Annotated in this window: 58 protein-coding genes (1 of these 58 running past the window's edge); 42 read left to right on the forward strand and 16 right to left on the reverse strand. The window is 29.8% G+C overall.

Translation table 11 applies throughout. The annotated features are described in order from the left end of the window. The first annotated feature begins 4 nt into the window (after positions 1-4). Complete coding sequence (locus tag ACUSRV_RS09885) at positions 5-91, forward strand: hypothetical protein (RefSeq protein WP_490141992.1); 87 nt, start codon at positions 5-7, stop codon at positions 89-91. A 59-nt stretch (positions 92-150) separates the two neighbouring features. Here the strand turns inward: ACUSRV_RS09885 and ACUSRV_RS09890 are convergent, their stop codons facing one another. The 4 genes from ACUSRV_RS09890 to ACUSRV_RS09905 all read right to left on the reverse strand — a co-directional run bounded on the left by ACUSRV_RS09890 (position 151) and on the right by ACUSRV_RS09905 (position 4,582). Continuing rightward, positions 151-2,055: an FtsX-like permease family protein gene (locus ACUSRV_RS09890; RefSeq protein WP_490141786.1), complete on the reverse strand. Its 1,905-nt coding sequence runs from the start codon at positions 2,053-2,055 to the stop codon at positions 151-153. After that, a complete protein-coding gene (locus ACUSRV_RS09895) occupies positions 2,045-2,800 on the reverse strand; it encodes an ABC transporter ATP-binding protein (RefSeq protein ID WP_490141787.1) in 756 nt (251 codons plus the stop codon). The genes ACUSRV_RS09890 and ACUSRV_RS09895 overlap by 11 nt, the downstream gene beginning before the upstream one ends. Before the next feature lie 109 nt (positions 2,801-2,909). Beyond that, positions 2,910-3,884, reverse strand: a complete 975-nt coding sequence (locus ACUSRV_RS09900; RefSeq protein WP_490141788.1) for a sensor histidine kinase — start codon at positions 3,882-3,884, stop codon at positions 2,910-2,912. An 8-nt stretch (positions 3,885-3,892) separates the two neighbouring features. After that, a complete protein-coding gene (locus ACUSRV_RS09905; RefSeq protein ID WP_490141789.1) occupies positions 3,893-4,582 on the reverse strand; it encodes a response regulator in 690 nt (229 codons plus the stop codon). 175 nt (positions 4,583-4,757) lie between these two features. Here ACUSRV_RS09905 and ACUSRV_RS09910 point away from each other — a divergent pair, with 175 nt between their 5' ends. From ACUSRV_RS09910 to ACUSRV_RS09920, 3 genes are all read left to right on the forward strand, one after another. After that, positions 4,758-5,753 (forward strand): NADH:flavin oxidoreductase, encoded by a 996-nt coding sequence (locus ACUSRV_RS09910; RefSeq protein WP_490141790.1) that lies wholly within the window; start codon positions 4,758-4,760, stop codon positions 5,751-5,753. Positions 5,754-5,898: 145 nt separating this feature from the next. Continuing rightward, positions 5,899-6,594, forward strand: a complete 696-nt coding sequence (locus ACUSRV_RS09915) for a cyclic nucleotide-binding domain-containing protein (RefSeq protein WP_490141791.1) — start codon at positions 5,899-5,901, stop codon at positions 6,592-6,594. 54 nt (positions 6,595-6,648) lie between these two features. Then, positions 6,649-6,888 (forward strand): DUF2164 family protein, encoded by a 240-nt coding sequence (locus ACUSRV_RS09920; RefSeq protein ID WP_490141792.1) that lies wholly within the window; start codon positions 6,649-6,651, stop codon positions 6,886-6,888. Positions 6,889-6,907: 19 nt separating this feature from the next. Here the strand turns inward: ACUSRV_RS09920 and ACUSRV_RS09925 are convergent, their stop codons facing one another. Beyond that, the gene (locus ACUSRV_RS09925) at positions 6,908-7,564 is read right to left on the reverse strand and encodes a DUF1751 domain-containing protein (protein WP_490141793.1); all 657 of its coding nucleotides are present in this window, start codon (positions 7,562-7,564) and stop codon (positions 6,908-6,910) included. Positions 7,565-7,823: 259 nt separating this feature from the next. On the opposite strand from ACUSRV_RS09925, the gene rocF (ACUSRV_RS09930) reads away from it, so the two are divergent. The 5 genes from rocF (ACUSRV_RS09930) to ACUSRV_RS09950 all read left to right on the forward strand — a co-directional run bounded on the left by rocF (ACUSRV_RS09930) (position 7,824) and on the right by ACUSRV_RS09950 (position 12,116). Continuing rightward, entirely contained in the window at positions 7,824-8,720 is an 897-nt protein-coding gene (gene rocF, locus ACUSRV_RS09930) for an arginase (protein ID WP_490141794.1), read from the forward strand. A 145-nt stretch (positions 8,721-8,865) separates the two neighbouring features. Continuing rightward, positions 8,866-9,768: an arginase gene (gene rocF, locus ACUSRV_RS09935; RefSeq protein WP_490141795.1), complete on the forward strand. Its 903-nt coding sequence runs from the start codon at positions 8,866-8,868 to the stop codon at positions 9,766-9,768. Between the two features lie 105 nt (positions 9,769-9,873). Further along, on the forward strand, positions 9,874-10,695 hold the full coding sequence (locus ACUSRV_RS09940; RefSeq protein WP_490141796.1) for a MerR family DNA-binding transcriptional regulator: 822 nt from the start codon (positions 9,874-9,876) through the stop codon (positions 10,693-10,695). Positions 10,696-10,803: 108 nt separating this feature from the next. After that, entirely contained in the window at positions 10,804-11,376 is a 573-nt protein-coding gene (locus ACUSRV_RS09945) for an aminotransferase class III-fold pyridoxal phosphate-dependent enzyme (RefSeq protein WP_490141797.1), read from the forward strand. Then, a complete protein-coding gene (locus ACUSRV_RS09950) occupies positions 11,307-12,116 on the forward strand; it encodes an aminotransferase class III-fold pyridoxal phosphate-dependent enzyme (protein WP_490141993.1) in 810 nt (269 codons plus the stop codon). Before ACUSRV_RS09945 ends, ACUSRV_RS09950 begins: the two co-directional genes overlap by 70 nt. 48 nt (positions 12,117-12,164) lie before the next feature. Here ACUSRV_RS09950 and ACUSRV_RS09955 read toward each other — a convergent pair whose 3' ends face one another. Both ACUSRV_RS09955 and ACUSRV_RS09960 read right to left on the reverse strand, forming a co-directional pair. Next, entirely contained in the window at positions 12,165-14,825 is a 2,661-nt protein-coding gene (locus ACUSRV_RS09955; protein ID WP_490141798.1) for a phosphoenolpyruvate synthase, read from the reverse strand. A 19-nt stretch (positions 14,826-14,844) separates the two neighbouring features. Beyond that, positions 14,845-15,423 (reverse strand): TetR/AcrR family transcriptional regulator, encoded by a 579-nt coding sequence (locus ACUSRV_RS09960; RefSeq protein ID WP_490141799.1) that lies wholly within the window; start codon positions 15,421-15,423, stop codon positions 14,845-14,847. 340 nt (positions 15,424-15,763) lie between these two features. Here ACUSRV_RS09960 and ACUSRV_RS09965 point away from each other — a divergent pair, with 340 nt between their 5' ends. The 18 genes from ACUSRV_RS09965 (at position 15,764) to ACUSRV_RS10050 (ending at position 29,882) form a co-directional block, all read left to right on the forward strand. After that, a complete protein-coding gene (locus tag ACUSRV_RS09965; protein WP_490141800.1) occupies positions 15,764-16,102 on the forward strand; it encodes a cupin domain-containing protein in 339 nt (112 codons plus the stop codon). A 2-nt stretch (positions 16,103-16,104) separates the two neighbouring features. Further along, a complete protein-coding gene (locus ACUSRV_RS09970; RefSeq protein ID WP_490141801.1) occupies positions 16,105-16,440 on the forward strand; it encodes a cupin domain-containing protein in 336 nt (111 codons plus the stop codon). 130 nt (positions 16,441-16,570) lie between these two features. After that, positions 16,571-16,933, forward strand: a complete 363-nt coding sequence (locus ACUSRV_RS09975) for a VOC family protein (RefSeq protein ID WP_490141802.1) — start codon at positions 16,571-16,573, stop codon at positions 16,931-16,933. Positions 16,934-17,230: 297 nt separating this feature from the next. After that, positions 17,231-17,560 (forward strand): PadR family transcriptional regulator, encoded by a 330-nt coding sequence (locus tag ACUSRV_RS09980; RefSeq protein WP_490141803.1) that lies wholly within the window; start codon positions 17,231-17,233, stop codon positions 17,558-17,560. After that, on the forward strand, positions 17,561-18,538 hold the full coding sequence (locus ACUSRV_RS09985) for a permease prefix domain 1-containing protein (protein ID WP_490141804.1): 978 nt from the start codon (positions 17,561-17,563) through the stop codon (positions 18,536-18,538). A gap of 180 nt (positions 18,539-18,718) precedes the next feature. Beyond that, on the forward strand, positions 18,719-19,066 hold the full coding sequence (locus tag ACUSRV_RS09990) for a GIY-YIG nuclease family protein (RefSeq protein WP_490141805.1): 348 nt from the start codon (positions 18,719-18,721) through the stop codon (positions 19,064-19,066). A gap of 76 nt (positions 19,067-19,142) precedes the next feature. After that, entirely contained in the window at positions 19,143-20,249 is a 1,107-nt protein-coding gene (locus ACUSRV_RS09995) for an AAA family ATPase (RefSeq protein WP_490141806.1), read from the forward strand. A 77-nt stretch (positions 20,250-20,326) separates the two neighbouring features. Beyond that, complete coding sequence (locus tag ACUSRV_RS10000; protein WP_490141807.1) at positions 20,327-21,352, forward strand: vWA domain-containing protein; 1,026 nt, start codon at positions 20,327-20,329, stop codon at positions 21,350-21,352. A gap of 34 nt (positions 21,353-21,386) precedes the next feature. After that, complete coding sequence (locus tag ACUSRV_RS10005) at positions 21,387-21,932, forward strand: DinB family protein (protein ID WP_490141808.1); 546 nt, start codon at positions 21,387-21,389, stop codon at positions 21,930-21,932. An 83-nt stretch (positions 21,933-22,015) separates the two neighbouring features. Then, a complete protein-coding gene (locus ACUSRV_RS10010) occupies positions 22,016-22,594 on the forward strand; it encodes a nitroreductase family protein (protein ID WP_490141809.1) in 579 nt (192 codons plus the stop codon). A 109-nt stretch (positions 22,595-22,703) separates the two neighbouring features. Beyond that, positions 22,704-23,159 carry a DUF5946 family protein gene (locus ACUSRV_RS10015; protein WP_490141810.1) on the forward strand — a complete coding sequence of 152 codons (456 nt, stop codon included), beginning with the start codon at positions 22,704-22,706 and terminating at the stop codon, positions 23,157-23,159. Between the two features lie 102 nt (positions 23,160-23,261). Further along, positions 23,262-23,963: an ATP-binding protein gene (locus ACUSRV_RS10020; RefSeq protein ID WP_490141811.1), complete on the forward strand. Its 702-nt coding sequence runs from the start codon at positions 23,262-23,264 to the stop codon at positions 23,961-23,963. 160 nt (positions 23,964-24,123) lie between these two features. Then, entirely contained in the window at positions 24,124-24,468 is a 345-nt protein-coding gene (locus ACUSRV_RS10025) for a zinc ribbon domain-containing protein YjdM (protein ID WP_490141812.1), read from the forward strand. A gap of 151 nt (positions 24,469-24,619) precedes the next feature. Then, a complete protein-coding gene (locus ACUSRV_RS10030; protein ID WP_490141813.1) occupies positions 24,620-25,321 on the forward strand; it encodes a pseudouridine synthase in 702 nt (233 codons plus the stop codon). 197 nt (positions 25,322-25,518) lie between these two features. Next, positions 25,519-26,400: a proline iminopeptidase gene (gene pepI / locus ACUSRV_RS10035; RefSeq protein WP_490141814.1), complete on the forward strand. Its 882-nt coding sequence runs from the start codon at positions 25,519-25,521 to the stop codon at positions 26,398-26,400. A gap of 379 nt (positions 26,401-26,779) precedes the next feature. Beyond that, positions 26,780-28,693 carry an OPT family oligopeptide transporter gene (locus ACUSRV_RS10040; protein WP_490141815.1) on the forward strand — a complete coding sequence of 638 codons (1,914 nt, stop codon included), beginning with the start codon at positions 26,780-26,782 and terminating at the stop codon, positions 28,691-28,693. Further along, the gene (locus ACUSRV_RS10045; protein WP_490141816.1) at positions 28,686-29,036 is read left to right on the forward strand and encodes a PqqD family peptide modification chaperone; all 351 of its coding nucleotides are present in this window, start codon (positions 28,686-28,688) and stop codon (positions 29,034-29,036) included. Before ACUSRV_RS10040 ends, ACUSRV_RS10045 begins: the two co-directional genes overlap by 8 nt. Positions 29,037-29,303: 267 nt before the next feature. Continuing rightward, positions 29,304-29,882: an MBL fold metallo-hydrolase gene (locus tag ACUSRV_RS10050; protein WP_490141817.1), complete on the forward strand. Its 579-nt coding sequence runs from the start codon at positions 29,304-29,306 to the stop codon at positions 29,880-29,882. Positions 29,883-30,530: 648 nt separating this feature from the next. On the opposite strand, the gene ACUSRV_RS10055 is transcribed toward ACUSRV_RS10050, so the two are convergent. Continuing rightward, positions 30,531-31,205, reverse strand: a complete 675-nt coding sequence (locus ACUSRV_RS10055) for a PadR family transcriptional regulator (protein WP_490141818.1) — start codon at positions 31,203-31,205, stop codon at positions 30,531-30,533. Between the two features lie 106 nt (positions 31,206-31,311). On the opposite strand from ACUSRV_RS10055, the gene ACUSRV_RS10060 reads away from it, so the two are divergent. From ACUSRV_RS10060 to ACUSRV_RS10080, 5 genes are all read left to right on the forward strand, one after another. Beyond that, positions 31,312-32,562 carry an L-lactate MFS transporter gene (locus ACUSRV_RS10060; protein ID WP_490141819.1) on the forward strand — a complete coding sequence of 417 codons (1,251 nt, stop codon included), beginning with the start codon at positions 31,312-31,314 and terminating at the stop codon, positions 32,560-32,562. An 84-nt stretch (positions 32,563-32,646) separates the two neighbouring features. Further along, the gene (locus ACUSRV_RS10065) at positions 32,647-34,596 is read left to right on the forward strand and encodes an oxidoreductase (RefSeq protein WP_490141820.1); all 1,950 of its coding nucleotides are present in this window, start codon (positions 32,647-32,649) and stop codon (positions 34,594-34,596) included. Positions 34,597-35,292: 696 nt separating this feature from the next. Next, positions 35,293-35,751, forward strand: coding sequence for a YdeI/OmpD-associated family protein (locus ACUSRV_RS10070; RefSeq protein ID WP_490141821.1), 459 nt, complete (start codon positions 35,293-35,295; stop codon positions 35,749-35,751). A 247-nt stretch (positions 35,752-35,998) separates the two neighbouring features. Continuing rightward, positions 35,999-36,913: an ATP-binding cassette domain-containing protein gene (locus tag ACUSRV_RS10075; RefSeq protein WP_490141994.1), complete on the forward strand. Its 915-nt coding sequence runs from the start codon at positions 35,999-36,001 to the stop codon at positions 36,911-36,913. Between the two features lie 4 nt (positions 36,914-36,917). Beyond that, entirely contained in the window at positions 36,918-37,754 is an 837-nt protein-coding gene (locus ACUSRV_RS10080) for an ABC transporter permease (RefSeq protein WP_490141822.1), read from the forward strand. A gap of 82 nt (positions 37,755-37,836) precedes the next feature. Here ACUSRV_RS10080 and ACUSRV_RS10085 read toward each other — a convergent pair whose 3' ends face one another. From ACUSRV_RS10085 to ACUSRV_RS10095, 3 genes are read right to left on the reverse strand one after another with little or no spacing between them, the layout of a single operon-like run. Further along, positions 37,837-40,080, reverse strand: a complete 2,244-nt coding sequence (locus ACUSRV_RS10085) for an ABC transporter permease (RefSeq protein WP_490141823.1) — start codon at positions 40,078-40,080, stop codon at positions 37,837-37,839. Then, the gene (locus ACUSRV_RS10090) at positions 40,080-40,778 is read right to left on the reverse strand and encodes an ABC transporter ATP-binding protein (protein WP_490141824.1); all 699 of its coding nucleotides are present in this window, start codon (positions 40,776-40,778) and stop codon (positions 40,080-40,082) included. The genes ACUSRV_RS10085 and ACUSRV_RS10090 overlap by 1 nt, the downstream gene beginning before the upstream one ends. Continuing rightward, positions 40,778-41,428 carry a TetR/AcrR family transcriptional regulator gene (locus tag ACUSRV_RS10095; protein ID WP_490141825.1) on the reverse strand — a complete coding sequence of 217 codons (651 nt, stop codon included), beginning with the start codon at positions 41,426-41,428 and terminating at the stop codon, positions 40,778-40,780. The genes ACUSRV_RS10090 and ACUSRV_RS10095 overlap by 1 nt, the downstream gene beginning before the upstream one ends. A gap of 174 nt (positions 41,429-41,602) precedes the next feature. Between ACUSRV_RS10095 and ACUSRV_RS10100 the strand changes: the two genes are divergently transcribed. Further along, positions 41,603-42,949, forward strand: coding sequence for an aspartate aminotransferase family protein (locus ACUSRV_RS10100; RefSeq protein ID WP_490141826.1), 1,347 nt, complete (start codon positions 41,603-41,605; stop codon positions 42,947-42,949). Positions 42,950-43,118: 169 nt separating this feature from the next. Here the strand turns inward: ACUSRV_RS10100 and ACUSRV_RS10105 are convergent, their stop codons facing one another. Both ACUSRV_RS10105 and ACUSRV_RS10110 read right to left on the reverse strand, forming a co-directional pair. Further along, positions 43,119-43,907 carry a CAP domain-containing protein gene (locus tag ACUSRV_RS10105; protein ID WP_490141827.1) on the reverse strand — a complete coding sequence of 263 codons (789 nt, stop codon included), beginning with the start codon at positions 43,905-43,907 and terminating at the stop codon, positions 43,119-43,121. 249 nt (positions 43,908-44,156) lie between these two features. After that, positions 44,157-44,816 (reverse strand): CAP domain-containing protein, encoded by a 660-nt coding sequence (locus ACUSRV_RS10110; RefSeq protein WP_490141828.1) that lies wholly within the window; start codon positions 44,814-44,816, stop codon positions 44,157-44,159. 345 nt (positions 44,817-45,161) lie between these two features. On the opposite strand from ACUSRV_RS10110, the gene ACUSRV_RS10115 reads away from it, so the two are divergent. Together ACUSRV_RS10115 and ACUSRV_RS10120 are read left to right on the forward strand one after the other, a co-directional pair. Further along, the gene (locus tag ACUSRV_RS10115) at positions 45,162-46,304 is read left to right on the forward strand and encodes an N-acetylglucosaminidase (protein WP_490141829.1); all 1,143 of its coding nucleotides are present in this window, start codon (positions 45,162-45,164) and stop codon (positions 46,302-46,304) included. A gap of 229 nt (positions 46,305-46,533) precedes the next feature. Next, positions 46,534-48,483, forward strand: a complete 1,950-nt coding sequence (locus ACUSRV_RS10120) for a carbohydrate-binding domain-containing protein (protein WP_490141830.1) — start codon at positions 46,534-46,536, stop codon at positions 48,481-48,483. Between the two features lie 61 nt (positions 48,484-48,544). Here the strand turns inward: ACUSRV_RS10120 and ACUSRV_RS10125 are convergent, their stop codons facing one another. Then, positions 48,545-49,663: an alanine racemase gene (locus tag ACUSRV_RS10125; RefSeq protein WP_490141831.1), complete on the reverse strand. Its 1,119-nt coding sequence runs from the start codon at positions 49,661-49,663 to the stop codon at positions 48,545-48,547. Positions 49,664-49,870: 207 nt separating this feature from the next. Between ACUSRV_RS10125 and ACUSRV_RS10130 the strand changes: the two genes are divergently transcribed. From ACUSRV_RS10130 to ACUSRV_RS10160, 7 genes are all read left to right on the forward strand, one after another. Next, positions 49,871-50,425: a helix-turn-helix domain-containing protein gene (locus ACUSRV_RS10130; RefSeq protein WP_490141832.1), complete on the forward strand. Its 555-nt coding sequence runs from the start codon at positions 49,871-49,873 to the stop codon at positions 50,423-50,425. Positions 50,426-50,479: 54 nt separating this feature from the next. After that, entirely contained in the window at positions 50,480-51,151 is a 672-nt protein-coding gene (locus tag ACUSRV_RS10135; protein WP_490141833.1) for a response regulator transcription factor, read from the forward strand. Then, complete coding sequence (locus ACUSRV_RS10140; RefSeq protein ID WP_490141834.1) at positions 51,148-52,164, forward strand: sensor histidine kinase; 1,017 nt, start codon at positions 51,148-51,150, stop codon at positions 52,162-52,164. Before ACUSRV_RS10135 ends, ACUSRV_RS10140 begins: the two co-directional genes overlap by 4 nt. A 119-nt stretch (positions 52,165-52,283) precedes the next feature. After that, a complete protein-coding gene (locus tag ACUSRV_RS10145) occupies positions 52,284-53,051 on the forward strand; it encodes an ABC transporter ATP-binding protein (RefSeq protein ID WP_490141835.1) in 768 nt (255 codons plus the stop codon). Next, positions 53,041-55,044, forward strand: coding sequence for an ABC transporter permease (locus tag ACUSRV_RS10150; RefSeq protein ID WP_490141836.1), 2,004 nt, complete (start codon positions 53,041-53,043; stop codon positions 55,042-55,044). The genes ACUSRV_RS10145 and ACUSRV_RS10150 overlap by 11 nt, the downstream gene beginning before the upstream one ends. Positions 55,045-55,175: 131 nt before the next feature. Beyond that, positions 55,176-55,892, forward strand: coding sequence for an EcsC family protein (locus ACUSRV_RS10155; protein ID WP_490141837.1), 717 nt, complete (start codon positions 55,176-55,178; stop codon positions 55,890-55,892). Between the two features lie 112 nt (positions 55,893-56,004). After that, entirely contained in the window at positions 56,005-56,865 is an 861-nt protein-coding gene (locus tag ACUSRV_RS10160) for a RelA/SpoT domain-containing protein (RefSeq protein WP_490141838.1), read from the forward strand. 53 nt (positions 56,866-56,918) lie between these two features. Here the strand turns inward: ACUSRV_RS10160 and ACUSRV_RS10165 are convergent, their stop codons facing one another. Then, complete coding sequence (locus ACUSRV_RS10165) at positions 56,919-57,287, reverse strand: HsmA family protein (RefSeq protein WP_490141839.1); 369 nt, start codon at positions 57,285-57,287, stop codon at positions 56,919-56,921. A gap of 105 nt (positions 57,288-57,392) precedes the next feature. Continuing rightward, on the reverse strand, positions 57,393-57,671 hold the 3' portion of the coding sequence (locus ACUSRV_RS10170) for a TetR/AcrR family transcriptional regulator (RefSeq protein WP_490141840.1). Its footprint extends 270 nt past the window's final position; the window shows 279 of its 549 coding nt (coding positions 271-549); the start codon falls outside the window, past its right edge; the stop codon is at positions 57,393-57,395.

The raw sequence follows: 57,671 nt of genomic DNA on the forward strand, positions 1-57,671 counted from the left end.
ATATATTCATTTTTATAACAATTTTAGATTTCAAAAGAAACTTAAAAACATGGCTCCAATTGAGTATAGAAGCCATGTTGATGTTGCATAGGGGTTACGTGTGTCTATTTTTAGGGTATCACTTCAAAAAGTGAGGTAGGGGTATTATTATTATATTAAATTTTGTTTGATTTCCATAAGATATTTGGTTCTTATAATTAAGAAATAAACAACTTGCACTAATAAAAAGCTACCCATGACTAAGAAAGCAGAACCTGTTACTTTTATATTGTAGGCATTAGGTAATGAGCTAAGTGCAAAGGAAGAATGTATAACTGCAACTATATAAGGAAGTAAAAATAAAATTCCAATTTCAATAGTTATTATTTTTTTAATTTCCTTATAAGACAATCCTAATTTACTCATATCTCTATATTTCTTTTTATCTTCAATTACGTCAGTATAAATCTTGTTATATATAAAACTTCCTGTAGTAAAGAAGAAAATAAGTCCTATAAATGTAGCTGCAAATAAATATAATCCCACTGCTTTTTTAGATGTGTCAATTTCTGATGCATATGAAAACATTAAATGTTCATCAGATTCAAAGCCAAATTTTTCATCAAAAGAATTGCCTATACCAAGGGTTTTGTCCTGATTATCCATATAATAAGCAGCAAACATTTCTTTGTTATAGCCAGGGCTCATTTTATCAAATTCTTTATTGTCTAGTTCTATAGTAGATCTAGCATTTACCTTGTCAAATTCCTTATCGTCAAGTACAGCTACATATGCAAATGATTCAGGTAATAAAGCTTTATTTGAAACTTCTTTTACTTTATATGATTTATTTATTTTTAATGAATCTTTTATAGTACCTTCTGAGAATATTAATGTTTCATTATTATTTAAGTCAACTTTATTTAAACTTTGTGCAGAAGCTAATTTGTTATAATTGCTTTCACTGATTAACCCTAAATCCAAATAATCTCCGTCGCTATTTACATATGCCTTTAATTCTCCTGTAACTTTATCGTATTTAAAATTCTTATCATTAAGTTCTTTTTCAAGAAAATCTGTATGTTCATTACTAGATTTTAAATCACTAAATGTGGCATAAAAAAATGTTTGAGGATAATACTTAGAAACTAAATCTTCTGTTTGTTTCCAATAAGCATAAAATGCGCCAATAGATGAAAAAGATACTGCTGATGTTATCGCTATTATAAAGAACATACGTGAATTATCTTTTATTTTATAAAATAAATTTGATATCCAAATTAAATTAAGTCCTTTTCTATAAAAGTTCTTGTTATTTTTTAATAGTTTTATAGAAAATACACTAAATTGAGAAAATAAAAAGTAAGTAGCTATAACAACCATTGCAGTAACTGGAAGCATAATATTAGCTAGATTATCTATAGTAGCTGTTGATGATAGATAATATCCTACTACTAAAAGAACTATAGATAGCAATGAAAGAACTAATGATAACTTTGGTTCCTTCTTAGGACTTCTAGTTCCTTTTAGTAATTTTAATACTTCAGTTTCTTTTACTATAAAGGATGTAAATCCTGATATAATAATACCTAATAACAAGAAAGAAAATAAAGTCAAAACTATAGACTCACTAGGGAAATAAAATTTTAATAAATCTAAATCTAATAGTTTTGAAACAATAGTCAAAAGAAACTTCGAAAAAACTAAACCGAAAATAAGTCCCAATAGCACTGATATTGCACTTATTATTATGTTTTCTATTAAAATCAATTTATTTAGCTGTTTTTTGGATATTCCAAGCATAAATAGTGTACCAAATTCATTGTATCTACTTTTTAGAAATACACTAGCTGAATAAAAAACAAAGAATATTAAAAACACGTAAGCTATGATTTCTACTGCAAGAAAACCAGTTGACACATTTATAGAAGATATACCTCCATTTAAGTCAGGATGAAAAATAAACATAGAAAATGAGAAAAACAACGCTGCAGATATACTCATACTTAAAAAATACGCTAAATATGATTTTATATTTCTCATAACATTGTTAAGGGCGAATTGTCTAAAATTCATTTGTATCACCACCTAACAAGGATAAAACATCTATAATTTCTTGGTAAAATACTCGTCTACTTTCTCCTTTGTGGATTTCATTAAATATCTTGCCATCTTTTATAAACAGTATACGAGAGCAATAACTAGCAGCTAAGGGGTCGTGTGTAACCATCATAGTAGTCACATTATTTTCTTTGTTTATATACTCAAACAACTCCATAACATTCTTTGCTGCCTTTGAATCTAAATTACCTGTTGGCTCATCTGCAAGTAGAATAGATGGCTCATGGATAATAGCTCTAGCTATAGCTGCCCTTTGAGCTTGGCCACCTGAGACTTCAAAAGTTCTTTTGTTCAATAAACTTTGTATATCTAGTATTTTTGCAACTTCATTTAGTTTATTATCTTGTTCTTTTAAAGAATAGTTATCAAGTGTAAGTGGTAATAATATATTTTCGCCTATTGTAAGAGTATGCAATAAATTAAAATCTTGAAATACAAATCCAAGCTCTTTTCTTCTAAACGAAGAAAGGTTGTCTTTTTTTATCTTTAAAATATTTTTGTTATTTATAAAAACATCTCCAGATGTTGGTTTATCTATTGTAGAAACCATATTTAAAAGGGTAGTTTTACCACTCCCTGAAGGTCCCATTATTCCAACAAACTCACCAGCTTCAATACTGAAACTTATACTTTTTAATACATTAAATACAACTTTATCTCCATAAACCTTACTTAAATTATTGACTTTTAACATTTCCATCATGTCATCTCCTTACATTATTTTTTCTATGAGTTTATTTTATAATGTAACTGAAATATCAACTATCTATTAACATTTCATTTATATTACATCTTTGTAAGGTTATTGACTAAAATATTATTCTAACTTTAGTTCCTTTATCTACAACAGATTCAATCTCAACTTTGTGTTCTAGATTATCACATACTTTTTTTACTATGTACAATCCAATACCAGTTGATTCTCCAAATTTTCTCCCGTTTTCTCCTGTAAAAAATGGATCAAAAACTCTTTTTATATCTTTTTGTGGGATTCCAATGCCCATATCTTCAACCTCTAAAACAACTTTATTATTTATTAATTTTGAAGATACTATTAGCTTTGTGCTATATCCTTTAGAATATTTAACTCCATTTATTATTAATTGTTGAATTACGAAGTTTATCCATTTTGAATCACTATAAACTATTAAATTGGGATCTATATCTACTTGTGGAAATACTTTGTTTTTTATGAAAAATCTTTTTTCGCTATTTACAATTTCTAGAACAACTTTATTTAGGTTCACTTTTTCAACGTGAAAATCCTTTTGAAATGAATCTAACCTAGCAAAATACAAGGCCATATTAAGTCCTCTATTTAGCTTTTCAACTTCTTCTTTTATATTTTTTGATAATTCATCTGAATGATTATTTTGAATATGAAGTTGTATAACAGCTAGGGGAGTTTTCATTTGATGAATCCATAAATTTATAAACATCATGTGTTCTTCTTGAACTTTATTGTACTGTTGTATGTTTTTTTCATATAAGTTATATTGATTTCTAAGTATATTTTCAAGACCCTTGGATAGTGGAGAATTTCCTAAGTCTTTAACTGAATGATTTATATCATCTATTTCACTAGATAAAATATTATAAAACTTATTATTTCTAAAATAACGATAAACTAAGAAGCAAATTAATATAAATAAATTAAAAATTAAAATGTACAAAATATCGGATGTATCTAAAGTATTAATAATAAAACAGTAAAAAATAGTTAGTAAATTGCCTATTAAATATGTAATGACAAAGGGAATATTATCTTTTAAAAAAATTTTCATATTATCACCTATACTTTAGTTAACTTATATCCAAGACTTCTAACAGTTTCAATAATATATTCATTTGTTAGTTCTTGAAGTTTTTTTCTAAGTCTAGTTACATTTACATTTAATGTGTTTTCTTCAACGAATGATATGTCATCCCATAGTTTTTCTAATAAATAGTCCCTTGATACTGCCTTTTGGTAATTACTAATTAAACATTCTAAAAGGATTCCTTCTTTTTTTGTAAGTACAATTGTTTTTTCATTAAATGTTACCTCTAGTCTTTCTGGAAAAAATTTAAGTTTATCTAGTTCAACTATTCTTTCATCAGAGGAAGATGAATACTCACCATAAGACCTTCTTATATGACTTTTTATCTTAGCCATTACCACTTCATAGTAAAAAGGCTTTGTAATATAATCATCAGCTCCATTTTCAAGTGCCATTACCTGATCCATTTGATTTTCCCTAGCTGATATAAATATAATAGGTAAGTTTGATTCTTGTCTTATTTTTCTACACCAATAGTACCCATCAAACTTTGGAAGGTTTATATCTAATAGTACTAAATGAGGTTTGAAAGTATTAAACTCATCCATTACATTTTCAAAATCATCTATTATTTTACAATCAAAATTATATTTTTGAATGTGTTCTTTAAGTAAATTACTAATAGAAGTATCATCTTCTACAATCAAAATTTTATAATCCATTTTATCACTCCTAAAAAATCTATTATTTAAGTATATTATAGGTTCATTTTAAATATAGGATACTTTAATGTCAAATTAATATGAAATATAACTAAATAGAAAGTATATAATAATAAGTGGTTGAGGGCTATAATATAAGGGAATAATTTTTAGAGAAAGAAAAGGAGGCTTTTTTATGTATAATTTACTTAAACCAATAAAAGCAGGCAATTTAGAACTCAATAATAGACTAGTTATGCCCCCGATGGCAACTGCAAAATCTCAAGGTAATGGAAAAGTTAGCGACGAGATTTTAAATTATTATAAGGAAAAATCCGAAGGTGGATACATAGGTCTTATTATAATTGAACACAGTTTTATAATGAAACAAGGAAAGGCAAGTAAAGGCCAACTTTCTGTTGCTGATGATAGTACAATAGAAGGATTAAGAAAGTTAGCTCATGTTATTCAACAAAATGGATCTAAAGCCATTATGCAGCTAAATCATGCTGGAAGTGCAGCTGAAGAAGAGGTTATAGGAAGCATTCCAGTTGGACCATCAGCAGTTGTTAATCCTCGTAAAGGAGAACAAACTCCACATGAACTTACAACTGAGGAAATTGATGATATTATAGTAGCTTTTGCACATGCAGCACATCGTTGTAAGGAAGCTGGTTTTGATGGAGTAGAAATACATTCTGCACATGGTTATCTTCTTAATCAATTCTTTTCTCCACTAAGTAATAAAAGAATTGATGAGTATGGTAGAAGTGTACATAATCGTATTAACATGCACCTTAAAGTTATTAAAGCAGTGAAAAATGCAGTAGATGATGATTTCCCTGTGCTTTTAAGATTAGGTGCTTCTGATTATATGGACGGTGGAATTACTATTGAAGATAGTTTATTTGCAGCGAAAGAGTTTGAAAAAGCTGGTATAGATATTCTCGATATTTCTGGTGGTTTCTGTGGGTATGCAGGAAATAGTTCTAAAGAGCAAGGATATTTTTCACCGCTCACAGAAGCTATTAAGAAGGTAGTTTCTATTCCGGTAATTCTAACTGGTGGAATTACAGATGCAAAAGCTGCAGAAGAGTTACTATCTAGTAATAAGGCAGACCTTATTGGGGTAGGAAGGACAATTTTAAAAGATTCAAACTGGGCAAAAAATGCCATAGAAAGCCTTAGATAATTATAGAGAGTATAGATTAATTTGTATTTAAACAAATAATTCTATACTCTTTTTGTGATTTATAATAACTAGTGTGTTATGACATTTGTCATAGTAACCTATAATATAGTAAAATAAGTTTATATAAGTTATATGGAGGTAATTTGTGATAAAGGTTAATGACAATGAAAAATTAAATTACTACATATCTAAATACAATTTAGATGAAATATTTAGTATAGATATGAAGCAGCATATGGAACTTGTAATGTTCAATAAAAATGAATATATTTGTAGATCAGATGAAAAAATAGAGTATTTATTTTTCTTAGTTGATGGAAAGGCAAAGGTCTATACATTATTAAGCAACGGAAAATCTCTATTACTTTGTTTTTATAAACCTATTAAAGTAATTGGAGATGTTGAGTTTATTGAAATTGATGTAGCAGATACAAATATTCAAGTTATAGAAAATACTTATTGTGTAGCTATTTCATTTGAAAAGATTAGGAAGTATTGTCTTGATGATCCAAAGTTTTTAAGATATATGACTATAAGGTTAGGGCAAAAGCTTACAAAACTTTCAAAATACAGTTCTATAAACTTACTATATCCACTAGAAAATAGGTTAGCAAGCTATTTATTGGCTACTGCATCTCCTAGTCATAGTGAAGATAATAGTGATTTGACTAATGATTGTAACTTAACTGAGGTATCAGAACTATTAGGGACAAGCTATAGACATTTGCTTAGGACTTTAAATAAGTTATGTGATAGGGGAGCAATAAAAAAGAATAAGGATTTTTATGATATTATAGACATGAAATTATTAGAAGAACTTGCAGGTGATTTATATGAGTAGCTGCAAATTATTATATTTATAATAAACTATAAAATAATTTAATGGAGGTGTATTATGAAGAAAAAAGATAAATTTAAACTAACTAAAGAACAAAGAGAAGGAATGATTTCATCAATAAAAACCTATTTTAAAAACGAGAGAGAAGAAGAATTAGGTGATTTGGCTTCTAGTCTACTATTAGATTTTATAATAGAAGAATTAGCCGTAGAATTTTATAATAGAGGCGTACACGATTCATACCAATATATGAATGAAAGAATTGAAGATTTATTATCAATTCAAAAAATAAAATAGGGGAACCCTTGAGGTTCCCTCATTTTCTGTATTTTTTCATTTCTTTTCGGAAATTTCTTCTCGTTGCTCCATATCTTTTTTGATTTTTTATATAATCGATAAAATCATTTCCAAAGAAAATAAAGAAGTTAATTAATGACACTATTGTTGCTACTTTGACTCCCATACTTCCAAACAATAAACTGAAAATAAAATATGCCCAATTTAGATATGCAAGATATTTAATTTTAATTGGTATTAAGAAAAATAACAGTATTTCAACATGTGGAAATAAATATGCGAAGCCTAAGAATAGAGATAAATTCAAATAAACACTAGTTCCCATTCCTGTTATAAAAGCTGCAATAATTGTTCCTATCATTCCAAAGAGATAATACATATTAAATTTAAAAGCTCCCCATTCATTTTCTAATGTTGAACCTACCATATAATAAAAATACATTACAAAAGCAATTGTTATAATTGAGGCTGAAGGTGGGATTATAATAAAGGTTATTATTCTCCAAATTTGACCTTCCATAATTAAGCTTGGAACAAAAGCTAGATACTGATATATTGGTATATTTAAAATAGACTGAATCATATATGCAACCATAGTTGCACCTATAATGTAATACATAAGATTTGAAATTGCATAGCGTCCAAATTTTCTTTCAAGTTTGTTTAACCAATTCATATAAAAATCCTTTCTTAAAAAGTAATTTGTATAGATTGTAAAAATTATAACATATCATACCAAAAAACAAAATGAATCATTTTGGAGTGTTTTTACTTTATATATATATTAAATTAGGCATTATGTTGCTTATTTTATAAAAAATAAAAAAAAACGAAATTTTATATTGACTATGGAGTTACTCTAACCTTTACAATTTTATTAACGAAAAATTTTGAATTGTACATAAATCAGTAAAATTTAAGAGGGGGAGAAATTAATGGATATTAATATAATTGGAGTTCCAATTTTTTATGGAGCAGATAAAAGGGGACCGGAGTATGGACCTCAAAAGTTAAGAGAGAAGGATATCGCTAAAGTTTTAGCTCAACATAATCATAAGGTATTTGATTTTGGAAATGTTTTTGTGCCTGAAGTTAAAGACTGTGATAAATTTTGTTCTCATTCTAATATGAAATATCTTGAAGCTATAACTCAAGTTAATACCAATCTTGCTCATGTTGTATATTCATCCATAAGGTCAGGTAGTTTTCCATTAATAGTTGGAGGAGATCATTCAGTAGGACTTGGTAGTATATCTGGTATAAGTAAAGAGCATAAAAATGTTGCTGTTATATGGATGGACGCACATGGAGATATAAATACTCATGATACTAGTGGAAGTGGAAATATACATGGTATGCCTTTAGCTAAGGCAATGGGAATAGGACATGGTGATTTAACTAATCTCTATTTTGAAGGAAGAAAGGTAGACCCACAAAACGTATTTATAGTAGGTGCTAGGGATTTAGATGAAGGAGAAATTAATTTAATAAATAAAGAAAATCTTAATGTTTACTCATCTGAAGAAATTAATGAAAAGGGTATAGAAAATGTTACTAATGAAATTTTACAAAAACTTAAAGGTAGAAATATTGATGCAGTTCATTTAAGTTTTGATTTAGATTTCATAGATGCTAAATTTGTGCCAGGCACAGGAACTCCTGTGGACAGTGGAGTTAGTGTTGAAGATACGAAGGCTATTTTAAAAATGCTAGCACAGACAAAACTTGTAAAGTCTATGGATTTTGTTGAACTAAACACAGCATTAGATAAAGATGATATTACAGCTAATTTAGCAATAGATTTATTAGATTGGACATTTAAACATATGTAAATAAAAAATTCCGCACTATTTTATTATAAAAATAAGTGCGGTTTTTTTAATAGATTTTGTAAAAAATAAATAATAATTGAAACATTTTAATTTTGCATCCTACATAGACTCATAAAGCTAAAGCTTATATAAGGAGGAATATATTATGGATATTAATATAATTGGAGTTCCAATTTTTTATGGAGCAGATAGAAAAGGACCTGAACATGCACCCGAAAAGTTCAGAGAAAAGAATATTGCTAAGATTTTAGCTGAGCACAATCATAATGTATTTGATTTTGGAAATATTCATGTGCCTGAGGTTGAAGACTCTGATAAATTTTCTTCTCATTCTAATATGAAATACTTTGAAGCTATAGCAGAAGTTAATAAAAATATCGCTCATGCTGTTTATACATCTATAGAGGCAGGTAGTTTTCCATTAGTAGTTGGAGGAGACCATTCAGTAGGCCTTGGAAGTATATCTGGTATAAGTAAAGCATATGATAATTTTGCAGTTATATGGATGGATGCACATGGAGATATAAATACTCATGATACTAGTGGAAGTGGAAATGTACATGGTATGCCTTTAGCTAATGCTATGGGAATAGGACATCCTGAATTAACCAATCTTTACTTTGAGGGAAGAAAGGTAAATCCAGAAAATGTATTTATAGTGGGTGCTAGAGATTTAGATGAAGGAGAACTTGAATTAATAAATAAAGAAAACCTTAATGTTTATTCATCTGAAGAAATTAATGAAAAAGGTATAGAAAGAGTTTTAAATGATATATTACAAAAACTTAAAGATAAAAATATTGATGCAGTTCATTTAAGCTTTGATTTAGATTTTATAGACTATGAATTTGTACCAGGAACAGGTACTCCTGTACATAATGGTGTTAGTGTTGAAGATACAAAAGATATTTTAAAAACACTAGCTCAAACAAAACTTATAAAGTCTATGGACTTTGTTGAACTAAACACATTATTAGATAAAAATGATATTACAGCTGACTTAGCAATAGATTTATTGGACTTTACATTTAAAAACATGGAAGTTTAATAAAAGACCATCAAATAAAAATATATTTGATGGTCTTTTTAATTTTGTATTTGCTATAATAATACTCGTAGTAATTTAAATAAATGAAAGGGACAATATATAACTATGAAAGGCAAATTTTTAATTGGTGAATTATCAAAACTTTTTAATATAAGTACAGATACACTAAGATATTATGATAAAATTGATCTTCTAAAGCCTGACTACGAAAAGGAAAATGGATATAGATATTATGGGGTTAGAAAGTTTTTTCAGCTAAGTAGAATACTTTTTTTCAAGCAACTTGATATTTCATTAAAAGATATTAAAAAATACATGAACAATAAAAACACAAATAATTTGATAAACCTACTTAAAAAGAAAGAAGAAGAAATTGATACAAAAATAAATAATTTAATAAATCTAAAAAAGAAAATAAATAGCAAACTAGATCTTTTAGAAAGCGTAAAAGAAGATAATATTAATGTTATAAAAGTAAAAAGAATACCTGAAAGAATAGGAATTTTTTTAGATATTAATAATAATAAAGATGATTATGAAATTAAACAAACATTAAAGAAGAATGAAGAATACATGAAGATGAGTTCTTGGCTTAGTGAAGGACAAATATATACATCAGTGTTAAAAGAGAACATATTAAAGTCTGATTTTAGTAAGTTTAGATATTTTGTAGAGGTAGTATCTACGAAAAATATATCATGTGAAGATCTAGAATTAATTTCAGAAAATGATTATGCCTGTATTGTGTTTTCAGGTCCATATGAAGATATAGAGAATCACTATATAATACTTATTAAATGGATTGAGGAAAATGGATATACAATAATAGGAGAGTCTATTGAAAAAAACATAGTAGACTATGATTTCTCAGATTCTGAAGAAGAATATATTTCAGAAATACAAATTCCTATAAAAAAGCTATGGTAGTATTGGATTTATCCAAGAATATCATAGCTTTTTTGAATTAAATAATATGAAAAATGACAATATAAAAGTATTAAAACATTGAGATTATTATCTTCAAAGGAGCTTTATATGAATATAGACAAATCTATTAAATCAATAAAAAGAGATAGTTATGTTATTGCTGATGCATGTAGAGATGCATATTTTCCGCTAGTTGTACAAAGTGTGGATGGATCAACTATTAAAGATATAGATGGAAATTGTTATATTGATTTATTGTCAAGTGCAGCCACATTAAATTTAGGTGGTTCAAACTCAAAAATTAATAAAGCGATAATAAATCAAATAAATAAATTTGTGCATTATACTTCTTCTTATTCATACAATGAACCTATGATTGATTTAGCTGAAAAACTTGTTCATATTACACCTGGTAATTATAAAAAGAAAGTTTTATTTGGACTTTCAGGATCGGATGCTAATGATGCTGTTATAAAAGTTGCAAGAGCATATACCGGTAGAAGTAATATAATTGCATTTATTGGAGGATATCATGGAGTAACCTACGGAGCAGTAACTATGTCTGCATTAAATACAAATATGAAAAAAATATTAGACCTTTTTTACCCAATATTTATAGTTTTAATTATCCTAATTGCTATAGGTGTAATTTTGGTAAAGAAGAAGAGACTTGTAATATAGAATGCTTTGATGAAGTTAAGAATGCATTTAAGACATATTTACCTGCAGACGAAGTAGCTGCTGTAATAATTGAACCAATACAAGGAGATAGTGGGATTATTATACCACCTCAAAAATACATCGAGAATCTTTATGAATTATGTGCACAAAATGAAATTTTATTTATAAGTGAAGAGGTACAACAAGGTTTTGGCCGAACTGGTAAGTGGTTTGGAATTGATCACTTTGATATTATACCGGATGTAGTAGTTTTGGGAAAGGCTATTGCTTCAGGTATGCCACTCAGTGCAGTTATAGGAAAAAAAGAAATAATGGAATCACTTGAGCCAGCTTCGCACAAAATTACAATAGCTGCAAATCCTGTATGCTGTGCTGCAGCTATAGCTACTATTGATGTAATTTCTGAAGATGGTTTTTTAGACAATGTAATTCAAATGGGAAATTTTATTAAAGAATATTTTTATAAAATGAAAGATAAATACGAAATTATAGGAGATGTAAGGGGAATAGGTTTATCGATAGGAGTAGAGTTAATAAAAAATTCTAGCACAAAGGAAAAATATTCTAAAGCAGCTTCAAATATTTGCTATAGATGTTATGAAAAGGGTGTAGTAGTAACACCCATGAATGGGAATGTACTTAGAATTCAACCTCCATTAAATATTAAAAAAGAAGAAATACTTATAGCTTTAGAAGTTATAGAATCATCTATTGTTGATTATTTATCTAGTAATATATAAAAAGATACAAAATATATACTACAAAAGTAGAGGACACAAAATTGTCCTCTACTTTTGTAGTATTTCAACGTATCCTTCGGTTCCATTAATTCTAATATATGCTCCATCCTTAATAAGTTCTGTTGCGTTATCTATACCTACAACAGCTGGAATACCATACTCACGAGCAATAACAGATCCATGGGTCATTGTACCTCCTACCTCGGTAATCAAACCAATTGCTGAAGTAAATAAAGGAGTCCATCCTGGGTCAGTGAAAGGCGCTACAAGTATTTCGCCTGGATTTAGTTTAGCATCTTCTAGCCTAGTAATTACTCTTGCAACACCTTCAACAATTCCAGCTGAAACTGGTATACCTATAAGTGCGCCTTCAGGAGCATGAATATCTTTTATTCTACCAGTAATAATTTCTCCTTCACTAGTAATAACACGAGGAGGAGTAAGTTTTTCATATTGTTCATATTGTTTTTTAATTTCATTAATAAACTCATCAACATCTTTTGAAAATCTATTTTCTTCTAATTCTATAAGTTCATCTAATGTAAAGAAAAATATATCTTTTTCATTTTTAAGGATTCCTTTTTTTACAAGGTCGCCTCCCACGTCCAAAATACCACGCTTATATATATCTAACTGCAAAATTACTGCAAACTTATGATGTTCACGCATACCCATAAGGTTTCTATATAAATTAACCAATCTAGATACTACTATTTTTTCAAAACCACTAAACTCTGAAATAATATCTTTAGCTGCTTGTTCTGCCTCAATTTCACCTTGTTTGAATTTTACTCTATGTTCTCCACATGTAGAAGTGCGGATATTACTTAAAATAGAAGGCACAAATTGTATAGGTTCTTCATACCATCTAGGCTTTGTAATATCAATTTCACCCGAGCATCGCATTCCGTATTTACTAAGGAAAATTTCAAATTTCTCTTTAAATTCAAGTCCACCTTTAATTTTAATAAGCCCTTCGTAAAAGGTTTCATTATTGGCTTTTTCAAGATAATCTATAACTTCAGGGTAATTTCTAGCAATATCAGCTAAATCAGCAACTTCAAGGCCAAGCTCTGTCGTAACATTTCCAGGTAAAGATTTATTCAACTGACTTAATAAATAAGCACATTTCTTATCTCCAACTTTATTTTTAAGTTTCTTTTCAAGTTTACCTGATGCTATAATTCCTGAAATAATATAATCTACAACTTTAGATATTACATTTGGTACCATGTTGCCCATGCTTTCTTTTACTTTTCGAATCATATTTGATCCTGAAGATTCAAATATATTTTTTTCACTTTCCTTAGAGATTGTTTCTATTAATGAGTTAACCTCATTTTCAGCTTTAGTAGGATCTTTAATTAATATATTAATCAATACCTTAATAAATACTCGAATAACTATAGGAGCTAGTTTACTAAAAGTTTTAAATACTCTCTTCTTATGTATAGACCTATTTATAAAATCTTCTTTTTTAACTACTTCTAATAAAGCTGATACTATTAATTCATCCATTTTATTAAATACTTTGAGAAATCTATGCCTAACAGGCCTTAGAAGAAGAATAGGAGTAACATTAGCAAACATCCTTCCTCCAGCTTCAAATATAAAATAGTCCATTGAAGAAGATTCGCTTCTTAGGAAATTAGTTATGTTTTTAAAAAGTGATATATTCAAAGGCTTCATAGTATCAGTCATAACTTGAATATGTCCAAAAGATATAAATACATTTAATTTATCATCACAAATAGTAGGTACTGGATACAGTGATGTAATTGGGCGACTTTGAAGAATATAGAACTTTCCATCTGCAAATGCCCATTCAATATCTTGTTCACAATTATAATGTGACTCGATTTTTTGACTTAACTTAGACAATTCAATTATTTTATCGTCAGATAAAGCCTGAATATCTTGTTTTTCCTGAGGAATATCCTTTGTAACAGTTCCTCCTTGAGGAAGAGAATATATTGCAACCTTTTTACTTGAAATTTTCTTTTTTATTATTTCATCAGAACGAACTTGGTATAAATCTGCTGTAACAATTCCAGACACAAGAGCTTCACCTAAACCGAAGCTTGCATCTATTGATATAGTTTTGCGGTGTCCATTTATAGGGTCTGCAGTAAACATAATACCAGACACTTCTGGAAATACCATTTCTTGAACAACTACAGAAAGAAATACAGATTTATGGTCAAATTTATTTTTAGTACGATACGAAATTGCTCTATCTGTAAATAATGAAGCCCAACATTTTTGTATTGCTTTAAGAAGTTGATCTTCTCCAAATACATTTAAATAAGTATCTTGTTGTCCTGCAAATGAAGCAGTAGGCAGATCTTCAGCTGTTGCACTAGAACGAACTGCATAATATTTTTCTTTACCAGTTATTTTTAATGCATCTAAAATACCATGTTTTATATCATCAGGCATTGTTATAGTCTCTATGTGGTCTCGAATATTCTTACCTAATATACTTATTTGCTCTAAATCAGTGTGACTTACATTATCAAGCAAACTTAATAACTTATTCATTTTATTACTATTTTGAATAAATGACTTGTAAGCCCAAGTTGTAACACAAAAACCTTGAGGAACGGGAAAATGTGCTTTCGTCATCTCACCAAGATTAGCACCTTTTCCTCCAACATAAGATAGTGAAGATTTATCAATTTCATTAAAGTGTAGTATATACTTTTTCATTTTATTTCCCCCATATCTACTACTTAAGATTTTTTGGTGCAGCAATTCCACTAAAGAAAATATCTATGAATGTATTTTTTACATCATTAGCTGAATATCCATGTTGAGAAAGAAATTCAGGTTTAACTAGTGAATGTAAAGATTCATGTAAAATTTCCATGGCTAAATTAATTGGGATATCTTTAATTAGGCCTATCTCCTGAGAATGTTTTAGTAAACGTTCAATGAGTTTTTTCCCTTCATTACGAAATTCATTGTACTTATCAGCTAGTTCAGGAAGGTACTTTTGTATATCCATTAAAAACAAAGGATTAAGTTTAACAGACTCATGTTCTGTATTTAATAATATTTCTTTAAGTGTAAGTAAAGGATTTGATTGATCAAGTTCAGATTTACTCTTAATTTCAGCAATTTTATTTATTGTAATATCAACAACAGCTGAAGCAATTTCTTCTTTTCCACTGAAGTATTGATAGATAGTTTTTTTGCTCATACCTAATTCACTTGCTAAGTCTTGAACTGTTACACTGCGATAACCTCTAGAGTTGAACAAATGATGTGCTATTTTTAAAATTCTTATACGATTAGTATCTTCCAATATATTCATCCTTTCATTTAATTATTCTATAAACCCATAAAACTCAAATGTTATTTGCAGTTTCCATTGTAAATCTAATATATTGAGATGTCAATATGAGTAATTAGAGATTTAGAGTTAATTTAGTTATATGAATTCGTATAGAGTTTGTTGTTTTTGAGTACAATTTATCTATATAGATATAAATAATAAAAATAGTTAAGTTGTAAAATTTACCAATATCTGTAACCGTTGGTACATAATCTTTAAAGTGTATATGTTACAATGAACTCAAGAATTAATACTACTAGATAATATCAACATAAAAATTAAAAATATTATATAAAAGGAGAAGATAAAAATGAATGAATTAATAAAAAATATAGAAAAAGCAAAAGCAGTGAATTTTAGAGACTTAGTAGTGCCAGAAGAAGGTCAAATACAATCAGTTACACTGACTCAAAAAAAAGGTGTTGGAATTACTGTATTTTCATTTGGAAAAGGTGAAGGAGTAGGACCACATGCAGCAAAAGGAGATGCTCTGATATATATAACTGAAGGTGTTGCTACAGTAAAAATTGGAGATGAGACTATGGAAGCTGTTAAAGATCAAATGGTTGTTATGCCAGCTAATATTCCACACCAAGTAACAGCCAAGGAAAATATGTCAATGCTTCTTGTAGTAGTTAAGGAGGATTAAATATGAAATATTTTAAAAATATTAACCCTTATGAAGTACTTCCTATAAATGGGATAGTAAGTCATAGAGGAAATCAAATAGCTAGTAAAGCATTAGTAAACACTGAAAATGTAGAAATGAGATTTTTCTCTCTAGCAAAGGGTGAAAGTATAGATAAAGAATACTATGAAATGGAAACATTATTTGTAATGCTTGAAGGTAGTCTAAAAATTGTATATAAGGAAAATGAAGAAGCAATTATTAATGCAGGTGATATAATTGCACTAGAAGCAGATATAGATTATGGATTAGAGGTTTTAGAAGACTCTAAAATGTACAACATATTAGTTAAATACTAAGTTAAAAGTTAGACCGTATTGTTAAACAGTACGGTCTTTTTTACATTTTAGTTTACAAAAATTATAAGAAAAGATATGGTATAATATGGTATTATATATTATAAAAATAAGTAGTTATAGGAGGGTTTTTATGGGATTTTGTTGGAGTACATTAAACGTTAAAAATATGGAAGAATCATTAAAGTTTTATGAAGAAGTAGTTGGGCTTAACGTAGATAAAAGATTTCAAGCTGGACCAGGTATGGAAATTGCATTTCTAGGCAATGGAGAAACAAAGGTTGAACTTATATATAATGAGAATAATACTGATATAAATATAGGAAAAGATATTTCATGGGGATTTGAAATAAAATCAGTTGATGAGATGATGAATTTTGTTAAAGAGAAAGGTATAGCTATTGAAGGGGGTCCTTTCCAACCAAATCCACATGTGAAGTTCTTCTATGTAAAAGATCCAAATGGATTAAAAATTCAATTTGTAGAGAATATGTAATATATTGCTACAAATTACAATTATGATCATGCTACGAAAATAGCATGATTTTTTTATGTTTTTGTCAGTAGAATTATCTCGCTAAGAGAAATTACTTGACTTGTCGTAGTAATTATGGCATATTTAAATTACTACGACAGATAAAGTACGATAGATGTAGTAAAACTTAATTATTTAATAATACATATAGAACTTATAACTATTAATTTCATAGATTAAATTATAAGCTTATTTATATAATGATAAATTATATTCTATATATTATTAACATTAAGGACATGAAGGGAGCGAAAATATTTGATTAGTAGCGATGTTATTAGAGGATACAACGACACTATAATTCTTTATTTGCTTATAGGTAATGATTCTTATGGATATGAGATATCAAAACAGATCAAAGAACTTTCAGATGCCAAATATATCATAAAAGAAACCACTCTTTATTCTGCTTTTAATAGACTCGAGAAAAATGGATATATTGAATCTTACTTTAAGGATGAAACCTTTGGAAAAAGACGGACATATTACAAGATCACTGAAGCTGGAATAAATTATTACAAAGAAAAATGTAATGAATGGGAACTAACCAAAGAAGTTATAAACCGATTTGTTAAGGAGGTAGAGTAAGTGGAAACAATAAAAAATTATTTAGATACTATGTTTGTAAGTCTTCCAAAAACTAATGAAATACAAAAAATGAAGAATGACTTATTATTGAATATGGAAGATAAATACAATGAGCTTAAAAATGAGGGGAAATCAGAAAATGAAGCTATTGGTATTGTAATTTCTGAATTTGGAAATATTGATGAATTAATAAATGAACTTGGAATTGATTATACAAAACAAGAAGAGGTAATTCCATTTCTTACAGAACAAGAGGCAAATGATTTTATCATTGCTAGTAAAAAATCAGGGAAATTTATTGGTATTGGAGTTTTCTTATGTATTCTTGGAGCATCCTCTTTAATTTTAATTAATCAATTGGTAGAGGATAACTTAATAGTTGGCATTTCAAAAGAATCTGCTAGTATTATGGGGCTAATTCCATTATTTATTCTTATTGCAGTAGCAGTTGGACTATTTATATACAGTGGGACATTAGTAGAAAAATTTAAGTATTTAGAAAAGGAATTTAATATTCCAAGTCACTTAAAGAAACAAATTGAACAAAAGAATAATGAATTTAATTCAACCTATACTATATCAGTAATTGTAGGAGTAGCAATGTGTATACTATCACCAGTAGTGATTTTTATTTCATCTATATTTGGTGATAGGGCATCAGTCTATGGGGTAGTTGGTTTACTAATTATGGTTGCAATTGCTGTATATATATTTATATACTTTGGAACAATTAAAGAAAGTTACAAAAGATTATTACGCTTAGATGAATACTCAAAGCCTCTAAAAGAAAAAGCAAAAGAGGATAAGATAATTGCTTTAATTGCAGCAATTGTGTGGCCGCTTGCAGTATGTATTTTCTTGATTAGCGGTTTTTTCTATAATCAATGGCATATAAACTGGATTATATTCCCAATAACAGGACTACTATTTGGTATGTTTAGTGGAGTTTATAAAATTATAAAAGATAAAGATAGATAAAAATATAATGAATTTTTAATTTAAATAAACTCAGAATAGGAAATAAATTTCTACTCTGAGTTTATTTTTTTTGTTTAAATTCTTGACGGCATAAAATATAAATGATATTATCGATTTAGTAAATTAGTAAATTAGTAATTTAGTAAATTATAATCGTGGTATTATTTAGGAGGTCTTAAAATGGATAAAATGAAAAAAAAGAAATTATTACTAGAATATAAATATAGAAAAACAGAAATGGGTGTATATGTATTTGAATGTAGTAATACGGGAAAAAGCTATATTGGATGTACTAATGACACAAAAGGAACTATAAATAGCAATAAATTTAAACTAGGGGCAGGAATGCATCCAAACAAGGAATTACAAAAAGATTGGAATGATAACGGTGAAGCACCTTTTACCATTAAAGTATTAGAGGTTCTTCCTTACGATAAAGAAGATGAAACAAAAACAGATTATACAAAAGAGTTAGAAGCATTACGTGATAAATGGATTAATAATACAAAAGATTCAAAGGCAATCTAATATAATAATATAGATAAAATACACCTTCGAGTATTATCCCGTATACAAAGAGTGGGTATTAAAGGAGGAGAAATTCATGGATGTTAAATATTACTTATCACCAGATAGACAATTAAATGATGAAGAAAAAGGTTTAATATGGAGAAAGCCATTATCTCATAAAACAAGTGAAGAAGAAATTAGAATATGTAATGAAGTAAAACGTAACTGGAATCGTGAAGAAATGAAAATAGCCAACATTCTTTTAGAAGGAGATGCTGGTTCAGGAAAAACTCAACTAGCTAAGGCCTTATCAGCAGACTTTGGCCTTCCATATACTAAGGTAACTTGCTTTGCAGATATGGATAAGTCAGATATTGTTGGTGCTATTTTACCTGTAATTTCAAATGATAAGTTAGAAAAAATAAATGATGAAGATAAGATAACTTTAAAAGCATTATATAATAGCGACGGATTTTATAGTGCAACTGAAGTTTTAATAGATGTATTAGGTATTTCACAGGAGCAAGCTGCTTTGAAAATAAAACACTTAATGAAATTAGTTGGGGAATATTCAAAGGACGATGTTGTTGAATATAGATTTTATCCATCTGAGATAGTAAGGGCTTACCGTAATGGATATATTTTAGAAATACAAGAGCCAACAGTTATTAGAGATGCAGCAGTATTAATGGCCTTAAACTCTGCATTAGAACTAGATGGTAGCATAAACCTTCCAACAGAAGTTATTCATCGACATAGTGATTTTATAGCAGTTATTACTACAAATCGTAATTATTTAGGATGTAGACCACTAAATGAATCCTTACGTGATAGAATCCAACATACTGAAAAAATGGATTTACCAAGTAAAGAAGTTATGATAGAACGTGCAATTGCCAAAACAGGATACAGTAATTATGAGTTACTAGATATTTTAGCAAATACAATTATTATTTTAGACAAAACTGCTAGAGCTAACGCAATTAAAGGAGTTGCCGGCATGCGTTCATTCTTTTATTGGGTTGATTCCATTGATAATGGTTCATCAATAAAGGAATCATTGTATTACAAAGTAATTTATAAAATAACAACTGACTCTGAAGAAATTAAGATATTGGAAGAATCGTTAAATAAGAATAGAATTTTTGAGGAGTTAGATGAATTTGAAAGTAATATTAAAAAAAAAGACATTCAGAGATAGCTGAAATTAAAACTTGGGAAAGTAATGATGAAATAGACGATATCAAAGATTCAGACGTTGATTCTGATGAAGAACGTGTGGCCTTAAGAAAATCTCAAGATAGTGAAGAGAGTTCTCCTGAGGTTTCTGAAGAAATGGGAGATAAAAAAAGTTCTGATTTAGGAGAGAATGGAAATTCTAAGTATAATGAATTAAATCCAGAGGATGATTCTGAACATACAAAAGAAGAAGAGAAAAAATTCAGGAAAAAGCTAAATAAAGACGCCAGAAAAGTCGCATCACATTCGATTCATAAGAATGTAAAACTAATAGTTCATAGACCTGATTGGAATCTAGAGAATAAAGAAGAGTATATAATCTTGAGCAAAGAGTTAATGCCAATTATAAGAGAGCTAGCAAGAAAGACTAGTCAACTTTTAGAACATGATGTTTCTACAGAATTTGCAAAAAGCCATTATTACGGTAGTAAGTTCCAATCAGATAGTGTTGCTTATAATGATTTTAGGTATTTTTCTAAAAAGCTACCTCCAAATGAATCTCCATCTCTTGTAGTTGGATTAAGAGTAGATGAATCTGCATCTATGACAGCTTTTGGTAGATTAGATGCAGCAAAACGTACAGTTGTAGCAGTATATGAATTTTGCAAAATGTGCAACATACCTGTATTAATTTATGGAGATACTGCTGATATTTCAAAATTAGAGCAAATGTCTATATTTGCATATTCAGACTTTGATAAAGAAGATTATAACAATAGGTATAGACTCATGGGAATCCGTGGTAGAGGTAATAATCGCGACGGAATGGCCCTTAGGATTATTTCAGAAAGACTGTTAACTTCTAACCAACAAACAAAACTATTAATTAGTATAAGTGATGGGCAACCTAAAGCTATGGATGATTACACTGGATCTTATGCAATAGATGATATGAAAAAGACTATAGCAGAATTTGAACGAAAAGGAATTACATTTTTGGCAGCGGCAATAGGACAGGATAAAGAAATAATAAGCGAAATTTATGGAGAAAATAAATTTTTAAATATTACAAACTTAGAAGATTTACCATCAAAGCTAGTTAAAGTTATTTCAAGATATTTATAAAATCCAATAGTGTATTCGTTTAGGAGGCTTAATTATGAATGATAAAGTTACTCAAAACTCAATAGATAGTGTTCGTAATGCGTTGATATTTCAGTTTGATATTTCATGGCAATTATTAGAGTTTCATCTTAAAGGTCTTGGAGATGAAGAATGTCTTTGGAAACCTTGTTCAAAGGGGCTTCATGTTATTAATAAACAAGGAACATGGAATGTAGATTGGCCAGATACTGAGTCTTATGATATTGGCCCAGCAAGTATTGCATGGCTAACATGGCATATTACTTTTTGGTGGTCAATGGTCTTTGATTACTCCTTTGGTAAAGGAACTTTGAAGCGTGAAGATATACAATGGTCTGGTAGTACTATAGCTGTTAAAGAAAAAATTATTAAACTGCGTGATGAGTGGAAAACTATATTGACAACTATATCAGATGAAGAATTTCTTTCTTGCAAAAGAACTAAGTGGCCTTTCGAAGATAAGCCATTCTACGAGCTTGCTGCGTGGTTAAATCTAGAACTTATGAAGAATGCCGCTGAAATAGGTTATTGTCGTTTCCTTTATGCCTCTAGAAAACAGTAGGTTTATGTAGTCTATGTTTAAATCAAGTAAAGTTAATCGGTGCATAGGAATGTACACAAGATAAGTTAAGGAGTAAAAATATCATGAATGCTATATTAGAAAATATTATTACAAGAAGAAGTATAAGAAATTATAGTCCTAATCAAATATCAAAAGAAAAACTAAATACAATTCTTTTAGCAGGAAGCTATGCTCCAAATGGAATGGGTACACAAAGTTGGAAGTTTACAGCAATACAAAATCCACAAACGATGAAAAAGGTTAATGAGTCAATACGTCAGGCAATTTTATCTATCCCTATTGTTGCAGAAACTCACCCGTATATAGTTAGTCTTATTGAAAAAGCAAAGGATGAGAATGCAAACTTTTTATATAATGCACCAACATTTGTTATTGTATCTCACTTAAAAGATAATGGAAACGCCATGCCAGATTCTGCACTGGCAATTGGTAATATGATGCTGGCTGCCCACTCCATTGGAATCGGATCATGTTGGGTAAACCAGTTGCCGGGAATGGCTCAGTTACCAACGATACAAGAACTTTTATCAGAATTAGATATACCTAAGAATCACGCTGTATATGGGTCGGTTGTTTTTGGATATCCAGCAGATGAACCAAAACCTGCTGAACCGCGTAAGGATGTTATAAACATTATATAAACATATTCCCTCAGACTTAAAGCTTTGAGGGAATTTTTGTTGACATTTACGTTACGGCATAGGATAAACTAATGAAGTATTAGTTTTTTGATAGGAGGATTGATATTAAGTGGTTGATAATAATACAGTTATGGAGTCTGGAAAATGTATAGAGTGTGGAGCAAAGGAGACAGACGGGTTTTCATGCTATGAATTATTTGGTTTTCCCCTTGTTTGGGAGCATAACAACCCAAAACTATATGCTCTACATTTTTGGCTTGTTTCATGTTACATGATACAGCATCCATCTAATTATACAGTAGAAGGTTACAAACATATGATTGATTTATTCATTGGTGCTTACGATAATAATTGGGATATAGCATATATTCTCAAGAAAAATAGAGAGATTGTAAAAAATATAGGGAAAATAACAAATCCTATTCCAAGTAAAGAAAGAAAACGTGACTTTAAATCGTGGTCAATGACAATTGAAGACATATATTTAGGTGGGGAAAAAAATGCGATAGAAAATATAATTAAGTGGAAAGAACAAATAAGAAAAGAATTAAAACAAAATCAATAATATTCCCCAAAAAATCCTATATTTCGTACCATATGTAACAGATTTATTGTTAAATTTATAGTAATATAGGATTATAAGTTAATTAAATTGAGGGGGACTAAAATGAAAAGAAATGTAATTACAATTAATACAGAAAAATGCGTTGGATGCGGTTTATGTATAAATGCTTGTCATCAAGGTGCTTTAAAACTAATAGATGGAAAGGCCACACTGGTATCAGAGTCATATTGTGATGGATTAGGAATGTGTTTACCAAACTGTCCTACGAATGCACTTAAAGTAGTTGAAAAGGATGTAGAGGAATTTAATAATAATAGAAGTGATGAAAAAGTAACTATAGAGGTAAAAACTTCAGTACCTTGTGGATGTCCTTCTACACATTCTAAAGAATTAAAAAGAGATAATGTAGATGATAAAAATAAAGAATCTCACGAAATGCAATCTGAATTAAGACAGTGGCCATGTCAGATAAAACTTGTTCCAGTAAATGCTCCTTACTTTGACGGTGCTAGACTGGTAGTTGCAGCAGATTGTACAGCATTTGCAAATGCAAATGTCCACAGTAAATTTATGAAAAACAAAATTACTATAATTGGTTGTCCAAAACTAGATAGTGTAGATTATTCTGAGAAACTAACAGAAATTATTAAAAATAATGATATTAAAAGCGTTGATGTTCTTAGAATGAGTGTTCCATGCTGCGGTGGAATGGAAAATGCAGTAAAGCAAGCACTAATAAATAGTGGAAAAATGATACCTTGGAGAGTTGTTGTTATTTCAACTAATGGAGAGATAATAGAATAATTAATATTTCAAAATACCAGTGAAGAATTCTTTGCTGGTTTTTTGTTGTATGAAGAAATGAACTTCAAGTATAGGCTTGGGGATGATTTGTCAATATTAAAGAAATATGATAGTATATAGGCATAAATTAGAATTAACAACAGATGGAGGAAATAAAATTATGTCAAATTTACCAAATTGCCCAAAATGTAATTCAGAATACACTTATGAAGATGGAAGTCTTTTAGTTTGTCCAGAATGCGCTCATGAGTGGTCTTTAGAAAGTGAAAATAGTGAAGATTCAAATGTTATCAAAGATGCAAATGGAAATATCTTAAACGATGGTGATGCTGTAACAGTAATAAAAGATCTTAAAGTAAAAGGAAGTTCATCATCTATAAAGATAGGTACAAAAGTAAAAAGTATACGTTTAGTTCCTGAAGCAGCTGATGGTCATGATATAGAATGTAAAATAGATGGCTTTGGAGCTATGAAATTAAAATCATCAGTAGTTAAAAAAGCATAAATAAAAAAACCGTACTGTGAAAACAGTATGGTTTTTTATGTTTTTGCAAATTAGCATTTGCATATCGAAATTATTTGGATAAAATAAATATGATATAATAAAGAGATAAATTAGCGATTAAATAAATTCATGAATAAACAAGGAGAAATTTATGAGACTTAATAAATTTATTAGCTCAACTGGGATTTGCTCTAGAAGAGAAGCTGATGAACTAATTAAACAGAAAAAAGTGAAAGTTAATGGAGTAATTGAAACATTAGGAAGAGTAGTAGGGCCAGAAGATAAGGTAGAAGTGAATGGTAAGTTATTAAAGAAAAAGAAAAATGATATATATATTGCCTTAAATAAGCCAGTTGGTATTACTTGTACAACCGAGAGACACATAAAAGGAAATATTATTGATTTCATAAATCATCCTGAACGAATTTTTCCAATTGGAAGACTAGATAAAGAGTCAGAAGGTTTAATACTTCTTACAAATGATGGAGATATAGTTAATGAGATTTTAAGAGAAGAAAATAATCATGAAAAAGACTATATTGTAACTGTAAATAAAAAGATAAATCCTTCTTTTATAAAAGGTATGTCAGAGGGAGTAAGGATTTATAATCCTGTGAAAAAAGAATATACAAAGACAAAACGTTGTAAAGTTGTTAAAGTAAGCGACAATACTTTTAAGATTACATTATCTCAAGGATTGAATCGTCAAATCCGTAGAATGTGTGAACATTTTGATTACAAGGTCGTAAAATTGCAACGTGTTCGAATTATAAATATTAATTTAAAAGGTTTATCGGTTGGAAAGTGGAGGTATTTAACAGCAGAAGAGGTTAAAAATCTTAGATCAAAATAACATAAATATAATAGATTTAAAGCATTGTAAGTAATTTTATGGTTGCTTGGTATAATGACTTTTTACTTTTATGTTATACTATTTATGTAAACAATTATAAAGCTTAAAATACATATTAAATATGGCAGAGAAGTTTTAAACAATCTTATTAAGGAACTAATTATTGTTCTTAATGAAGAGTTGAAGGGGGTAAACGTATGAAAATTACTGAAGGGTATATGCCTTTTGAAGGTTTTAAAACCTATTATCGTATAGTAGGTGAAGCAACAGAAGGAAAAAAGCCATTAGTATTACTACACGGGGGGCCAGGTTCTACACATAATTATTTTGAGGTATTAGATAAGATAGCTGAAAGTGGTAGACAAGTAATAATGTATGACCAAATTGGATGTGGCAATTCATTTGTGGAAGGACATCCTGGGCTATTTAACGCTGATACTTGGATAAAAGAGCTTATTGAACTAAGAAGACATCTAGGACTTGAAGAAATTCATCTATTAGGTCAGTCTTGGGGAGGTATGCAGGCTATTTGGTATGCTATTGAGTATAAACCAAAGGGGATTAAGTCATATATTCTTTCATCTACTCTTTCTTCTGCAAAGCTTTGGGAAAAAGAGCAAAAAAGAAGAATATCATATATGAGCGAAGACGATCAAAAAGCTTTACTTGATGCAGTAAATACTAGAGATTATTCTAGTAAGGAGTACAATGATGCATTAGAAAGATTTATGGAAATGTACGCTGCAGGTAAGGTAACTGAAGATTCTCCAGAATGCTTAAGAAGATCTAAAAAAGCAGGTTCTGAGGCATATATTGTAGGATGGGGACATAATGAATTTTCTCCTACAGGTACTCTTGCTGGATATGAATTTACAGACAGGCTGCATGAAATACAGGAACCTTGTTTAATAACTAGTGGATCTATAGATCTGAGCTCTCCGTATATTGCAAAAACTATGTATGACAGAATTCCTAATAGCAAATGGGAACTATTTCAGTATTCAAGACATATGCCATTTGTTGAAGAAAATGAAAAATATATAGAAGTTCTAACTAAATGGTTAGATGAGAATGATTAAAATTATATGAATTTACATAAAATTAGAGATTAAGCAATTTCTACATATAGAGCAGTTCTGAACAAATCAGAACTGTTCTTTTTTATTGCAACCTCTAAAAATATAGGAAGATTTTTTAGATTGGTAGTTTATTGTATAAAGTATATGGTGGATTTTTTATTGCGAAAATGGCCTATGATATCTCTGGGAGTTTCAAATTTAAATCCTATTTTGTTCAAAAAACTGAATAATTCCAAAAACATATAGGTTATAAATGGTATAATTAATATATTTATTGCAAATTACTAAATATATTGTTTATTCCCAATAGTTAAAAAGAAATTATATGTCGGAAATTGTGTTATAATTATATTTAAATACAAAATAGGAGGTATGACTCATGGATAATAAGTTATCTAAAGACGCATATGGTGGCATAGCGGGTAAAGACTATGTGCCATATGTTTCCAGAGGATCTAAATCTGGAGGAAACGCTGCCGTAATGATAATCGGTATTATTTTAGCTGTTGTATTCGCAGCATCAACAGCTTATTCAGGTATGAAAGCAGGACTTACAGTTGCTGCTGGTATACCAGGTTCTATAATAGGTTCTGCATTTATAGCTGCATTTGCTAAGCAAAAAGGTATACTTGGAAAAAACTTAGTTCAAGGTATGGCAAGTGGTGGAGAATCTGTTGCCAGTGGTATAATATTCGTTTTACCAGCAGTTCTTTTAATAGGAGCTAAAGTTAGTTTCTTAGAAGGTTTTCTTGTTGGTATAGGTGGGGTATTATTCGGTATCGGAATAGCTTCTCTTGTTTATAATTACTTAATAGTTGAAGAACACGGTAAGTTAATGTACCCTGAATCAATGGCTATATCTGAAACGCTTGTTGCTTCAGAAGGTGCTGGAGATTCAATGAAGTTCATGGGAATAGGTTTCGCAATAGGTGGTATTATAACTGTTATAACTAGTTCATTCTTAAATGTAGCTAACAACGTTATAAGCTATGTAAATGAAACTTTCTACAAGTGGAAACTTGAAGTTGAAGTTAACCCATTATTATTAGGTATAGGATTCATAGTTGGATTAGATGTTGCTGTAACTATGTTCGCTGGTTCTATATTATCTAACTTTGGTATAGTGCCTTTAATAGGTTACTTCTCAGCTCTTGGAACAGAAGGTGCATCTGTATGGAATAATCCTGATGTTTCTATAAAAGCTATGGAAGTTTCAAATATAGCTGGTAGTTATGTAAAATATATAGGTGCTGGTATGATGCTTTCTGGTGGGTTAATAGGTGCTATAAAACTTATACCTACTATAATATCTTCTATAAAAGAAACTCTTAATGCTAAGTCTTCAGGTGGTAGCAGCTCAGCTATTGGAAACATAATATTACTTGGTGGTATAGTAATAGGTTTCATAGGTGGTTTCGCTATATCTGGTGGTAATATAATGATGGCAATAGTTGCTTCTATTTTATCATTATTCTTATCATTACTATTTGTTATAGTTTCTGGTCGTTTAACTGGTACTATAGGAACTTCAAACCTTCCTGTATCTGGTATGACTATAGCTTCTATAGTTGTTGTAACATTATTATTCGTAGCAATGGGATGGAAAAATCCTGAAAGCAATAGATCATTACTTTTATTTGGTACATTTATAGTTACAGCTATAGCTATAGCTGGAGGTTACTCTCAGTCTCAAAAAGTTACTTTCATAGTAGGTGGAGACAAAAACGAAATGCAAAAATACTTTGCAATATCTGGTATAATTGGTGTTATAGTAGTTGTTGGTACTATATTATTACTTGCAGATCAACTTGCAATGACAGGGGATAATGTTGCTTTTGCATTACCTCAAGCTAACTTAATGGCAACATTAACTGCTGGTATAATGTCAGGTGAATTACCTTGGGTTATGATAATCGTTGGTATAGTTATGGGAGTTGTTTTATTCTTATTAAACCTTCCTGTAATGACAGTAGCTATAGGATTCTACTTACCAATAGCTACAACATCTATAATATTAGTAGGTGCTTTAGTTCGTGTATTTGTAGAAAGAACTTCTAAATCTGAAGTGGAAAAAGACGCTAAAGTTGCTAATGGTATAAGTTTATCTTCTGGACTTGTTGCTGGTGGTTCTATAATAGGACTATTAGGTATAATACTTCAAGTTGCAGGTGTTATAAAAGGAGCTGGACCAGCTGGATTCACTGCTTCTAATACAATGGCAATAATAATATTAATAGGTCTAGTAGTATCTACTATAATACCTATAGTAAATACTAAGGTAAAGCATGATTAATAATAACGAAGACGTTTTAAATATAATATATAAAATCTCTGAGAACATAGAATATGAAGTAGACAAAGACAATATTGTGACTGTACTTGAAAAACAAGAACATAAGGTTCAAAATTTCTTTAGAAAACTTAAATTTAAAATTCCAGAGTACAAAAAAACTTCTTTAGATGAATATGGAAGTTGCATATTTTTACTAATAGATGGCAAGAAAACTGTAAAAGATATTGGAGAAAATCTAGAAGTAAAGTATGGTGACAAAGTTCATCCACTTTATGAAAGATTATTGTTGTTTCTCAACCATATCGAAGTTAATTGTAACTATATAGAAAAAATAAATTTCTAATACCAAAGATGGCACTACATTGTAGTTGCCATCTTTATTTTTTATGAGAAATCAAAAGGTGCTACTTGATATAATTTAAAAATATTTTAACTGTTATAAAACAATTGATAAATATTTCATAAATAATAAAGAAGGAAAATCCTCAGATGATGGGGGTTCTCCTTCTTTTTCTGTCTTTACGATAAGAATATAGTTTTATCAAGGAGATTTTTAAAATAAACATAAATTGAAACATGTAAATTGATAATATATACTATAATTATTCATATGGCAGCTTTTTCACTATTTCCAGAAAGTATGATAATAGCTCATAAAAATTATTTACATACGTTTACTTCTGAACTGTATAGAAGCCAAGATGAAAAAGAGCGTTTTGTAAAACCAAGTATAGTTTTTGATAGTTGTTTACAACTTGAATGGGGAATCTATATACTTAATATTTTCCATAATCCAGGCCATACACTAAGCACAATAGCTGTAGATATAGAAGCTGCTGATTTAATTATTACTGGTGATCATGTCTTTTGTAATGTCGCTTATTTGTGCTATTCTACGCCAGAGATGATAAGAGAAGCATTAAATAAAATTCGTATGACAAATCGAAGCATTGTTATAACAGGTCATAATGGTATAGCATCTATAGATAAGATAAATGATGGTTTAGGATACTTGATGAAATTGGAAAGGTACGTAAAGGAGTCTCGCGCCAGAAACTCTGAGGAATCAATTTTAAATATTAAGATTGAAGACTGTGTTAAACCTAAAGTTCGTATTACTGAGCCAGAAAGGATTTTCCACCAACGCAATCTTCAATTTATTATTAATAAAGGATTATTTTCTAATTAACCTTGTAATATTCGTATTTGAAGTCCCAAATTTTTTCAATGAGAAATTTATAAATTTAGTGTGCAAGTTGGCTTACATCAAATAGTGTAAGCTTATATTTATTTTCAAAATAGGCTAAAAGTCTACGTTATACCCACTACGGTGAACCGTACCATAAGTAACGGCGAAAAATATAATTTGACATCTATAAAGTGTAAAATTATATTAGATGGTAAAAGGCATGATTCCGTGAATTATGGAATCATGCTTTTGTTTTGTTTGGGTTAGTGTATCTTAATAGAAAAAAATAATATATAAATACAATGGACAAGGATATGTGGGTGGACATAGCGATGGAACATCTAAATCCTAAGGAAAAGTAATAGGAGTAGAAGCAGTAGTAACTTTAAGTAGAGTAAAATAATAATGTAATAATAAAATAGTTAACTCATGAATAAGAGATTGTTTTTGCAATATCTTAGTTTTCACTAGTAGGAAGTTATTAATATGTTAATCGCTTATTATAGTTGAAAAGACTAGAATAATATAATTAAGGAGATAGAATATTAACGAGTTTTAACCACTACAGTATTGTAGTGGTTAAAACTATGAATTCTAGGTGAGAGTTTATGTAATGTAAACTCTCATTTTTATATTAAAACAGTTAGACTATGACTCATTTTCACTTTTACAATAATTAATACAATCCTTCAACCATTTTATATGTGTCTCTTCTCTCATAATAGCTCCGTTCAGCACGAGAAAATCTCCAAAGGAGTCATCATCAAGATGAGGAACACTGGCATAAGGCTCTCTTTGACTTAATAAGAAGGTTAGTCTTTCGTGATGCTGAACTAATTGATGTTCTAATAATTGGATTCTCGTATTTACATCTAAATTATTTGAAAAATACAGTCTAAGGCGAAAAATATTTTTGGGTGTTGGTTCAATAGGTTCATCCTTTTTGAGCCAGTTTAAAAAAGCTTTTCTACCTTTTTCTGTAATAGTATAAACTTTTTTTTCTAATACTTCTCCACTAATTTCAATGTCATAAACTAAAAGCTCTTCGTCTACTAGTTTTTTCAGCTCCGGATATATTTGACTGTGCCTTGCAGTCCAAAAATTAGCTAACTGAAAACTAAATTCTTTTGCTATTTCATATCCAGTCATAGGTATTCTATTTAATAATCCTAAAATTGCATATTTAAGAGTTCTCATAAATCCACTTCTTTCTTTTATATATACATATTTATTTACTAATTTATTATAACATAGTTTTTTAAAATTACAATGTGCACCGCTTGTTAAAGAAACACAATATAAATATGGTTGAAATAATATCATGACACATTAAACATGTATATATTGACATGTTCAATGTGTCATGATATTATATAACATATATTGTGACAATATTAACAAACAAAACAAAATATGGAGGAGGATATTTATGGAACTAACGAAAAAAAGATGGATTATTCTTATCGCAAGCTGTTTTATTAATTTATGCATTGGTTCAATGTATGCATGGAGTGTATTTGCAACTCCAATGGCAACGTACTTGAGTACTGTTACTGGAGTTAGTTTAACTCCAGGTAATCTGGCAATAGTGTTTATTGTTACTAACTCTGTTGGACCTATTACTATGATTACAGGTGGTAGAATTAATGATATGTTTGGACCAAAGAAAGTTATCTTTGTAGGAGGCTTACTCTTTGGAGGTGGTATGATATTATCAGGTTTCGCTAAGAGCTTAGGATTCTTAGTGCTTTCTTATGGTATTATAACTGGTCTTGGTATAGGACTAGTTTATGGATGTACAATCAGCAATTCAGTTAAGTTTTTCCCAGACAAGCGTGGTTTTGTTGGGGGAGTTACAACAGCAGCTTATGGATTAAGCTCAGTATTGGTACCCCCAATTGCAAACGTATTAATTACTAATGCTGGAGTAACTTCAGCATTCAAGATAATAGGAATTGCATTCCTTATTATAGTATGTGTAGCTTCATTCTTTATTGAGAAATGTCCTGCAAACTTTATTCCGGAAGGTTGGACACCATCAGTAACTAATGGTAACAGGTCAAATGTAGTTGATAAAGATTGGAAGGGTATGCTTGCAAGTCCTGTATTCTATATAATGATTACACTATTGACTTTTGGTGCATTTGGTGGATTAATGTGCTCTTCTCAGGCTTCACCTTTAGCACAAAACATGATTGGAATGTCAGCTACTGCAGGGGCTACTGTAGTTTCTGTTTTAGCATTATTTAATACTTCAGGTCGTATTGTTGCAGGATATATTTCTGATAAGATAGGTAGAATCAATACACTAGCATGTGCTTTTGTTTTTTCATTTGTTGGACTTGGATGTTTATATTTTTCAGGTCAAGGAGATGTTGCTACATTCTATATCGGTATTTCAATTATAGGAATATGCTTTGGTGCATTCATGGGAGTTTTCCCAGGATTTACTGTAGATCAATTTGGTGCTAAAAACAACAGTGTAAACTACGGAATAATGTTTATAGGATTTGCAGTGGCAGGATATTTTGGACCAACAGTGATGAGAAATGTATATGCTGTAGATAACAGTTATCAAAGAGCATTTTTAATTGCTGCTGCTCTTGGAGTTGTAGGATTTGCATTAACATTTGTTTATCGTTTTGTTAATAATAGGGAAAGAGTTGCAGTTAGTAAATAGTAATACATACTAAATTAAATTTTTAACTTGGACTGATATATATAATAATTTGTTTAATTAATAAAGTATAAGGAGAATAAAAGTATGGAAAGAAAATATCCAAACCTATGTAAACCAATTAAAATTGGAAATGTTTATTTTAGAAATAGAATGTTCTCTGCTCCTATGGGTGGAACAGATATTACTGCTGACTGTACAATTGGACCAGCGTCCAAGGGTTTTTATGAATTAAGAGCTAAAGGTGGCGCTGCCTCAGTCACTGTGAGCGAATTAGTTGTTCATCCAGAAACAGAAGGTTCACATATGTATCATTTAGATCTAAAAACAGTAGGTTCACTTGCAAGTTTTACTTACACTGCAGATGCTATCCGTCGTCATGGTGCAATTGCCAGCGTAGAGTTATCTCATTCAGGACAATATGCTGGAACTTATTTAACTGATAAGAACAAAAAACAAGGACTTGCTCAATGGGGTCCAAGCGCTGGAATTCGTCCAGATGGTCTTCCAGTAAAAGAACTTACTGAAGAACTGATAGCTGATATTGTAGCATCATATGGAAATAGTGCTGCACTAGCTAAAAGAGCAGGTTTTGAAATGGTTATGGTTCATGGTGGCCATGGCTGGTTAATAAATCAATTCTTGTCTCCTTATTTCAACAAGAGAACAGACAAGTATGGTGGTTCTCTAGAAAATAGAGTGCGTTTTGCACAAGAGGTTCTTGATAGCATACGTAAGGCTGTTGGTCCTGGTTTCCCAATAGAGTTTAGAATGAGTGGTTCTGAATTATTTGATGATGGATATGATCTTGCAGAAGGTGTTGAAATTGCTAAATTAATAGAATCAAGAGTAGATTTACTTCATGTATCTGCAGGAACTTACCAAAGAGGATTTGGTATAACACATCCTTCAATGTTCCTACCTCATGGATGCAATGTTTATCTTGCAGAAGAGATTAAAAAGCATGTAAGTGTTCCAGTTGCAACAATAGGTGGATTAAATGATCCAAAAATGATGGAAGAAATCATCTCTAGTGGTAAGGCAGATGTTGTTGAAATGGCTCGTGCACTTTTAGCTGACCATGAACTTCCAAGGAAGGTTATGAGCAACAGAGATAAGGACATTATAAAATGTTTAAGATGCTATACTTGTATGGCAGAACGTGCTATGACATCAACAAGACGTTGTACAGTTAATCCATTGATTGGACGTGAACTTGATGGCACAGAAATTATTCCTGTAGCTAATCCGCGTAAGGTTTTAGTAGCAGGTGGTGGTCCAGCCGGATTAGAAGCTGCTATAACTGCTGCTAAGCGTGGACACAAGGTAATCCTTTGTGAAAAGTCTGATGAGTTAGGCGGAATCTTAAAGGGAGAACAAGCACTTCCATTTAAGTATGAAATGTATGAACTAGGCGTTACTCTTGGAAAATTAGCACAAGATGCTGGTGTTGAAATTAGATTAAATACAACTGTTACAAAAGAGTATGTAGAAAAAGAACATGTAGATGCATTAATTATAGCAGTTGGTTCAGAACCACTTGTTCCTCCAATTCCAGGTTTAAATGGTGATAACGTAGTAGTTGTTAATGACTATTATTTAGAGAAGGACAAGGTTAGAAATGAAGTAGTGGTTCTTGGAGGAGGTCTTGCAGGCTGTGAAGCAGCAATACATCTTGCACAAGAAGGTAAGACTGTACATCTAGTAGAAATGAGAGCAGAGCTTGCTCCAGATGCAAATATCAGACATCGTCCAATTCTATTGAAGGAAATTGAAAAGAATAATATTCATGTTCATACAGAATATAAGGGATTAAAGGTAACAGAAGAGGGCGTTTTATGTGCTGATACAGCTGGTGAAGAACATCTTGTTCCAGGTACTTCAGTAATCTGTGCACTTGGACAGAGACCAAGAAGAGATGTTGTAGAAGACTTAATTGATTCTGCACTTCATGTTATAGAAATTGGAGATTGTGTACGTCCATCTACTATAACCACTGCAGTATATCAAGGATACCATGCTGCACTTGATATCTAATCATTGTATTTTAGGCTTGATAACTAAAGAATAATCATTTTTCTGAAAAGTAAAATTACAGCTTCATATTGGCGCTTCTCGTAATATGAAAAATACCGATATGAGGCTTTTTAGTATGTTACGTGAAAATCATTAGCTATAGGACGATATACACATATGGATAACTTAGCAATTTAACAGTCAATTCTTTTGAATAATCAATTTACTACATATGCTATAAATACAATGCGCTTCATTAGAACTATTTTAAAAAAAGTATAAGTTACATTTTAAAATCATTTTGAATCTGTATTTAACAGATATATTGGTAGAAAATATGAAAGATAGTATGAAGTTAGAAATAAAAAGAAAGTATGATTCTATGAAATTTGAATTTTTTATTGATAAAATGAAGTAATAAAATTAGTGGATATTAAAGGTCATGCTTCGTCTCCACCATTGAAATCCACGAATTAGGTATTGGCTAAAGAGTCAATACCTTTTTTTACTTAGAATAAATATAGCTGAACCCTATCATAAATGACGTAGACTTTTTTGCATAAATATTGTAGGACTTGAATTTTAGTACAATGTAAGCAAATATTTCATTTGCACTTATACATATTGACGATATTTGATATAATAATTCGAAATAAATAATATATATATCTATTTATTGTTCAGTCTACTTAACTAACAGAAGAAGGAGTGAATTCATTGAAGCAGGAATTTAAAGCAATTATAAAACAACATGAAAATAAAAATGCAGCTTATGTTGAGCCGCCATTCGACGTTAACGAGGTGTTCGGTTCAAAACGTGTTAAAGTAAAAGCAAATTTTGATGGTGTAGAATATCGAGGGTCAATTGTAAGTATGGGTGGCTGTTACATGATTGGCCTAACACAAGAGATTCGAAATAAAGTTGGAAAAGGATTTGGTGACGAAGTATTTGTAACTTTGGAAAAGGATGAGGAAGAACGCTCAGTGGAAGTTCCTGAAGATTTTGTAGCCGCAATGAATTGTCATGGAACCGCTGAAGCTACATTCAAATCACTTTCATATACTGCTCAGAAGCAATACATAACCTGGATCACTTCAGCTAAACGTCTGGAAACTAGATCGGAACGTATCACTAAGGCAGTTGATTTATTGTCAGAAGGAAAAAAACTAAAATAATTTGAACGCCTTTTGAAAATAAGACTAAAAGACTCTTCCAATTATAAGACAACTTGTTGCTTTATATACAATGATATTGAAAAGACTTCTACTAAGTGATAAGATTTATACAGTAGAAGTCTTTTCGTATTAAGGAGAACATGAAAATAGGAAGTACACCATCGTTAGCTAAGGAGTTTTGAGGTTATAATTCAAGCATTGCAATGTGATATTCAAGAAAAATAAACGATAGGAGTTTAACTAATTGATGAAAAATATTATTGAAGTGCGTAATTTTATCAAAAAGTACGATAAATTCACAGCGGTTAACAATATCTCATTTGATGTTGAAGAGGGCAGTGTTTTTGCTTTTTTGGGGCCCAATGGAGCAGGAAAAAGCACAACTATTAACACTCTCTGTACCATCTTTGAAAAAACATCCGGAACTCTTCTTATTGACGGAAAGGACGTTTCCCATGACAAGAATGAAGTTCGGAATGTAATTGGGGTTGTGTTTCAAGACCCGACATTAGATAATAAGATGACAATTTTGGAAAACTTGGTAATGCATTGCCGCTTTTACAATGTTCCAAAGCAGGAAACTATGGAACGCATTAACTTTGTCTTAAACATTGTAGATTTGTTAGATTGGAAAAACGCAATGGTTAGTAGTCTGTCTGGTGGCATGAAACGCCGAGTGGAAATTGCACGAAGTTTGCTACATTATCCCAAGGTATTGTTTTTAGATGAACCAACCACAGGGTTGGATCCGCAAACACGTGCTCACATATGGGATTACATTGTTAAACTACAAAAGGAAAAGAACATAACAATTTTTTTAACAACTCATTACATGGATGAGGCAGAGATTTGCAATAAGGTTGCTATTATGGATAACGGGAAAATTGTTGCAATAGATACACCATATAGCCTCAAACAGAAATATACAAAGGATAAAGCTTATATATCAACCACTAATGGGCAAGAGTTGGAGGAACTTTTAGATAAGGCAGATTTTGTTTATTCTAAAAAAACCGGATATTATTCAGTTGAGGTTCGAAGCTTACCGCAGTTAATGGAAATATTAAGTTTGCAGAAAAGTAATATTACTGACCTTGAAATCAAAAAAGGTACACTGAATGATGTGTTTTTAGAAATCACTGGAAAGAATATAAGGGAGTAGAGATATGAGTATTATAGGAGCATTATGGACAAGAAATCTTAAAATTTTCGCACGTAACCGCGTTCAGCTAATTTTCACAATTATTATGCCGTTTTTCTTTTTGTATGTATTCAGTTCAGTATTTGATACAGGAGGTATACCAAATCCTGTGAACTATATGCTCGCCGGTATCGTTATTACAACTGTTTTTCAAACCGCACTCAGCATCGCATCTTCAACCATCGATGATATTGTTTCCGGTTTTATGAAAGAGGTGCTTGTAAGCCCGGTTAAGAGAATACATATAGCAATCGGACAACTATTGTCAGCAGCAACAATTGCAACATTCCAGGGGGTAATTATATTGATGATCGGCTACTTTATCGGACTGAAATTTCATTCGATAATAACACCATTTGCCGTAATTGGAGTTATGATAGCCGTTGGTATTGTGTTTTCTGGTCTTGGATTGTTTTTAGCTGCACTTATCAAAAACTCACAAACATTCCAAATTGTAATAGCAGCAGTTACAATGCCGTTTACATTCCTTTCCGGCGCATACATACCAATTGGCTCATTACCCGAAATATTAAAATATGTTGCCTATTTTAATCCAATGACATATACCACTGCATTTTTCAGAACAATTATACTTGAAAAAACATCATTGACTACCACTGAGTTGGTTAAAGAGCAGCTCGCTTTTCAAATCGGTAATTTTGTTATTACGCCTTTTATGAGCATGATTATTACCGTTGCATTCGGGGTTGTATTTGTGTCCTTGTCTACCTTTGTTTTCACCAAGGTGGATTTTTCAAGGATTAATCGCTCTAAAAGCAAAGAAGAGGATATTTGGCAATAGCATAAGAATCATGCCCATATTCCATATATATAATTAAAGCCAATCTCTAATTTTAAAAGAGATTGGCTTTAATTAATTGTTTTTATTCCATTCTAGATTTTAATGCTTCGACCATAGAAATTCTATTTACTTTTTTCCTGCTTAAGAATTTAGATAGCTCGTAAGTTAAGTATATTATTACAAAACCAATTAGAACATATCTGTAATCTATACTTACAGGGAAGGATATACTCATATCTCTTGTTATGGATTTAAACATAGCTTTTAAAGATGCAATAAGTAGAGGTACTCCTATAATATATCCAATTACTACTATAAAGGAAGAGCTATTTAATATAAGAGAATAAACCTCTTTCTTTCTATAACCCAGAACTTTCATAAGAGAAATATTTTCCTTATTCTCCTCGATGGTAAGGGAAGTAACAACATATATTACTATAAGCCCAATTATAAAGGACATAAAGGCTATAACTCCAATAACAGCCTGAAGTGGCTTGGTCATTGAATCAAAGGCATTTTTCATATCGTCAACTGTCACAGTAGCTAATAATTTATTTTCTGGAATATCTATTTTTTCTGTACTCCATAGCCCCATATAGCTACCAATTGGTAATTTAAGCATATCATTAAGGTCATCAAGTGGTATATAAATATATTGTCCTACATAGGTTTCAGCAATATTATCAACTTTTATGCTGTATTCTTTTGAATCTAGTCTATTAATAACTTTAATAGTATCGTTTGGCTTTATGTCGAGTTTATCGGCCAAAGGTCTTGTAATAATAATTTTATCAGATTTCAATACATTGCCTGATTTATTCTCAAAGGAAATATACTTAGAATTATGACTTACACCATAAACCGTAAAATTTACTTTGTCATCTGATTTTAATGAAAATGGTATTTCTGAGAAAGCTTCTCCTTTTTCTGGTTTATCATTTTGAACAGAGTTGAATACATAATGATAATTATATTTAAATGCCTCACTAAAAGAATTTTTCATTAAGGAGTCCATAGAACTCTTCGCCGCAAAGCCCATTAGTAGCATCATTGTTGCCATAACAATACCAAGTAAAAGAAATATACTTCTCGGTATGCTTCTAAGCTGTTCTCTTATTTTAAACTTAGTACTAAACTTTAGCTTATCTAGTTTTATCTTTCTTTCTATAAATCCAATCTTATTTTTTTCTTTTCCACCTCTCATAAGTTCAACAGGCGAATTTTTAAGTGATTTATTTACTACAAAGTAACTACAGACTATCAAAAAGATTATTGGAAGCAAAATACTTATAATAATATAGTTAATATTATAATCTAAAATGCCTATAGGTATATTAAAGTATGACGCATAATATTTAATCATGGGTCTTAAGGCTAGGGAGCCAAGTATAGTTCCTAATATACCACCTAAAAGTGAGATGGTCATAGGATATAAAAGGTAGTGTTTCATAATTTCTTTTTTTCTATAGCCTAGAGCATAAAGAGTTCCTATAATAGAAGATTCTTTTTTTAACATTCTCGACATAACTACACCTGTTAATATACATGTAAGAATTAGTACAGCTATAGGCATAGAAGAGCTCATCTCATCGACACCAGCAAGCTTTGCTGTAAAATAGGTTACTCTTGGATTATCAGTTATGTCCATCCAGCTAAGTATAGTAAGGTTTTCAATTCTTAAATAATCTTTAAATTGGGATACTTTATCATCTAAATTACTTTTATCACCATTAAATCGTATAGAATAAAAACTATTCCCTTTATTTAGACTATTAAAATCATCCTTACTAATAAGTGCTATACCAAAATTATTTGGATCGTTCATTATATCTGATTCCACTCTTAATGGATATATATAATTTGGTAGAGACATGAATCCTGATATAGTGAAATTCTCATCATATATTTTTATGCTGTCACCTATTTTTAATTTATTGGCTTTTGCATAAGATGGATCAATGAGAATATCACCGCCACTTAGATTATTACCTTCAATTATAGCAGGAAGATTAACTTTTGTATTTTCGCTGAATATTCTTAGTGTTTTATTCTTTGATATCGAATAATCAACAGATTTTGTTTCTTCTATGCTCATATTGAACTTTGATTCTAAAGCTTCAATATTATTTAACTTTCTATCAATAATAAATGTTGCATTTTCTTGCTTATAATCTTTTTCAAAAGAAGTTGATATTTTTGAAAGGTTAATTGAAAGCAAATTAAACATAGTAAAAAGAAGGCAGCTTAAAATAATAAGTACTAAAGAACCAAAGTATTGAGATTTGCTTTCAATCATGGTTCTCTTGATTTTTTTATTTATAATCATTACCACTCAATCCTTTCTGCAGGAATAGTTGTATTATTAACTACGCTCTCTACAATTTCTCCACTTCTAACTTTATAAACCCTGTTAGCCATAGCGCTGATTGGAGTGTTATGTGTTATCATAAGTATTGTTGTGCCATAATCTTTGTTGATTTTTTGAAGAAGTTTTAGTATCTCTCTAGAGGTTGAAAAATCAAGAGCTCCTGTTGGTTCATCACATAATAAAAGTTTTGGATTTTTAACTATTGCCCTTGCTATCGAAACCCTCTGCTGTTCACCACCACTTAATTCCCTTGGGAACCTGTGTTTTTTATCAAGCATATCTACAGCTTTTAAAACTTCATCAGTATTTAGCGGAGATTTACTTATGTTTGAAACAACCTCTATATTTTCTCCTACAGTAAGATTAGGTATTAAATTGTAAAATTGAAATATAAAGCCTATATTTTCTCTTCTATAGTCTGTTAGCTTGCTATAATTTAATTTGGTAATTTCTACATTGTCTACGAAAATCATACCAGAGTCACATCTGTCAATTCCACCGACGATGTTAAGAAGTGTAGACTTACCAGAACCAGAAGGTCCAAGTATTACTCCAATCTCACCCTTATCTAGATTTATAACTGCATCTTTTAGAACAGTTGTAGTTACTTCTCCTGTCTTGTAGCTTTTCTTTAAATTTTCTACTTTTAAAAACATTATTTTATTCCCCCCATCATTCCATATTTCATTAATTCGACCATAGCTTTTAATTCATTCTCATATGCTTCAAAAGGTTCATCTATTATGTCTTCTCCTATGATTCTTGCTTTATTAATAATGTATTCCTTAATCTTATATGATACGCCTATTGCGAAAATACAAAGTAGTTTATCATCTATATCTTTTCTAATATAACCGTTTTCCTTACCCTGACGAATATACTGTAGCATATATTCATCTGAAACCTTTGTCATATATTTCATAGATTCGTCCGTTAGACTTTTGTATTTTCCTAGGAAAACATCTTGAATAAAGATAACTAGTTCCCTTTCTTCTCGCATCTGAATCATAAGTGCTTTTGAAGTCTCGTATAGATAATCAAAAAAATTCGTCTCTTTGTCTGTGAATATCAAATATTTATGATATTTTTTCATAAACAGCTCTATTGACCATTGAACTGAGTATAGGAAAAGCTCCTTTTTATTCTCAAAGTACTGGTACATGCTGCCTTTTGCAACTCCTGCGCTTTTAGCTATTTCTCCTATGTTTCCTTTTTCGAAACCATGGTTTGAAAATTCATTTATTGCTGTTCTCATTATATTCTCTTGTTTTTCTTCATTAAGATTAAAAAATGTATCTTTTGGCATTATAAATCTCCTCTTTGGATAGCATGACTTAGAAGTCATATGACTTTATAGTCACATTATATGACTCACAAGTCATAAAGTCAATATAGTATTTTTAAAATCAATATTCATAATGTGAACAAATAGTTAATAAAATAAATAAATACTTACTTAGGTATGTGTTAGGAGGTATATATGAATATTAATAAGTGTATTGAAATGGTAGAAAGAGATAGTAAGGTTATTGCTGGTGCAGGTAGAATTCCATATTATCCGCTGGTTGTAAGTAGTGTAGATGGAGCGACTATTAAAGATATAGATGGAAACAGTTATATTGATTTGCTATCAAGTGCAGGTGTACTTAATGTAGGGGGTTCAAACTCTAAGGTTAATAATGCCATAATTGAACAGGTTAATAAATTTATACATTATACACCTGCTTACTCATATAATGAACCTATGATAGATTTAGCACAAAGACTTACTGAGATTACACCAGGTAATCATAGTAAGAAGGTTGCATTTGGGCTTTCAGGTTCAGATGCAAATGACGGGGTTATAAAATTTGCAAGAGCATATACAGGTCGAAGCAATATAATTACTTTTATTGGAGCATACCATGGTTCAACATATGGATCTATGACTATGTCGGCAATTACTACAAAAATGAGAAGAAAAATAGGTCCTTTTTTACCTAATGTATATAGCTTTAATTATCCTAACTGTTATAGATGTGCTTTTGATAAAAAAGAAAAGTCTTGTAATACAGAATGTATTAATGAAATAAATACAGCATTTGAAACATACATACCTGCAGATGAAGTAGCTGCTGTAATAATTGAACCAGTACAAGGGGATAGTGGTATTATTGTACCTCCTAAAAAATATATAAAAAAGCTTTATGATATATGCACTCAAAATAAAATTTTATTTATAAGTGAAGAGGTGCAACAAGGTTTTGGTCGAACTGGTAAATGGTTTGGGATTGATCACTTTGACGTTATTCCAGATGCAGTAGTTTTAGGAAAGTCTATTGCCTCAGGTATGCCACTTAGTGCAATTGTAGGAAGAAAAGAGATAATGGAATCCCTTGAGGCACCTGCACATGCATTTACAATAGCTGCTAATCCTGTATGTTGTTCTGCAGCTTTAAGTACTATTGATGTAATTTCTGAAAATGGATTTTTAGAGCATGTGAATGAGATAAGTAATCTTGTTAAAGACTATTTTAATAAAATGAAAGATAAGTATGAAATTATAGGAGATGTTAGGGGATTAGGTTTATCAATAGGAGTAGAGTTAGTAAAAGATCGTATTAAAAGAGAGAGACATAGTGAAGCTGCATCAAAAATTTGTTATAGATGCTATGAAAAAGGTGTAATATTAATAACTTTAAGTGGTAATGTATTTAGAGTTCAACCACCTTTAAATATTACAAAGGAAGAGATGTTAAAAGCTTTGGAAATCATTGAGTCATCTATTGTTGATTACTTATCAGGTGAAATATCTGATGATGTATTAGAGATAGTAAAAGGCTGGTAAATGAAAAAATTACCAATATTAAGTATTCATAAACCTTAGAGTTATGATATTAAATATATAGTTAAAAGAGAGAAACTTTAAATGTCGAAATCTGAAGTTTAATTTTACAATAAAAAAGATACCGAGCTTTTGATGCTGGGTATCTTTTTTATCTATTAAAATATTTATATTATCTTCCTATAAACATTTGTGTCCAATATAATCTACCATTTTTATCTTTAGCTATACCTATACCTATTTCAGTAAAGCTTGAGTTTAATATGTTTTTTCTATGACCTTCTGAATTCATCCAAGCAGTCATAACTTCTTGTGGAGTTCTTTGACCCATAGCTATGTTTTCACCTGCAGATCTATAAGTTATACCGAATTGCTTCATCATATCAAATGGAGATCCGTAAGTTGGAGAATTGTGATCAAAGTAACCTTTGTCTATCATATCTTGTGATTTTAAAGTAGCAACTTTAGATACTTCAGTATTGAACTTAAGAGCACTTAATCCTCTTGAAGTTCTTTCTTTGTTTACTATATTTAAAACCTCTTGTTGATATGCACTAAACTCACCACTTGTTTGAACAGGTGCTGGAGCTGGTTTTGTAGTCTCTGGCGCTGGTGTTGGTGCAGGCGCTGGCTTTTGTTCTGGTACTGGAGTTGGAGCTGGCTTTTGTTCTGGTACTGGAGTTGGTGCTGGTGTTGGAGCCGGCTTTTGTTCTGGTGCTGGTTTTTGATCTGGAGCTTGAGTTGTAACTGGTTTTTCTATATTTAATTTATAACCTTTTAATACTTCATTTAGACGTTGCTCTAATAATTTATTTAAATCTGTATTTTTAGTTATAGTAGTACTGTTACCTGGTATTTTTACTGTTTTAACAGTTAATGCATCTGCACCACTTACCATTGAAGCTGATAACATTGTACCTATCATAGCATATGCGAATATTTTTTTTGTTCTCTTCATCATAGTTGTATCCTCCTTAGGATTTTTATTTAGTATATTAAATTAATATCTATAAATTAATTTTTAAGAATTATTTGTTTAATTTTAATTTGTAACTTTTTTGTAACCTTTACCGTAAATATAGTATAGCATATGGCTTTATGTTTTCAAACCCACAAATTCTTCCAGTAGATTATTGCTATATAATTATACACAAAAGGCTTAAGGGGTAAAAAAAGTGAGATGAAACCAAATTTCACCTCACTACCTTTATTATCTTCCTATAAACATTTGTGTCCAGTATAATCTACCGCTCTTGTCTTTAGCTATACCTATACCAATTTCAGTAAAGCTAGAATTTAATATATTTTTTCTATGACCTTCTGAATTCATCCAGGCAGTCATAACTTCTTGTGGAGTCTTTTGACCCATAGCTATGTTTTCACCAGCGCTTCTATAAGTTATGCCGAATTTTTTCATCATATCAAATGGAGAACCGTAAGTTGGTGAATTATGATCAAAGTAACCTTTATCTATCATATCTTGTGATTTTGTAGTAGCAACTTTAGATAATTCAGTATTAAATTTAAGCGTACTTAATCCTCTTGAAGTTCTTTCCTTATTTACAATGTTTAGGACCTCTTGTTGATATGCACTAAACTCACCAGTCGTTGGAGCTGCAGTGGTACTGTTTGTAGTAGTAGCAGTTGTAGTAGGGGCTGGTGCTGGAGCTGGTTGCGAAGTAGTAGTTGTGGGTTGTTTTACTGTAGTTGTAGTTGGCGTTGTATAATATTTGCTGAAATACTGTTGTAGATAAGTGTTATATGAATTAGTTGTTGTATTAGTTAAAGCATCTGCGCTATTTGTCATAGGAAGTGCTAATAATACACCCAACACTGAATATGCGAATATTTTTTTAGTTGTTTTTATCATAGTAGTATCCTCCTTATGATTTAAATTTAGAATATTAACTTAATATCTATATTTTGATTTAAGAGTTTTTTATTTTAATAAACTTTGTAACTGTTTTGTAACTTTTGCTGTAGACATAGTATAGCATGTGGTTTTATGTTTTCAAACCCACAAATTCTTCCAGTGGGTAATTTCCATATAACTAAACACCTAAGGGGTAAAAGTTTATATATGTTAAACGAAATATTTTTGAACTTAAGTTGGTGTTAGATAACAGGTAATTATTGAAAGAAAGGCAGAAATCGTTTATTTCTTGTCTTATTTTGCTATAATGGGGTTAATCACAACTAGTAGGGGGTAGAATATATGCATCTGAGGAAAATTGCAACCGCAGTATTATCATCAATTATTGCATTATCTATGACTACTAAAAATGTATTTGCAGATACTACAGGGAAAATAACTGCATCTAAGTTAAATGTCAGGAGTGGACCAAGTACAAGTTACAAAACTATAGCTAGTGTTTCAAAAAACAATTCTGTAACAATAATAAAGGAATCAAATGGATGGTATAAAGTAAAATTAAGTAATGGGAAGATAGGTTGGGCTTCAGGAAAGTATGTAAGTAAAAATTCAAATGTACAATATTCACCACCATCACGTGGTTCAAGATTAATTGGTCAAAACAAAGTAAATTCGGCGGTTTTAAATTCAGTAAAAACTCAGCCAAAAGATTATAATATAGGCTATGTTAAAGCAAGTATAAGTTTGGATTCATATATTAGTTCGCAAGTAAAAAGAACAAATAAATCAGCAGAGGCATTAAAGCCTTATATTGATCCAAAAAACTATACTATCAACAATAAAGAGACTTTTATGCAGTTTTTAAAGTTAAATAAGTTTAGACAAATTGATGTTAATAAATTAAATGTTTACTTAAATAATCTTAAAGTTAACTCAGGCAAAATTAATATATTTTATAATCAAGGACAAGCATTTGTGAATACAGCTAAAAAATATAATATAGACCCTGTATACTTAGTAGCACATACTCTAGTTGAAACAGGATTTGGTATGTCAGCTTTAGCACAGGGATATGAAGTTGTATTAGAATCTGATGGAAAGGCCTCAAGAAACGGAACAAAAGTGAAACTAAAGGATTTTAGTACTCCATCTGACTCAAAGACTGTTAAAGTCCACAATCTTTTTGGTATAGGAGCAGTTGATTCGTCTGTTATTTCAGGCGGTACAACAACAGCATATGATAATAATTGGACCTCGATACCAAATGCAATAGACGGTTCTGCTAAATGGATTACAGAGAATTATATATATAGAAGTGGTCATGCACAAGATACTTTATATAAGATGAGATACAATTATGTAGATAAATGGCATCAATATGCAACTGATATAGGATGGGCTAAAAAAATATCTAAGCATCTTAATAATTTATCTTATTTATATATAGGAACTAATCTATATTTTGAAGTACCAGTTTATGAATAGTAGAAGAATTAAAATATGAAGATAGTAGATATACTTATAGTATTTTAATTACGTAAATAAAGACCTACATAGTTTGTAGGTCTTTATTTTATTATATAAACAAACCTCCAAAAAATTTTTAAACCATTTAAGTTTTATTTAAGGTTTAATCTATAAAATGAACATATGAAATAGCATAAAGATTACTGAAAAATATTTAATTAAAGGATTGAAGAAGGAGGTTTGTATTTTGAATAGAAAATCTAGATATTTAAAATTAATGTCAGCACTTGTGTGTACTGTATTATTGTCTGGTTGCAGCAATAATTCTACAACGCAAAGTGAAGAGTCTACACAGGTTGAAGTAAGTATTATTGATAATAAGTCTATAAAAAGTGTTATAGGAGAATTTGTTACATACGATAAGGATGACTATTATAGTGATTGGAAAAGTGAAAATCCAAATTACGTTAAACTTAATGGAACTACCGCTAGTTTAAATGGTTCTGGAGCAAATGTAAAAGACAGTAAAGTTACAATAACTTCAGCTGGAGTTTATGTAATTAGCGGAAAATTAGATGATGGTCAAATAATTGTAGATGTTAAAGATAAGGGAGTAGTTAGACTAGTTTTAAATGGAGCAGAAATAAAGAGTTCTAATAATGCACCTATTTATGTAAAGAATGCAGGAAAAACGATTGTTTCTCTTAAGGAAGGTACGGAGAACTCAATAATAGATGGAGAAAAATATGTTTTTGATGATGCATCAACAGATGAACCTAATGCAGCGCTTTATAGTAAGGACGACCTCACTATAAACGGAACTGGCAAACTAATCGTTAGAGGAAATTACAATAATGGGATAACAAGTAAAGGTGATTTGAAAATCACTAGTGGGGATATTCAAATTTATTCATCTGATGATGGTTTAATTGGACGTGACTTAGTATCAGTCAAAAATGGCACCATAAATATTGAAGCAGGTGGAGATGGAGTGAAAGCCACAAATGATAATGATGATACCAAAGGAATTTTAGCTATTGAAGATGGAACTTTTGATATAAAAGCTAAAGCAGATGGGATACAAGGAGAAACAGCGGTACTTATAGATAAGGGGTCTTTTAATATTACTTCTGGTGGAGGCAGCGTAAACGGAACTAAAAAAGTCGACGATATGAAAGGCCCATTTGGAAAAAAGACTAATAATGCAACTATAAATATAAATACTAGTGAAGAAGATTCACAAAGTGCAAAGGCAATCAAAGCTTCTAAAGATATAGGAATAGCTGGAGGTACGCTCAATATAGATTCTGCTGATGATTCAATACACAGTAACAATAGTGTTACAATAGCAGGTGGTAACATTAACATTACTTCTGGTGATGATGGTATTCATGCAGATTCGTCTATAGTAGTAAAGGGAGGAAAAATAAATATTATAAAAAGCTATGAAGGTATAGAAAGTGCATTAGCAACAGTTTCAGGCGGTGAGATACATGTTACTGCTAGTGATGACGGAATCAATATTGCTGGTGGAGCTGATGAATCTGATGAATCTTCTACAAATAATAAGCTTAATATAAATGGTGGATATATTACTGTTAATTCTAATGGAGATGGGTTAGATTCCAATGGATCAATTTATATGACTAAAGGAATAGTAGTTGTTAGTGGTCCAACTACTAATGGTAATGGTGCCCTAGATTATAATGGGACATTTGAAATAACTGGAGGGTTACTTGTATCCGCTGGAAGTTCTGGAATGGTCCAAGGGCCTTCAGACACATCAAATCAATACTCAATTGTAATGAATTACCCACAGACACAGTCTGGAGGAACCCTTGTCAATCTACAGGACAGTAAAGGCAATACTATAGCTACCTTTGCACCTGTTAAGGACTATCAAACTGTGGTTATTAGTTCACCAGAACTTAAAAAAGGTGGAACTTATAAACTTTACTCAGGAGGAAAATCAACAGGAGCCAAAAGTGACGGACTCTATACTAATGGAAAATATAAATACGGGACAAAAGTTCTAGACTTTACTATTTCAAACTCAGTAACTTGGCTTAATGAGTCAGGGGTAACTACTGCCCAAAGTTCTAATTTTGGACGTGGTCCTAAAGGTCACCCAGAAGGCCTAAAAAAACCAGGGGATCAAGAAATGTTAGAACCTGAGCAAATGCAGAATAGTCAATAAAATAGCTAAATAGAATTAATAAAAAAGATACCTAGCTTTTGAGACTAGGTATCTTTTTTACTTAAAATTGTATATTAGGTTTCTTAGAGTTACCTCTAACATCGACATCTATAATCTTTTCAACTATATCATCTCTAAAGCCTATTATATAATTAGTCATATTAGCACTTGAACAAGAGTGGTTAGGTATTATTTGAATTTTATCCCCAACTTTTAAATTAGTGTTATCTTCTATTTGAATTTTTGAAACTTCCTCAGATAATCCCATTACTACTAATTCATCATGACCTTTAACTTTACCGAATCCACTTATAAGAGAACTGCCATGTGCGCCTTTATCCAAACCTAGACACTTGCTTCCTATATCAACTATGAATAAATCATCACTAGGTTTAGAAATTATTGTTCCTAAAACTGTTAAAGAACAATCTTTTTCCTCACATACACCTAATGATAATTGAATATTATCATAAAATGGATAATTCCCTGGTCTTAAATAATTTATATTTGGGTCACTTACAACATCAAAGAAAGTAGGAGTACTTCCAGTTGCAACAACTTTTATATCCAATGAATTTTCCATCAAAGAATCTTTAGCTGTTTTTAGAGATTCACTTTCTACTTTAGAAACTCTAGATATTTCACTTCCACAAGTAATTCCATAAACTTGACCTGGATGAGTACTTATTCCAACTAATTTTAAATTTTCATATTTAGATAATTTTTTTCCTAATATGCCTGCTTCTTCAGGTTTAACACCTAATCTATTTAATCCACAGTTTATTAAAATGAAATACTCTATAGTCATATTTTCTTTTTTAAGTTCTTCACTAAATACTTTTGCACCCTCTTCACCATCAAAGCTTAAAATTATTCTAGCTTTTTTAGCAAGGTTTATAACTCTTTTAATATTTGCATAAGAAACAACTGGGTAAGCAAGAGTTATATTATCAAGACCAGTCTCTACAAATGCTTCAGCTTCATCTATAGTTCCAACTAAGAATCCCTTTGCTCCATACTCCTTTTGCATTTTTGCTAATACTGTACTTTTATGAGTTTTAGTCATAGGCCAAAGCTCTTTATTATTATCATCACAAAGCTTTTGAACGTGTTTTAAATTGTTTTCTAAAGCATCTAAGTCTAATAAGAAACTTGGAGTTTGTAATTCATAAATATTCATTTAAATCATCCCCTCTTAAATTGTATTTAACTATATTTAACTGTATTTAATTATATTTTAACAACGTTTTCTTAAAATGTAAAGTATGACTTAATTAAACTAAATAGTATTTAATTTAATTAAATTATTTGGTTATGATATAATAAAAAAGGTTATATAATATTAAATAAAATTTAAGTTTATATAGATATAAAAGGAGATTAAATTATGGATGATATAAATATCGGGAGAAAGATATTAGAGTATAGAAAATCAAAAAACTTAAGTATAAGAGAATTAGCAGAATTAGCTAAGGTTACACCGTCTCTACTAAGTCAGATAGAAAGGGGATTAGCTAATCCTTCTATAAATACACTTAAAATTATTGCTAAAATTTTGGATGCACCGTTATTTACTTTTTTTACAGAATCCAAAGATACGGAGGAGTTAGTTGTAAGAGAAGATAAGCGTAAAAAAATGATATTTCCGGAAAATAACAATTTATCATATGAATTATTATCGCCTAATCTACAAGGAGCATTAGAGTTTCTTTTAATGGACTTAACCCCTAATTCTCAATCATCAGAGGAGTTAATGTCTCATGAAGGAGAAGAAGCTGCATATATTATTGAAGGAAAAGTAGATCTTTATTTAGATGATGAAGTTATTACATTAAATAAAGGAGACAGTGTTAAGATACTACCTCATATGAAGCACAAGTGGAAAAATAAATATAATGAAAATGTTAAAGTTGTGTTTGCTATAACACCACCATCGTTTTAACAAACTGTTTCGTTATAATTAAAATTAATTCATATATACAAAGGAAGTGAAAAAATGCAAAAGATCCTTATTATAGAAGACGCAGAGAGGATAAGATTAGAATTAAGTGAACTATTACAAAAGTATGGATATGATGTAAAATCACCTAGTAATTTCGAGAATATAATAGATTATATAAAAGATGAAAATCCAGATTTGATACTATTAGATATAAACTTACCTGTATACGACGGGTATTACATATGTAGAGAAATAAGAAGAACTTCAGAAGTTCCTATAATAATAGTAACTAGTAGAGATAGTGAAATGGATGAATTAATGAGCATGAATCTAGGGGCAGATGATTTTATTACAAAGCCATATAATACTCAAATTTTACTTGCAAGAATAAACTCTGTATTAAAGAGAAGCTTAAAAGCTACAACATCATCAGATATTTTAATTTATAAAGAACTTAAATTAAATTTATCTAACAGCAGTATAACGTATAAAGAAAACACATTAGAACTTACAAAAAATGAACTTAAGATACTAGGTTTTTTAATAAAGAATAAAGGAATTATAGTTTCAAGAGAAGAGCTAATGGAGTATTTATGGTCTACCGATTTCTTCGTAGATGATAATAGTCTATCTGTAAACATGACAAGGCTTAGAAAAAAACTAATGGAAATAGGTATGGATAACCCAATAGAAACTAGACGTGGACAAGGATACATAATGGAATGAGTATAAAAAACTATTTAAAAGAAAAATTGCTTTTCTTAAGTATAAATATGATTTTTTTTATTCCTTTAGCTATGTTTTTAGCATATGTAGATATACATCTAGTATGGATTTTTGGTATATTTATGACTTGGTTTTTCCCAATAGGTACCTTTTTTATAATTGATTACACACAAAAAGCTAGATTTTATAATTCTATTGTAGAAAGCCTAAATTCACTTGATAAAAAATATTTATTGAGTGAAACAATAGAAGAACCTGAGTTTTTGGAAGGAAAAATAGTATACGAAACACTTAAAAGTGTAGAAAAGGATATGTACAGCCATATAAAACACTACGAAGATAAGGAAATTGAATATAGGGAGTATATTGAAGCTTGGATTCATGAAATAAAAACTCCTATAGCCTCAACTAAGCTAATAATAGATAATAACAAAAGCGAAGTTACTAAAAACATAGAAAAAGAAATTTCAAAATTAGAAGATTTCGTAGAACAAGTTTTATATTACTCAAGAAGTAACGATACAAGTAAGGATTATATAGTAAAAGAATTAAATTTAGAAATAGCTATAAGAAATGTAATAAGAAGAAATTCTAGGGACTTTATATACAAAAAAATAAAGTTAAATTTAGAAGATATAGATAATGTAGTTTATACAGATATAAAATGGATTGAATTTATAATAAATCAGATATTAAATAATGCAATTAAATATTCCAAAGAAGAAGATGCAGAGATAAAGATACATTCTAAAAGAAATGAACACAATGTTGTATTGTCTATAGAAGACAATGGAATTGGAATACCTAAAGAAGATTTAAGAAGGGTTTTTGAAAAGGGATTTACGGGAGAAAACGGAAGAAAGCACGGTAAGTCAACGGGTATGGGGCTATACATTTGTAAAAAACTTACAACTAAGTTGGGACTAGGTTTAGAATTAACTTCAGAAGAAAACACAGGAACAAAAGTAAATATAATTTTTCCACTTGGAAAGATAACATTATTGGAGTCGTAATATTACGGCTCTTTTATTGTACCTTTCAAAAATGAAAGGTTTATGAAACTTAAATCGATATGATGAAATCTTTAATTAGGGTAAAATAATTTTAGAAAATAAAGATGTGGAGGGAAATTATGAAAAATATAGTAAAAGTTGATAACATAGAAAAATATTATGGCAACAAAGGCAATGTTACTAAGGCAATAGATAAAATAAGCTTTGGAGTAAATGAAGGTGAATTTGTAGGTATAATGGGTCCTTCAGGAAGTGGAAAGACAACATTATTAAACTGTATTTCTACAATTGACAGTATAACATCTGGAAAGTTAATAATAAACAACACAGAAATTACAAAGTTAAAATCAAAGGGATTAGAAAAGTTCAGAAGGCAAGAACTAGGATTTGTATTTCAAGATTTTAACTTATTAGATACTCTTACAGCATATGAAAACATAGCACTTGCTCTTACAATACAAAACAGAAAGCCAGAAGAGATAAAAAGTCTTATAAGTACAATAGCAAATAAGTTAGAAATAAGCTCAGTATTAGATAAATTTCCATATCAAATGTCAGGTGGTCAAAAGCAAAGAGTAGCAGCAGCTAGGGCTATAGTAACAGATCCATCGTTAATACTAGCAGATGAACCAACTGGAGCACTAGATTCAAAGTCAGCAAGACTATTACTAGATTCATTTGAAAAATTAAATAAAGAAATGAATGCAACTATATTAATGGTTACACATGACGCTTTCACAGCAAGTTATGCAAATAGAATACTGTTTATTAAGGACGGTAAAATATTTACAGAATTAGAAAAAGGAGATAATTCTAGAAAGGATTTTTTCAATAGAATCATTGAGGTAGTAACTTTACTTGGAGGTGACTCAAACAATGTACTCTAGTTTATCACTTAAGAATGTAAAAAGAAGCTTTAGAGATTATGCTATATATTTTCTAACTTTAACATTTGCAGTATGTATATTTTATACCTTTAACTCAGTGGAAGCTCAAAAGGTAATGATGGGTATGAGTTCGGCAAAACATGAAATATTAGACCTAATAACTGATGTTATGGGGACGTTTTCAGTATTTGTAGCTATAATACTTGGATTTTTGGTTATATATGCAAACAACTTTTTAATAAAAAGAAGAAAAAAAGAATTGGGGATTTACATGACCCTTGGAATGAGTAAAAATAAAATATCTCAAATATTAGTAATTGAGACAATTATAATTGGAGCATTGTCTCTAGTAGTAGGACTACTTATTGGAGTATTTGCATCTCAGGGGTTATCACTAATAACAGTTAAGTTATTTAAAGTGGATTTGTCAGCATATAAATTTGTATTTTCAAGTAGTGCATTAATTAAAACAATATTATGTTTTAGTATAATATTTATATTTGTAATATTGTTTAACTCTTACTCTATATCAAGATATAAATTAATAGACTTAATATACGGATCTAAGAAAAATGAAAGCTTTAAAATAAGAAATAAAAATATATCTGTAGTGTTATTTATATTGTCTTTAATTATTTTAGCAACTGCATATTTTATGATAATTAAGAATGGAATTTTGGCTAATGAAAATATAGTTTATACATCTATGACATTAGGAGCAATTGGAACACTGTTATTCTTTATGTCATTATCAGGATTTTTATTAGAAGTAATAAAATCTCGTGATAATATATATCTTAAAAACTTAAATTTATTTGTAATAAGACAAATTGGAAGTAAGATTAATACAAACTTTGTTTCAATGACACTCATATCTTTAATGTTGTTTGTGACAATATGCGTGTTATCATCTGGTATGGGCATAAATATGGCACTTACAAAGGACTTAGAATCTCGATTTGCTTATGAGGGAGTAATGGGTGGATTTAAAGATGAAGATCCAATAGAAACTCTAAAAGACAATGGAATTGATATGGAAAAATATTTAAGTTCATATACAACTTATAAAAGATATGAAAGTGATTTGTCTTTTAAAAATATTATAACTGAAGAAAATACTGATGGACTATCAAGTGATAATCGTTCATTTATTAAACACTCAAAAAATATTAATATAATAAAACTTTCAGATTATAATAAGCTTATGAAACTGCAAAATAAAGATGAAATTCATCTTGAAGATAATGAATATGTAATATTTGCAGGTACTGAGGATATGGTGAATGCTTATAATAAGTTTTTACAAAAAAACAATAATATAAAAATATATAACAAAGAATATAAATCAAAAAATAATGAAGCTATATATGTAAATATTGACAATGGAAATTTTAGCAATAGTGGTGGAACTATAATACTTAATGATAATGAAGTTAAAAACTTAAAGGTAGATAGCACTACATTGATTATGAATTTTAATGATAAATTTAAAGATGAGGATGAAAAAAGAATTCAAGAAAAAGCCGATAAAATCTATAATAAATCAAACTATGAAACATATTATAACTTAATGACTAAAGAAAAAGGAGTTGCTAGTTTACTAGGAACATCTATAATGATATCATACCTAGGAACTTATATAGGGATAGTGTTTTTAATAACTAGTGGAGCAGTGTTGGCTCTTCAACAATTATCAGAAGCTGCTGATAATATAGAAAGATATAATTTGCTTAGAAAAATAGGTACCGAAAGAAGTATGATTAATAAAGCACTGTTTACTCAAATAGGTATATACTTCTTAATGCCCCTTGGACTTTCTATAGTTCATTCAATAGTAGGGCTTAAGGTATCAAACGATGTAATTAAAGAATTTGGAAATGCAAGTATGATAGAAAATATAATAATTGCATCTATATTTATATGTATTGTATATGGAGCATACTTCTTAGCTACTTTTATGGGAGCTAAAAATATTATAAAACATAGTAAATAATCACAAGGCTACACTTAAATTTTAGGTGTAGCTTTATTTTAGTTAGATTAGAATTTGATCAAAATGAAATACTAAGTTAAGTATATGTGATAATATAATTAATAATCAAATAATTTAGGTAGGTGTTAATAGTGGATTTTTACAATGAAAATGCTATAAGAGAACTAGATAATTGGAAGAAAATAATGAGAAAAAAACCTTCATTAGTAGAAAAAGCTTCAAAAGGAATGCAAAATACATTCAATGGAATTTTACCAGAAAAATATCATGAAATAGTGACTTCAGCTATAAAAAATATGACTAAAGGAGTTTTACTTGGTTCTAAATATGTTGCGAATCCACCATATAGAAATATATCACTAAGAGAAAGAGAAGAGATAGTTGCCCAAAAAACTAAAATATATAAAACTACAGCAATGATAGAAGGTGCAGGTACTGGCGCTGGGGGTATATTACTAGGTCTTGCAGATTTACCATTACTACTTAGTATTAAAATCAAATTTCTTTATGATATTGCTGCTGTTTACGGCTTTGATATGGAAGATTATAAAGAGAGAATTTATATACTAAGTATATTTCAACTTGCTTTTTCAAGCCAAAGAAATATAAATAAGGTATTTGCTCAAATGGAAAATTGGGAAGAGTATTCGGCTACATTGCCTACAGATATAGATGCTTTTGATTGGAGAAGCTTCCAACAAGAATATAGAGATTATATTGATTTGGCAAAGTTTTTTCAACTTGTTCCTGGAATAGGTGCATTTGTAGGAGCTTATGTTAATAACAAGTTTTTAGATAAGTTAAGTGAAACTGCTGTTTGTGCTTATAGAATGAGATTGCTAAAATAATTGTACTTCAAATTGTTAAAAAACAGCTATATTTTATAATTATAGCTGTTTTTGGTATATAATAATATTGAGTTAATTTATTAGGGCAGAAAGAGATATTGAGGAGGACAGGATGAAACTTAATAAAGAAGATTTTTTAAAAAAATATAAAATTAGTGAAGAATATTTAGCAGATAATAATATAGATTTAAAAGATTTAAATGAAATATACATAGATTATAATAATTATAAAGCGAGCTATGAAACACAAGCAGAATTAATAGCTAATATTTTAAGAGGAAACAAATATGTACATTCAGTTAAAACTAGAGCTAAAGATTCAGATCATTTAATAGAAAAGATTATTAGAAAGACTCCAGATAGAAGGGCTAAGTATGGAAAGGATTTTAAATTTACAGTTGATAACTATAGAGATGAGATTACTGATTTATTAGGTATAAGAGTAATACATATATTCAAGGAAGACTGGGAAAAAATCCATGACTTTGTAACTAGAATGTGGAATATAAATGAAATTGTAGCAAATGTTAGAGAAGGGGACAATACTAAAAAGTTTGAAGAATTAGGTATAGCGGTAAGATCAAGGATATCAGGATATAGATCAGTTCACTATATTATTGAATCTTATCCTACTAATCAAAAGATAATTGCAGAAGTTCAAGTTAGAACTATATTTGAAGAGGGGTATGGAGAAATTGACCATCAATTAAGATACTCACATGATGAAATTCCAGAAATACTTCAATTAAACTTGCTATTACTAAATAGAATTGCTGGTAGTTCAGATGAAATGGCTTCATTGATAAATATGATTAACAAGAGTTTTGAAGATATAAAAGAAGATTATCAAGAAAAATTAAATGATAAAGATAGCCAGATATTAAAATTAAAAGAAAAAATAAATAATAGTAAGGATATAAATAAAGAAGAATTATTAATAACTATAGATAATATTATAAAAACTAGTAATTGAAAAAATAAGGTATAAATATAAAAAGGCTACAGGTAATCTGTAGCCTTTTATATTTACTTTGCCATACCAAACATTGCTCCAGATATATAAGGTATTAGCCAAATAAGCCATACAATAATGCTGAACTTATGAAAATTCACCTTAGCGTTTGCATCGTTTTTTACTAAAACAACTGTAGCCCATAAAGCATGGAAAAGCATAAGAATAATTGCTAATAGGCCAGTTATACCGTGAAAGTTAAATTCAAATCCTCCACTTGCAATTTCACCCATGAGCATTGTTCCTAAAGTATCAAATACTAAGCCAGCCCAAAATATTCCTAAATGCCATTTTTTTAACTCCCCTTGTATTTTTTCGCTCCATACTCCAATAGTATAGAACACAAGTGCTAAAGTAATAGAAACTATTGCATAAATTAACATAACATAATCCTCCTAATTAAAATGCTAATGAACATTGTTCATTGCGATGTATTTTAAAATCATATCTTTATAAAGTTCAAAATCCGAACATCAATAAGATATGATTTAATTAAGTAATTCCTTCAAAATAACCTCAAAGGAAGAATATTTAAAAACAGGCATTTGAACAATTGTTATAAAGTTAAGTACAATGAATTCAGCTAACTCGTAAGAACTTAAATTACTTTTTACTTTATTATGCTTTATAAGAATGTCTTCTATAAGGAGTACTAGCTTACCTATATACAGAGACTTTCTTTCTATTCCATCTTTGACATAATCAGCTTTATCATAAAGTTCAGGTTTAAGCCATATTTCCTTAAAAGTCTTTAGAAAAATACTTAA

The organism is Sporacetigenium sp. TC11, assembly GCF_058146105.1.

What these genes read in the sequence shown, in the direction of transcription:
- ACUSRV_RS09890 (WP_490141786.1), bottom strand. Translation starts at nt 2,055, where the DNA reads ATGAATTTTAGACAATTCGCCCTTAACAATGTTATGAGAAATATAAAA.
- ACUSRV_RS09895 (WP_490141787.1), bottom strand. Translation starts at nt 2,800, where the DNA reads ATGGAAATGTTAAAAGTCAATAATTTAAGTAAGGTTTATGGAGATAAA.
- ACUSRV_RS09900 (WP_490141788.1), bottom strand. Translation starts at nt 3,884, where the DNA reads ATGAAAATTTTTTTAAAAGATAATATTCCCTTTGTCATTACATATTTA.
- ACUSRV_RS09905 (WP_490141789.1), bottom strand. Translation starts at nt 4,582, where the DNA reads ATGGATTATAAAATTTTGATTGTAGAAGATGATACTTCTATTAGTAAT.
- ACUSRV_RS09910 (WP_490141790.1), top strand. Translation starts at nt 4,758, where the DNA reads ATGTATAATTTACTTAAACCAATAAAAGCAGGCAATTTAGAACTCAAT.
- ACUSRV_RS09920 (WP_490141792.1), top strand. Translation starts at nt 6,649, where the DNA reads ATGAAGAAAAAAGATAAATTTAAACTAACTAAAGAACAAAGAGAAGGA.
- ACUSRV_RS09925 (WP_490141793.1), bottom strand. Translation starts at nt 7,564, where the DNA reads ATGAATTGGTTAAACAAACTTGAAAGAAAATTTGGACGCTATGCAATT.
- rocF (WP_490141794.1), top strand. Translation starts at nt 7,824, where the DNA reads ATGGATATTAATATAATTGGAGTTCCAATTTTTTATGGAGCAGATAAA.
- rocF (WP_490141795.1), top strand. Translation starts at nt 8,866, where the DNA reads ATGGATATTAATATAATTGGAGTTCCAATTTTTTATGGAGCAGATAGA.
- ACUSRV_RS09940 (WP_490141796.1), top strand. Translation starts at nt 9,874, where the DNA reads ATGAAAGGCAAATTTTTAATTGGTGAATTATCAAAACTTTTTAATATA.
- ACUSRV_RS09945 (WP_490141797.1), top strand. Translation starts at nt 10,804, where the DNA reads ATGAATATAGACAAATCTATTAAATCAATAAAAAGAGATAGTTATGTT.
- ACUSRV_RS09955 (WP_490141798.1), bottom strand. Translation starts at nt 14,825, where the DNA reads ATGAAAAAGTATATACTACACTTTAATGAAATTGATAAATCTTCACTA.
- ACUSRV_RS09965 (WP_490141800.1), top strand. Translation starts at nt 15,764, where the DNA reads ATGAATGAATTAATAAAAAATATAGAAAAAGCAAAAGCAGTGAATTTT.
- ACUSRV_RS09970 (WP_490141801.1), top strand. Translation starts at nt 16,105, where the DNA reads ATGAAATATTTTAAAAATATTAACCCTTATGAAGTACTTCCTATAAAT.
- ACUSRV_RS09975 (WP_490141802.1), top strand. Translation starts at nt 16,571, where the DNA reads ATGGGATTTTGTTGGAGTACATTAAACGTTAAAAATATGGAAGAATCA.
- ACUSRV_RS09990 (WP_490141805.1), top strand. Translation starts at nt 18,719, where the DNA reads ATGGATAAAATGAAAAAAAAGAAATTATTACTAGAATATAAATATAGA.
- ACUSRV_RS09995 (WP_490141806.1), top strand. Translation starts at nt 19,143, where the DNA reads ATGGATGTTAAATATTACTTATCACCAGATAGACAATTAAATGATGAA.
- ACUSRV_RS10005 (WP_490141808.1), top strand. Translation starts at nt 21,387, where the DNA reads ATGAATGATAAAGTTACTCAAAACTCAATAGATAGTGTTCGTAATGCG.
- ACUSRV_RS10010 (WP_490141809.1), top strand. Translation starts at nt 22,016, where the DNA reads ATGAATGCTATATTAGAAAATATTATTACAAGAAGAAGTATAAGAAAT.
- ACUSRV_RS10020 (WP_490141811.1), top strand. Translation starts at nt 23,262, where the DNA reads ATGAAAAGAAATGTAATTACAATTAATACAGAAAAATGCGTTGGATGC.
- ACUSRV_RS10025 (WP_490141812.1), top strand. Translation starts at nt 24,124, where the DNA reads ATGTCAAATTTACCAAATTGCCCAAAATGTAATTCAGAATACACTTAT.
- ACUSRV_RS10030 (WP_490141813.1), top strand. Translation starts at nt 24,620, where the DNA reads ATGAGACTTAATAAATTTATTAGCTCAACTGGGATTTGCTCTAGAAGA.
- pepI (WP_490141814.1), top strand. Translation starts at nt 25,519, where the DNA reads ATGAAAATTACTGAAGGGTATATGCCTTTTGAAGGTTTTAAAACCTAT.
- ACUSRV_RS10040 (WP_490141815.1), top strand. Translation starts at nt 26,780, where the DNA reads ATGGATAATAAGTTATCTAAAGACGCATATGGTGGCATAGCGGGTAAA.
- ACUSRV_RS10045 (WP_490141816.1), top strand. Translation starts at nt 28,686, where the DNA reads ATGATTAATAATAACGAAGACGTTTTAAATATAATATATAAAATCTCT.
- ACUSRV_RS10050 (WP_490141817.1), top strand. Translation starts at nt 29,304, where the DNA reads ATGGCAGCTTTTTCACTATTTCCAGAAAGTATGATAATAGCTCATAAA.
- ACUSRV_RS10055 (WP_490141818.1), bottom strand. Translation starts at nt 31,205, where the DNA reads ATGATATTATTTCAACCATATTTATATTGTGTTTCTTTAACAAGCGGT.
- ACUSRV_RS10060 (WP_490141819.1), top strand. Translation starts at nt 31,312, where the DNA reads ATGGAACTAACGAAAAAAAGATGGATTATTCTTATCGCAAGCTGTTTT.
- ACUSRV_RS10065 (WP_490141820.1), top strand. Translation starts at nt 32,647, where the DNA reads ATGGAAAGAAAATATCCAAACCTATGTAAACCAATTAAAATTGGAAAT.
- ACUSRV_RS10075 (WP_490141994.1), top strand. Translation starts at nt 35,999, where the DNA reads ATGAAAAATATTATTGAAGTGCGTAATTTTATCAAAAAGTACGATAAA.
- ACUSRV_RS10080 (WP_490141822.1), top strand. Translation starts at nt 36,918, where the DNA reads ATGAGTATTATAGGAGCATTATGGACAAGAAATCTTAAAATTTTCGCA.
- ACUSRV_RS10085 (WP_490141823.1), bottom strand. Translation starts at nt 40,080, where the DNA reads ATGATTATAAATAAAAAAATCAAGAGAACCATGATTGAAAGCAAATCT.
- ACUSRV_RS10090 (WP_490141824.1), bottom strand. Translation starts at nt 40,778, where the DNA reads ATGTTTTTAAAAGTAGAAAATTTAAAGAAAAGCTACAAGACAGGAGAA.
- ACUSRV_RS10095 (WP_490141825.1), bottom strand. Translation starts at nt 41,428, where the DNA reads ATGCCAAAAGATACATTTTTTAATCTTAATGAAGAAAAACAAGAGAAT.
- ACUSRV_RS10100 (WP_490141826.1), top strand. Translation starts at nt 41,603, where the DNA reads ATGAATATTAATAAGTGTATTGAAATGGTAGAAAGAGATAGTAAGGTT.
- ACUSRV_RS10105 (WP_490141827.1), bottom strand. Translation starts at nt 43,907, where the DNA reads ATGATGAAGAGAACAAAAAAAATATTCGCATATGCTATGATAGGTACA.
- ACUSRV_RS10110 (WP_490141828.1), bottom strand. Translation starts at nt 44,816, where the DNA reads ATGATAAAAACAACTAAAAAAATATTCGCATATTCAGTGTTGGGTGTA.
- ACUSRV_RS10115 (WP_490141829.1), top strand. Translation starts at nt 45,162, where the DNA reads ATGCATCTGAGGAAAATTGCAACCGCAGTATTATCATCAATTATTGCA.
- ACUSRV_RS10125 (WP_490141831.1), bottom strand. Translation starts at nt 49,663, where the DNA reads ATGAATATTTATGAATTACAAACTCCAAGTTTCTTATTAGACTTAGAT.
- ACUSRV_RS10130 (WP_490141832.1), top strand. Translation starts at nt 49,871, where the DNA reads ATGGATGATATAAATATCGGGAGAAAGATATTAGAGTATAGAAAATCA.
- ACUSRV_RS10135 (WP_490141833.1), top strand. Translation starts at nt 50,480, where the DNA reads ATGCAAAAGATCCTTATTATAGAAGACGCAGAGAGGATAAGATTAGAA.
- ACUSRV_RS10140 (WP_490141834.1), top strand. Translation starts at nt 51,148, where the DNA reads ATGAGTATAAAAAACTATTTAAAAGAAAAATTGCTTTTCTTAAGTATA.
- ACUSRV_RS10145 (WP_490141835.1), top strand. Translation starts at nt 52,284, where the DNA reads ATGAAAAATATAGTAAAAGTTGATAACATAGAAAAATATTATGGCAAC.
- ACUSRV_RS10150 (WP_490141836.1), top strand. Translation starts at nt 53,041, where the DNA reads ATGTACTCTAGTTTATCACTTAAGAATGTAAAAAGAAGCTTTAGAGAT.
- ACUSRV_RS10160 (WP_490141838.1), top strand. Translation starts at nt 56,005, where the DNA reads ATGAAACTTAATAAAGAAGATTTTTTAAAAAAATATAAAATTAGTGAA.
- ACUSRV_RS10165 (WP_490141839.1), bottom strand. Translation starts at nt 57,287, where the DNA reads ATGTTAATTTATGCAATAGTTTCTATTACTTTAGCACTTGTGTTCTAT.